This window comes from Streptomyces sp. Ru62 (assembly GCF_002920615.1).
Lineage (GTDB): Bacteria > Actinomycetota > Actinomycetes > Streptomycetales > Streptomycetaceae > Streptomyces.
In genome coordinates this window covers 56,084-112,530 of the sequence record NZ_PQSU01000012.1, presented here as the reverse complement: position 1 = coordinate 112,530, position 56,447 = coordinate 56,084, and the positions used below count along the sequence as shown (strand labels likewise).

Genomic DNA, 56,447 nt, shown 5'->3' with positions numbered 1-56,447 from the left:
CGGAGGTGCCGCGGTTGCGGTGGACGGCGAGCACGATCGCCAGGCCGATGCCGATCTCGGCGGCGGCGATGGCGATGGTGAACAGGGTCAGCGCCTGGCCGGAGTGCAGGGTCTCCCGCGCGGCGCGGCTGAGCCAGACGTCGAAGGCGACCAGGTTGAGGTTGACGGCGTTGAGCATCAGCTCGACCGACATCAGGACCAGGATCGCGTTGCGGCGGGCGAGGACGCCGTACAGGCCGGTGCAGAACAGGAGGGCGGAGAGTACGGCGGGGTAGGCGAGGTGCATCAGCGGACGCCTTCCTTCCCGGGGGCCGCTGGGCCGGCGTCGGCCTTGCCCTTGCGGGACAGCACGATCGCGCCGACCAGTGCGGCGAGGAGCAGCACGGACAGCGCCTCGAAGGGCAGTACCCAGTGCCGGAACAGGCTCGCGCCGGTGACCTCGGTGGTGCCGGCGGCCGGGCCGTCCAGGTCGATCCAGGTGGTCCGGAAGGCGTCGACGACCACCCACACCAGGGCGACGGCGGCGGCGACCGCGACCGTGAGGGCGGCCCAGCGGTTGCCGGAGTCGGCGTCCGGGGAGCGGCCGATGGGGGCCCGGGTGAGCATCAGACCGAACAGGAGGAGGACGACGACCGAACCGACGTAGATCAGGACCTGTACCCAGGCGATGAACTCGGCCGTGAGCAGCAGGTACTCCACGGCGAGCCCGCCGAGGGCGACCACCAGCCACAGGGCGGCGTGCACCAGCTGCCGGGTGGTGACGGTGACCAGCGCGGCGCCGAAGGTGACCAGGCCGACGAGCAGGAACGCGATCTCGACGCCGGTCGGGGACAGGAAGCCCGGTGTTCCGGAAGCGGCCACCGTGGCTGCGGCGAGGGTCACGACTCCCCCTCCCGCTGCTCCGCCGGCTCGGCCTGGGCGGCGGCCAGCTTCTCGGCGGTCTTGCGGGCGGCGGCGATCTCCTTGGGCTCCTCCGCGCCGGGGTCCAGGGCGGGCGGGGCCGGCACGGTCCACATCCACTCGCGGAGCTTGTCCCGCTCGTGGGTGAGGTCACGGATGTCGGTCTCGGCGTACTCGAACTCCGGGGACCAGAACAGAGCGTCGAAAGGACACACCTCGATGCAGATACCGCAGTACATGCACAGGGAGAAGTCGATCGCGAACCGGTCGAGGACGTTGCGGCTGCGCTCACGGCCGCCGGGGGCGGCGGGCGGGACCGTCTCCTTGTGGGAGTCGATGTAGATGCACCAGTCCGGGCACTCGCGGGCGCACAGCATGCAGACCGTGCAGTTCTCTTCGAACAGGCCGATCACGCCACGGGAGCGGGGCGGGAGTTCGGGCAGGACGTCCGGGTACTGCTCGGTGACGTGTTTCCTCGTCATCGTGCGGAGGGTGACGGCCAGGCCCTTGGCGAGGCCGGAGCCGGGAAAGCGCGGACGGGAGGGTGGGGACGGCACAGCCATGGTTAGCTGATCACCACCTTGACGATGCCGGTGAGGGCGATCTGGGCGAGGGAGAGGGGGACGAGGAGGGTCCAGGAGAGCTTCTGGAGCTGGTCCTCACGCAACCGCGGGTAGGTGACGCGGAGCCAGATGACCAGGAAGGCGAGGATCGCGGTCTTCAGCAGGGTCCAGACCCAGCCGAGGCCGTCGTGGCCCCACGGTCCGTGCCAGCCGCCGAGGAAGAGGACGGTGGTCAGGCCGCACAGCACGACGATCCCGGCGTACTCGGCGAGGAGGAAGAGCGCGAACCGCAGTCCGGTGTACTCGGTGTACGCGCCGAAGATGATCTCCGAGTCGGCGACCGGCATGTCGAACGGCGGGCGTTGCAGCTCGGCGAGTCCGGCGACGAAGAAGACGATCGCGCCGACGATCTGCCACGGCAGCCACCACCAGTGGAAGGCGTGCACGATGCCGGGCAGGGAGACGGTGCCCGCCGCCATCGCGACCGAGGCCGCCGCCAGCAGCATCGGGAGTTCGTAGGCGAGCAGCTGGGCGGCCGTGCGCAGGCCGCCGAGCAGGGAGAACTTGTTGGCGCTGGCCCAGCCGGCCATCAGCGAGCCGAGGACGCCGACGCCCATCACCGCGAGCACGAAGAACACACCGGCGTCCAGGACCTGGCCGACAGCGCCCTCGCTCGGGCCGATGGGGATGGCGAGGAGCACGAGGAGGTACGGCAGCAGGGCCACGGCGGGGGCGAGCTGGAAGACGCGGCGGTCGGCGCCCGCCGGGACCACGTCCTCCTTCTGCGCGAACTTCACGCCGTCCGCGATGAGCTGCGCCCAGCCGTGGAAGCCGCCCGCGTACATCGGTCCTAGCCGGCCCTGCATGTGGGCCATCACCTTGTGCTCGGTCTGGCCCACGATCAGCGGGAAGGTGAGGAAGACGACGAAGACGACCACGAGTCGCAGGGCGACGTCCAACGCGCCGTTCACTGCGGGCCTCCTGCGGGGTCGTCGGGGGTGGTCGGGTCGTTCTCGGGGGCGTCGGGGCGCGGCTCGGGGGCGCGCGCCTGCTCCGGCTTCGGCTCCGGTGCCTGCGGGCGCGCGGGCGCGCGCTCGTGCTCGGGCTCCGGTGCCGGCTCCTCGCCCGACGCCGACGCCGACTGCGACTGCGACTGCGACTGCGCGGCCTGCTCCGGCTCCGCAGGGGGCTCCGGTTCCGCAGGGGGCTCCGACTCCGCAATCCGATCCTGCTCGGCTGCCTTCCGCGGCTCCGGTCCGGCAGTGGGCTCCGGCTCGGCGAACGCCGGGCGGGCGTGGTGCCACGGGGCGTCGGAGCTGCGCGGGGCGGTGCTCCGACGGGCGGGGCGGGTGGCGCCGGCCGGTCCCGTCGACTCCGCCCGTTCCGTCGACTCCGCCCGTTCCGCCGACTCCGTCGTCTCTGCCGGTTCCCTCGGCTCCGTCCGTCCCGTTCGCTGTGCCGGGCCTGACTGTTCCGCGGGCTCCGTCCGCTTCGTCGACGCCGTCGGACCGGTTCCCTCCGTCGAGGCCGGCTCCAGCGTCGCCTGGGTCCGCTGCGAGGCCGAGCCCTCCGAGGCGCTGCGGGCACGGCGCGGCCGGGCGGGTGCGGGCGTCGGGCCGGGCTCGTACGCCACCGAGGCCTCGGCGGCCGGCCCTTCCGTGGGTCCTTGCGCCGCCGCCCGGGTGGCGTCGCCCTCGGTCGCGGCCTGCTTGCGCGTCGCCGCGTCCTCGCCCGGCTCCGCCGCCTGGCTCACCGAGCCCTGGCTCGCACTCCGCACCCGACGCGGCCGACCGGCAGCACCGGCACCGGCACCGGGAGCAGCACCAGCACCAGCACCAGCACCAGCGTCCGCCGCCCCGCCCGCGGCGGCGGCCTGGCCGGCCGAGCCCTCCGAGGCCGAGCGGGTGCGCCGTACCGGACGCTCCCCGGCCGCGCCTCCCGCCGCGCGGCCCGCCGCCCTGGCCGGGCGGGTCGGGGCGGGTGGGAGCTGGCCCTTCAGGGGGCCCCACTCGTTGGGGTCGGGTACGCCCGGGGGCAGCATCTGGCGGCGTTTGGGGCCGCCGTGTTCGGACTCGCCGGGTTCCTTCGCGCCCGGCCAGGCCTTGGCGACGCGGGCGGCGAGGACGAAGTCCTTGCGGAGGGGGTGGCCCTCGAAGGTCTCGGGGAGGAGGAGGTGCTCCAGCCCCGGGTGGCCCTCGAAGACGACCCCGAACATCTCGTGGGTCTCGCGCTCGTGCCAGGCGGCACCGGCGTAGACGCCGACGGCGGAGGGCAGGACCGGGGCGTCGTGCGGCACGGTCGTGCGGACCAGGAGCCGGCGGACCGGGTGCAGGGTGACGACGTGCGCGCAGACCCGGAAGCCGGTGCCCGGCTCGTCGACCGCGCTCAGCCAGTCGAAGTAGGTGCAGGACAGGGTCGTACTGGCCGTCTCCAGGGCGGTGAGCCAGGCGGACGGCGGTACGTCCACGGTCAGGACGTCGTAGGACTCCTCGGCCGTGGCCTCCGTACCGAAGAGTTCCTCCGCGGGGGCGGGCAGCCAGCCGGCGGCCGTGCTCATCGCGTGCCCCCTTCACCGTCCGGCGCCGGGGGTCGCACCAGGCCGCTCTGGAGGGCGGCGGCGGACGGCCGGGCGGGCCCGTTGTCGTACCGCTCCCCCAGTGACTCGCGGGCGATCTTCTCCTGGAGCTTGAGGATGCCCTGGAGCAGCGCCTCGGGGCGCGGCGGACAGCCGGGGACGTAGACGTCGACGGGAATGATCTGGTCGACGCCCTTCGTCACCGAGTACGAGTCCCAGTAGGGGCCGCCGCAGTTGGAGCAGGCGCCGAAGGAGATGACGTACTTGGGTTCCGGCATCTGCTCGTACAGGCGCTTGACCGCCGGGGCCATCTTGTCCGTCACCGTGCCCGAGACCACCATCAGGTCGGCCTGGCGGGGGCCCGGCGCGAACGGGATCACGCCGAGGCGGATGAAGTCGTGGCGGGCCATCGACGCGGCGATGAACTCGATCGCGCAGCAGGCGAGGCCGAAGTTGAACACCCAGAGCGAGTAGCGGCGGCCCCAGTTCAGGACGACCTTCATCGGCTCGGGAGCGAGGCGGGCGAGCGCGCCCAGCCTCTTCGGCTCCGGCAGGTACACGGACTCGGGGGTCGAGGGGTTCACGTCCATGCCAGGACGCCCTTCTTGTATGCGTACAGCAGGCCGACGGCGAGGAAGCCGAGGAAGATGAACATCTCCACCAGGGTCGTCGCGCCGTAGCCGGGGGCGGCGAAGACCGTCGCCCAGGGGAACAGGAAGATCGAGTCGACCGCGAAGATCACGTACAGGAAGGCGTAGACGTAGTAGCGGACCTGGGTGTGGGCCCAGCCCTCGCCGACGGGGTCGACGCCGCACTCGTAGGTCAGGAGTTTCTCCGGTGTCGGCACGACCGGGCGCAGCAGTCGGCCCGCGCCGAAGGCGACCGCGACGAAGAGCACGCCGATGAGGGCGAGCAGTCCGACCACCGAGTAGGACCGGAAGTAGCCGGCCGCGACGACGTTCACCGCGGCGTACGACGAGTCCCCCAACGTCTCCCGCACCGTCCGTCCCTCGCTCCCTGACCTCGTTGACCTCGTTGACCTGTACGCACGGGAGTCTAGGCCCTGATAAAGAACCGGTAAGCAGCCCGTCAGACCGTGGGACAGCCGTACCCGGGCTGGGGTGGGGTTTTCCCCCGGCGGCGGAGGGCGGCGTACCGCATGGCGTGGACGGTGCCGCGCACGGCAGGCTGATCAGCATGACCGCTCCCAGCCCCGCCGCCGACCGGACCGGCGGCACCGACGAACGTGACGGCCGTGCCGGTAACGGCGGACACGACGGACACGACGGCCTGCACCGGCTGCCACCGCCCCGGCCGGCCTATGAGGCGCACACCTGGAAGGAGATCGCGTATCTCCTGCTGAACCTGCCGGTGGCGCTGTTCGGTTTCACGTACGCGGTCACCGTGCTGGTGGCCGGCGGCGCCCTCACCCTCACCGTGATCGGTCTCCCGCTGCTCGCGCTGTCGCTGCTGGGCGCCCGGCAGCTGGGCAAGCTGGAACGGGCCCGGGCCCGGAAGCTGCTCGGGGTGCGGGTGGAGGAGCCGTCGCCGCTGCCGCTCGCCAAGGGCGGGGGCCCGGTGCAGCGGCTGTGGATGGCGCTGAAGGACCCGGTGGGCTGGCGGACGCTGCTGTACGACGCCATCCGGTTGCCCTGGGGCATCCTCACCTTCGTCACGGTGCTGACCTCGCTGTTCGTGCTGTGGCCCGTGCTGCCGTACCTGGCGCGGGGCATGGCGAACCTGGACCGGGCGATGGTGCGGGGGCTGCTGTCGCCCTCGGACGAGCTGGAGCGCCGGATCGCCGAGCTGGAGTCCGACCGCGGGGTCGTGGTGGACACGGCGGCGGCGGACCTGCGCCGGATCGAACGGGACCTGCACGACGGGGCCCAGGCCCGGCTGGTCAACCTGGCCATGGGGCTGGGCCTCGCCAAGGAGAAGCTCCTGGAGGACCCCGACGCGGCGGCGGCGATGGTGGACGAGGCGCACGGCGAGGTGAAGCTCGCCCTCCAGGAGCTGCGCGACCTCGCCCGGGGCATCCACCCGGCCGTGCTCACCGACCGCGGCCTGGACGCGGCCCTGTCGGCGGTCGCCTCCCGCTGCACGGTGCCGGTGACGGTGACCGTCGACCTGCCGGCCCGGCCGGCGGCGGCCATCGAGGGCATCGCCTACTTCACCGTCTCCGAACTGCTCCAGAACATCAGCAAGCACAGCGGGGCCCGGTCCGCCTCCGTCGACGTCTGGCGCACGGACGAGCGCCTGCTCATCCAGGTCCGGGACGACGGCCGGGGCGGCGCCCGGCTGGACGGGGGCAGCGGGATGCGGGGCCTGGCGGACCGGCTGGGCGCGGTGGACGGCCTGTTCGTGGTCGACTCCCCGGCGGGCGGCCCGACGGTGGTCACGGCGGAGCTGCCCTGGCGCGACCGGCAGGAGTAGCCCCCCGCCCACACATGGCTCAGGAGTTGCCCCCCCGCCCGCAGGGCCGGCCGACGCCGCCACGCGCGCGTGAGACGCGGAAACGCCTCACGCGCGCGTGGCGGCGTATCCATACCGCGCGTCGACGGCGCCGTCCACGGCACTACGGCTGACGACGGCACCACGGCTGACCACGGCGGTCCGGCCGGTCACGGCAGTACGGCGGGGCGGAGCGCGGGGGTGGGGAAAACCCCCCGGTCAAGACGCCGACGGACTCCATACCCCGACAACGCCCGGCGGACGACCCTGGGGGTACGGCTGGAACCGCCGCCGGAACGAGGAGAACGGGACGACACCGATGGTCACGGACTACGGACAGGGGTACGCCACCCGCAGCGAGCCACGGCACCGGCTGCCCGCCGGGCTGCGGGCGCCCTTCGAGGCGCGGAGCTGGCGGGAGTTCGGCTACGTGCTGCTGAGCCTGCCGGTGGCGACCGTCCTGTTCTGCTGGACGGTGACGATGGTCACGCTCGGCGCCGGCCTGCTGGTGACCTTCCTCGGCATCCCGGTGCTGGCGGCGGCGCTCGCCGGCTGCCGGGGCTTCGGCGTGCTGGAGCGGGCGCGGGCGCGCGGCCTGCTCGGCCTGGAGGTGGCCGACCCCGAGCCGCTGCGGCTGCGCAAGCCGGGCGCGGCGGCCTGGATGGGGGCGGTGCTCAAGAGCGGCGCCTCCTGGCGGCACGCGCTGTACGCGCTGGTGCAGTTCCCGTGGGCGGTGTTCTCGTTCTCGGTGGCGCTGACCTTCTGGTCCTGCGGCTGGGCGCTGCTGAGCTATCCGCTGTGGTTCTGGGTGTTCCCGGCGTACGCCGGCGAGGGCGGGATCCAGCTCTACGGCGACGCCCACCACAGCGTCTACCTCGACAACCCCTTCGAGATCACCGTCACCGCGCTGATCGGGCTGGTGTTCACCCTGGCCACGCCCTGGCTCGTGCGGACCCTGACCACCGTGGACGGACTGCTCGTGCGCGGGCTGCTCGGACCGTCGCCGCTGTCGGCACGGGTGGTGGAGCTGGAGTCCGACCGGGGTGTCGTGGTCGACACGGCCGCCGCCGATCTGCGCCGCATCGAGCGGGACCTGCACGACGGGGCGCAGGCCCGGCTGGTGAACCTGGCGATGGATCTGGGGCTGGCGAAGGAGAAGCTGCGGGAGGACCCGCGCACGGCGGCGCGGATGGTGGAGGAGGCGCACGGCGAGGTGAAGACGGCCCTCCAGGAGCTGCGCGACCTCGCCCGGGGCATCCACCCGGCCGTGCTCACCGACCGCGGCCTGGACGCGGCCCTGTCGGCGGTCGCCTCCCGCTGCACGGTGCCGGTGCGGGTCGAGGTCGACCTGCCGGCCCGGCCCGCGCCCGCGATCGAGGGAATCGCCTACTTCACCGTCTCCGAGCTGCTCCAGAACATCAGCAAGCACAGCGGGGCCCGGTCCGCCTCCGTCGACGTCTGGCGCACGGAGGACCGGCTGATGCTCCAGGTGACGGACGACGGCGTGGGCGGCGCCGACGCCTCCCGGGGCTCCGGGCTGGCCGGCCTCGCCGCCCGCCTGGACGCGGTGGACGGCATCCTCATGGTGGACTCCCCGACGGGCGGCCCCACCCGGGTGATCGCGGAACTGCCCTGGCGCGGCTGAACACCCGAACGGCTCAGAGCCGGAGCGGCGGCACGCCCGCACGGCGGACCGGCAGCACGCCGGAGCGGCGGCACGCCTGCGCCCGAGCACCTGAACGGCGGAACGACGGCACACCCGAGCATCGGAGTGACGGTGGCGGAGCGGCGGCAGGCCTGACCGCCTGAATGGTGGCGTGCCCGCGCGGGGGCGCATACGGACACACACGAGCCCCGAGGACACGCCCCGGCCGTGCCCCGGTATTCCCCCGGTATTCCCCCGGGTCCGGCGGCGGTCCGGGGGATTGCTGGAATGCTGGACCCCCGAAGGACGCCCCGGGCGGTCGGCGTCGCGGGGGATCGGGCTGTGGGGGGCCGGAAGAATCGTGGAGGACAGGGTGCGGGTGGTCATCGCCGAGGATTCAGTGCTGCTGCGGGAGGGCCTGACCCGGCTGCTGACCGACCGCGGGCATGAGGTCGTGGCGGGCGTCGGCGACGCGGACGCGCTGGTGAAGACCATCTCCGGGCTGGACGAGCGCGGCGAGCTGCCCGACGTGGTCGTGGCGGACGTACGGATGCCGCCGACGCACACCGACGAGGGCGTCCGGGCAGCGGTACTGCTGCGCCGGCTGCACCCCGGGCTCGGGGTGCTGGTGCTGTCGCAGTACGTCGAGGAGCGCTACGCCACCGAACTGCTGGCCGGTTCCAGCCGGGGCGTCGGCTATCTGCTCAAGGACCGGGTGGCGGACGTCCGGGAGTTCGTGGACGCGGTGGTGCGGGTCGCCGAGGGCGGTACGGCGCTGGACCCGGAGGTGGTCGCGCAGCTGCTCGGCCGCAGCCGCAAGCAGGACGTGCTGGCGGGGCTGACCCCGCGGGAGCGCGAGGTGCTGGGGCTGATGGCGGAGGGGCGGACGAACTCGGCGATCGCCCGGCAGCTCGTGGTCAGCGACGGCGCCGTGGAGAAGCACGTCAGCAACATCTTCCTGAAGCTCGGTCTGGCCCCGAGCGAGGGGGACCACCGGCGCGTTCTGGCCGTTCTCACCTACCTGAACTCCTAGCCGGCCGGCCCGGTGTCAGCCTCCCGTCAGCGCCGCGTCAGCCGCTCCCGCTTCGGTGGAGGCGGGTACCCGGGAGGAAGGCCCGGAGCGACCCGTAGGGGGCGACCGGGGGTCCGGACGGGAGCCGGAGGAGAGAACCTGTACACGCGCGGGGAGCGCCTTGGACGGTGCTCAGGCGATGCGGGACATGATGTGCACACAGCGCGACAGGCCGTCTCGAAATGTCGTCCAATCCCTGGATGGCCTCGGGAAGGCGACCCTAACCGACGTAGGGTTGATCCTGGGATGGTCCGTGGGACGACCAGGCCCCGGACAGCCGCCTCGAAGGAGGTCCAGTTCAGTGACCAGCCAGGTCAGCAGCCCAGCGGAGCAGACCGACGGAACCGTCGTGGGAGAGCAGCGCAAACCGGGCGGCGCGAAGGACGTGCGGCGCCTGGACCGGGTGATCATCCGGTTCGCGGGGGACTCGGGTGACGGCATGCAGCTCACCGGGGACCGTTTCACCTCGGAGACCGCTTCCTTCGGCAACGACCTCTCCACCCTCCCGAACTTCCCCGCCGAGATCCGCGCCCCCGCCGGCACCCTGCCCGGTGTCTCGTCCTTCCAGCTCCACTTCGCCGACCATGACATCCTCACCCCCGGTGACGCGCCGAACGTCCTGGTCGCCATGAACCCGGCCGCCCTGAAGGCCAACATCGGCGATCTCCCGCGCGGAGCCGAGATCATCGTCAACACCGACGAGTTCACCAAGCGGGCCCTGCAGAAGGTCGGGTACGCCAGCGACCCGCTCCAGGACGGCTCGCTCGACGGCTACAGCCTCCACCCGGTGCCGCTGACCACGCTCACCGTGGAGGCGCTGAAGGAGTTCGACCTCTCCCGCAAGGAGGCCGAGCGCAGCAAGAACATGTTCGCGCTGGGCCTGCTGAGCTGGATGTACCACCGGCCCACCGAGGGCACCGAGAAGTTCCTGAAGTCGAAGTTCGCGAAGAAGCCGGACATCGCCGAGGCCAACATCGCGGCGTTCCGCGCGGGCTGGAACTTCGGCGAGACGACCGAGGACTTCGCGGTCTCCTACGAGGTGGCGCCGGCCACCAAGGCCTTCCCGGTCGGCACCTACCGGAACATCTCCGGCAACCTCGCCCTCGCCTACGGCCTGATCACCGCGTCCCGCCAGGCGGATCTGCCGCTGTTCCTGGGGTCGTACCCGATCACGCCGGCCTCGGACATCCTGCACGAGCTGAGCAAGCACAAGAACTTCGGCGTGCGCACCTTCCAGGCCGAGGACGAGATCGCGGGCATCGGCGCGGCGCTGGGCGCGGCGTTCGGCGGCTCGCTGGCGGTGACCACGACGAGCGGCCCCGGTGTCGCCCTGAAGAGCGAGACGATCGGCCTCGCGGTCTCGCTGGAGCTGCCCCTGCTGGTGGTGGACATTCAGCGCGGCGGCCCGTCGACGGGTCTGCCGACCAAGACCGAGCAGGCCGACCTGCTCCAGGCGATGTACGGCCGCAACGGCGAGGCGCCGGTGCCGGTGGTCGCGCCGCGGACCCCGGCCGACTGCTTCGACGCCGCCCTGGAGGCAGCCCGGATCGCGCTGACGTACCGGACGCCGGTGATGCTGCTGTCCGACGGCTATCTCGCCAACGGCTCCGAGCCGTGGCGCATCCCCGACCTGGACGAGCTGCCCGACCTGCGGGTGCGGTTCGCCTCCGGCCCGAACCACACGCTGGAGGACGGCACCGAGGTCTTCTGGCCGTACAAGCGGGACCCGCAGACCCTGGCCCGGCCGTGGGCGATCCCCGGCACCCCGGGCCTGGAGCACCGCATCGGCGGCATCGAGAAGCAGGACGGCACGGGCAACATCTCCTACGACCCGGCCAACCACGACTTCATGGTCCGCACCCGGCAGGCCAAGGTCGACGGCATCGACGTACCCGACGTGGAGGTCGACGACCCGCACGGCGCCAAGACCCTCGTCCTCGGCTGGGGCTCCACCTACGGCCCGATCACGGCGGCGGTACGGCGGCTGCGCACGGCCGGCGAGTCGATCGCCCAGGCCCATCTGCGCCACCTCAACCCCTTCCCGCGCAACCTCGGCACGGTGTTGAAGGGCTACGACAAGGTGGTCGTCCCCGAGATGAACCTCGGACAGCTCGCCACCCTCATCCGGGCGAAGTACCTGGTCGACGCCCACTCCTACAACCAGGTCAACGGCATGCCGTTCAAGGCGGAACAGCTCGCCACGGCGCTGAAGGAGGCCATCGATGACTGACGCCACCAACGGGCTGCTCCAGCTGGTCCCCAAGGCCGAGGCCAAGCAGTCGATGAAGGACTTCAAGTCGGACCAGGAGGTGCGCTGGTGCCCGGGCTGCGGTGACTACGCGATCCTCGCGGCCGTCCAGGGCTTCATGCCGGAACTGGGCCTCGCGCGGGAGAACATCGTCTTCGTCTCCGGCATCGGCTGCTCCTCCCGCTTCCCGTACTACATGAACACCTACGGGATGCACTCCATCCACGGCCGCGCCCCGGCCATCGCGACGGGCCTGGCCTCCTCCCGCCGGGACCTGAGCGTGTGGGTCGTCACCGGTGACGGCGACGCGCTCTCCATCGGCGGCAACCACCTCATCCACGCCCTGCGCCGCAACGTCAACCTGAAGATCCTGCTGTTCAACAACCGGATCTACGGCCTCACGAAGGGCCAGTACTCGCCGACCTCCGAGGTCGGCAAGGTCACCAAGTCGACGCCGATGGGCTCGCTGGACGCGCCGTTCAACCCGGTGTCGCTGGCGATCGGCGCGGAGGCGTCCTTCGTGGCGCGCACGATCGACTCGGACCGCAAGCACCTGACCGAGGTGCTGCGTGCCGCCGCCGACCACCCGGGCACAGCGCTGATCGAGATCTACCAGAACTGCAACATCTTCAACGACGGCGCGTTCGACGCGCTGAAGGACAAGCAGCAGGCCGAGGAAGCGCTGATCCGGCTGGAGCACGGGCAGCCGATCCGCTTCGGCGCCGACGGCTCGCGGGGCGTCGTCCGCGACCGGCGGACCGGCGACCTGAGGGTGGTGACCGTGACCCCGGAGAACGAGGCCGAGGTCCTGGTGCACGACGCCCGTGCCGCGTCCCCGACCACGGCGTTCGCCCTGTCCCGGCTGGCCGACCCGGACACCCTGCACCACACCCCGATCGGAGTGTTCCGCTCCGTCGAGCGGCCGGTCTACGACACGGCGATGGCCGAGCAGCTCGACACCGCGATCGAGCAGCACGGCAAGGGCGACCTGGCCGCGCTGCTGGCGGGCGGGGACACCTGGACGGTCGTCGGCTGATCCGTCCGTCGGTTCAGGAGGCCCGGGTCTGGTCCCCCCGGGCCTCTTCGTATGCGCGGCGGCTCTCGTCGTAGGCCCGGCGGCTCTCGTCGTAGGCCCGGCGGGCCTCCTCCACCGCGTCCATACGGGCGTGCGTCCACTGGGCGAGGGCCCGGACCTGTTCCGCCGCCTCGCGGCCGAGGCCGGTGAGCGAGTAGTCGACGCGGGGCGGGATGACCGGCTTGGCGTCCCGGTGGACCAGGCCGTCGCGCTCCAGGGTCTGGAGGGTCTGGGTGAGCATCTTCTCGCTGACGCCCCGGCCGCCTAGGCCGCTGATCGCACGGCGCAGCTCACTGAACCGGTACGGCCGCTCCAGCAGTTCGATCAGGACGAGGACACCCCAGCGGCTGGTGACGTGTTCCAGGACCAGGCGGTGCGGGCACATCGCCTCGGCATCCACCGCGTTCTTGCTTACCGGCATACCAGTACCTTACTTCAAAGTTGGTACTTTCGCAGGGTTAGTGCAGCTCCTAGGGTGAGTGACATACCCACTGGAGAAGGAGTCACCCACCATGAGCATCGTCGTCACCGGAGCCACCGGACACCTCGGCCGGCACGTCGTGGAGCAGCTGCTGGAGAAGGTCCCGGCCGAGCAGATCACCGCCGTCGTGCGGGACGAGGCGAAGGCCGCCGACCTCGCCGCCCGCGGAGTGCGGCTGGCCGTCGCCGACTACAACGTGCCCGAGACCTTCGACGGCCTGTTCGCCGCCGGTGACAAGGTCCTGCTGATCTCGGGCAACGAGTTCGACAAGGGCCGGGTGGGGCAGCACACGGTCGTCATCGAGGCGGCCAAGGCGGCCGGCGTGGCGCTGCTCGCCTACACCAGCGCCCCGGGCACCCTCACGGCCGCGCTGGCCGACGACCACCGGGCGACCGAGCGGGTGCTCCTCGCCTCCGGCCTGCCCTACAGCCTGCTGCGCAACGGCTGGTACCACGAGAACTACACCGAGAACCTGGCGCCGGTGCTGGAGCACGGTGCGGTCGTGGCCGCCGCCGGTGACGGCCGGGTCTCCTCGGCCGCCCGCGCCGACTACGCCGCCGCCGCGGTCGCGGTGCTGACCGGCGAGGGCCACGAGAACACGACGTACGAGCTGGGCGGGGACGAGGCGTGGAGCTTCGCCGAGTACGCGGCCGAGCTGAGCCGGCAGACCGGCCGGGAGATCGTCTACAACCCGGTCCCGGTGGAGGCCCTCACCGGCATCCTGACCGGCGCCGGGGTGCCCGCGCCGGTGGCCGGGATCCTGGCCGGCGTGGACGCCTCGATCGAGAAGGGCGAGCTGGTCGTCTCCTCCGGCGACCTGTCCCGGCTGATCGGCCGTCCGACGACACCGCTCGCGGAGGCCGTCACCGCCGCGCTCAAGGGCTGACCCGGACGGGCCGCCCCTGCTGTCATGACCGTATGGCGATACGAGCATGACAGCCGGGGCGGCCCGGCGTTACCTTCGTCCTCGTGCGTCCACGCCGGACGCACGGGCGAGAAGGAGGGGACGTGGCCGGGACGTCCGAGGGTGAGCACCGCACAGGTCTGCTGAACGGCTTCGCCGCCTACGGGATGTGGGGCCTGGTGCCCCTGTTCTGGCCGCTGCTCAAACCGGCCGGCGCCATGGAGATCCTGGCCCACCGCATGGTGTGGTCCCTGGTGTTCGTCGCCGCCGCGCTGCTCTTCGTACGCCGCTGGGCCTGGGCCGGAGAGCTGCTGCGCCAGCCCCGGCGGCTCGGCCTCATAGCCGTGGCGGCCGGTGTCATCACCGTGAACTGGGGCGTCTACATCTGGGCGGTGAACGCCGGCCATGTGGTCGAGGCCTCGCTCGGCTACTTCATCAACCCGCTGGTCACCATCGCGATGGGCGTGCTTCTCCTCAAGGAGCGGCTGCGGCCCGTGCAGTGGGCGGCGGTCGGTGTGGGCCTCGCCGCCGTCGTCGTACTGACCGTGGGCTACGGCCGCCCGCCGTGGATCTCCCTCTGCCTCGCCTTCTCCTTCGCCACCTACGGGCTGGTGAAGAAGAAGGTGGACCTCGGCGGTGTCGAGTCGCTGGCCGCCGAGACCGCCATCCAGTTCCTGCCGGCGCTCGGCTATCTGCTGTGGCTGACCGCGCACGGCGAGGCCAGTTTCCTGAACGAGGGCGCCGGACACGCCGCCCTGCTCGCCTCCACGGGCATCGTCACCGCCCTCCCGCTGGTCTGCTTCGGCGCGGCGGCGATCCGCGTGCCCCTGTCCACGCTGGGCCTGCTGCAGTACCTGGCCCCGATCTTCCAGTTCCTGCTCGGCGTCCTGTACTTCCACGAGGCCATGCCGGCCGAGCGGTGGGCCGGGTTCGCGCTGGTCTGGCTGGCGCTCATCCTGCTCACGGGCGACGCGCTGCGGTGGGCGAGGCGACCGGCGCGGCTCGCGGTGCCGAGCGCCCGCGCGGTCGGGACATCGCCGTCGCCGTCGGCTTCCGCTGCTCCGTCGGCCCCGGCGTCGACTCGGGCGGATGCCTGACCCGAGGGGCGACAGTCGCCCGAGTGGGCGGAGCGCCCCCCTCCGCCGACGCGTCCGGCTATAAGTGGGGGCCATGACCACACAGGCGCCCGCCCCCCTGCACTGGAAGCTCGTCATCGACGCGGCCGACCCGCACGCACAGGCCGACTTCTGGGCCGCCGCGCTGCACTACCTCCCCGAGGACAACAGCGCCCTCGTCGAACGGCTGCTGTCCTTCGGCGCGCTGTCCGGGGAGGCCACCGTCGAGTACCACGGGCGGCCCGCGTTCCGTGACCTGATCGCCGTACGGCACCCCGACGACCCGTACGACCCCGAGACCGGCACCGGGCTCGGGCGGCGGTTGCTGTTCCAGCGGGTACCGGAGCCGAAGACCGTGAAGAACCGGCTCCACCTCGACGTCCACGCCGGCCCGGAACGGCGCGCGGACGAGGTGACGCGCCTTCAGGCGCTGGGCGCGCGGGTGGTGCGCGAGGTCAAGGAGCCCGCGGGCCAGTGGGTGCTGATGGCGGACCCGGAGGACAACGAGTTCTGCGTGCAGTGACCCCGGGTGCGCCCGCTCCGCCCGGGACCGGTCACGCCCGCGCCGCCGCCTTCGCCGCGCGGTCGGTCAGGCGGACCATGCGGGCGCGGGCGGACTCCAGCGGGCCGGGGTCCTCCGCGGCGGGACCCGGCTCGGTGGTGAGGTCCGTCCACAGGTCGATCAGGTCGCGGCCCAGCCGCAGTCCCTCCTCCGGGTCGCGCACCGCGCGCCAGGCGGTGGCCGCGCTGCGCACGTTGTCGTAGGCGGCCTCCCCGTCCCGTGCCTGGCGGCGCTGCCGGGCCACGTCCAGGGACAGCCGGAAGGCGCGGACCGGGTCACCGGCCAGGTAGGCGATGTAGGCGGACAGTTCGAGCAGGTGCAGCACCTCGGCGTGGCGCGGTCCGAACACGGCGGTGGCCTCGGCGAGCGTCCGGTCGGCCAGTTCCGCCGCCGTGTCGATCCGGCCCGCCCGCACGGCCTCGTTGATCCGGCGCATCGGCTCGGTGAGCAGCTTCGCGCCCTCGGCGGTCTCGGTCAGCGGCCCGTCGCCGAGCACCTCCTCGGCGACCGCGTCGAAGCCACGGGCCGGAGTGGGGGTGGGGGCGGGGGCGGGGGCGGAGGGCTCCGGCGGTACGGCGACGAGGGGGCTGTCAGCCGTGGGGCCCTGGGTGCCCGTGTCGGGCTCGTTCGTCACCGGCGCCGGTCCGAACGGCCCGGTCGGGGCCTGCACGGTGCCCCGTGTCCCGGCCGCCGCCGGCCGCGGGGCCAACCGGACCGCCTCCCCCGTCACCCGGCTGGAGCCGTCCGCCGAGACCTCCAGGGGGACCACGCAGCCCCCCAGGTCGTCGTGGACCGTGGCGCGTATGGGCGCGCCGACGCTGATGGCCAGGCGCTGGAGGTGGTCGAGCACGGCCTGCTGGATCTCCTGGCCCGGTGCCGCCACGACCGATGCCCCGTCCACCGACGCGCCTCCCGTGCCGAACACCCGGACGGACACCGCCGCCGGACGACCCACGGGCTGCGGCGCCCGCTTCTTCTCGAAGCTGACTCCAGCCATCGGTGTCCCTCACTCCCCCGGCGTCGCGATCCGGTCGTACGCGTCCTGCCCACCAGTGTGTCCGCTCCCCCGCGGTTTCCACGTCACCGCGGCGTCACAGCCTCGCACCAGCCGCACCCTGGCGAAGATTGCTTGCGTGTGCATAGAATGCGCATGCATTAATTCGGGGTACGACATGACGCATCTGGGGGACCCATGAGCCGCCGCTTCCTCTTCGTCCTGGGCAGCGCCCGCGAGGCGGGCAACACCGAACTGCTGGCCCGCGAGGCCGCCGCGCAACTGCCCGGCGACACCCAACAGCACTGGATCCGCCTCGCCGACCACCCCCTGCCCGACTTCGTGGACCTGCGGCACGACAGCGACCACGTCCGGCCGTCCCCGGACACCCCGGCCGGACTGCTGCTGGACGCCACGCTGGCGGCGACCGACATCGTGATCGCCTCGCCGCTGTACTGGTACTCGGTGTCCAGCCTGACCAAGCGCTACCTGGACTACTGGTCGGCCTGGCTGCGCACCCCCGGCGTCGACTTCAAGGCGACGATGGCCGGCCGCACCCTCTGGGGCATCGCCGCGCTGGCGGACGACGAGCCGTCGGTCGCCGACCCGTACGCCGGCACGCTCAACAACTCGGCCGCCTACCTGCGGATGCGCTTCGGCGGGGTCCTGCTCGGCAACGGCAGCGCGCCGGGCGACGTACGCGGGGACGCCGATGCGCTGGCCCGCGCGAAGACGTTCTTCGCGCAGGACGCACCCCTCGCGCGCTTCCCGCACGAGACGGCCGGCGCCCCGCTCCGGTGAGCGGGCGCTAGGCGTTGATGTCCTTCGCCGTGAACCGCGCCCAGGCCGCCGCGCCGAACACGGCCGCGTACAACGCCTGGAGCCCGAGGTTCTTCACCAGGTCGTCCCAGTAGACCGGGTCGCGCATCAGGTCGGCGAAGGACAGCCAGTAGTGCGGGAACAGGTACGGCTGGAGCGCGTGGAGCTGGGGTATCTGGTCGACGATCTGCACGGTGATGAGCAGGCCGACCGTGGTGGCCATCGCCGCGATGCCGCTGTTGGTGAGCGTCGACACGAACAGGCCGAGGGCCGCCACACCGACCAGTGACGCGGCCACGACCAGGGCGATCAGCAGGGCGCGGCCGAGCCCCTCGGCGAAGCTGATCCGGGTGCCGGAGATCGTCGTCAGCTCGCCGAGCGGGAAGAGCAGCGCGCCGACCAGCAGCGCCGAGACGGCGACGACCAGCGTGGCCAGCAGACAGAAGGCCAGCACCGTCGCGTACTTGGTGAGCAGCAGCCGGGTGCGGCCGGCCGGGGCGACCAGCAGATAGCGCAGGGTGCCCGCGCCCGCCTCCCCGGCGATCGCGTCGCCCGCGACGACACCGACCGCCATCGGCAGGAAGAACGGCAGGGTCGCGGCCAGCGCGGTGAACACCAGGAACAGGCCGTTGTTGGTGATCTGCGAGATGAACGCCGGGCCCTCGCCGCCTCCGCCCGCCGGCCCGCCGCCCCGCGTCTCGATCTTCACGGCGATCCCGACCAGCACCGGCACCGCTGCCAGCACCCCGAGCAGGGCCAGCGTGCGCCAGCGGCGGACGGTGGTGACCAGCTCGCTGCGCAGCAGCCCGAGGGTCCACAGGGGGTTCGGCCGGCGCCCGGCACCCGCCTGGAGCACATCAGCCCGCGACATCGAAGCCCTCCCCGGTCAGTGCCACGAACGCGTCCTCCAGCGAGGCCCGTTCGACGGTCAGGCCCCGGACCCGGACGCCCGCCGTGACCAGGGCCGCGGTCACCTCGGCCAGATCCCGCGCGGGCGGCTCACCGGTGACCCGGTCCCCGTCGGCCGTCACGTCACCGACGCCCAGTTCCTTCAGCACGCGTGCCGCCTCCGCCGGGTCCGGGGTGGTCACCACCAGCCGGTCGCGGGCCCCGGCGGCCAGGTCGGCCACCGCGCCCTGGGTGACGAGCCGGCCTTGCGCCATGACCGCCGCATGGGTGCACACCTGCTCGATCTCGTCGAGGAGGTGGGAGGAGAGGAAGACGGTCGTGCCGTCGGCGGCCAGCTCCCTGATCAGGGTGCGGATCTCACGCATGCCCTGCGGGTCGAGGCCGTTGGTGGGCTCGTCCAGGACGAGCAGGCTGCGCGGCTGGAGCAGCGCGGCGGCCAGTCCCAGGCGCTGTTTCATGCCGAGCGAGTACGCCTTCGCCTTCTTGCCGGCGGCTGCCGCGAGACCGACCCGGTCCAGCGCCGCGGCGACGCGGGCGCTCCGGCTGCGCGGGTCGGCGGTCGGGTCCGCGGCGTCGTAGCGCAGCAGGTTGTCCCGGCCGGAGAGGAAGCCGTACAGGGCGGGGCCCTCGATGAGTGCGCCGACCTGCGGAAGGACCGTACGGGCCGCGCGCGGCATGGGCCGGCCGAGCACCCAGGCGGTGCCCGCGGTCGGCTCGATCAGGCCCATCAGCATGCGGATCGTGGTGGTCTTGCCGGAGCCGTTCGGGCCGAGGAAGCCGAAGACGCTGCCCGCTGGGACGGTCAGGTCGAGACCGTCCACGGCGAGCTGTCCGCCGCGGTAGCGCTTGGTGAGGCCGCGCGTGGCGATCACACTCGCCGTCGCGTCGCCCGGTTCCGGCTGCGTGGCGGACGGCTCGTCCATCGGCTCCCCTCGGTTCATCCGGTTCGTCTCATCCGGTGCGGTGTGCCCGGGAGGTCACTTCCCCGCGTCGGCCGCCTTCACCAGGGCCTCCTTGGTCACCGTGCCGGCGTACACCTTGCCGTCGTCGGTGATCAGGGCGTTGACCAGGCGGGTGGAGAAGACCGTGCCCTTGCCGAACTTCCCGGAGACCGGGTCGCCGAGCGAACCGAGGAAGCCGCCGAGGTCACCGCCCTGGGAGCCGGTCGGCAGGCCGCCCTTGGCACCGGTGTCGAAGGTGGCGACGGACGTCCAGCCCTTGCCCAGCACCTTCAGCCCGTCCTTGCCCTCCAGGCCCCCGGCGAAGCCCTCGCCGTGCTCCCGGGTGTGCTCCCGGGCCCCGGCGGCGTCCTCCTCCTCGGTGACCTTCGCGCCCTTGGGCGGCGTGAAGTCGAACGTGGAGGCGGCCGGCCGGGCGAAGGAGACCTGGGTGAAGCCCGCGTCGAGCACGGCGGCGCCGCCGCTCCTCGGGGTCAGCGTGAACTTCAGCGGCATGCCGGTCTTCGCGTCCACGGCGATGCTGATCGCGCCGACCGTGGTGCCGGACTGCTTGGGCCGGATCAGCAGCTTGTAGGCGTCGCGCCCGGCGACCTGCGCGGTGCCGTCGACGGTGACGGACGTGGTGTCGTCCACCGACTTCAGGGCCTGGTCGGCGAAGTCCTTGGGCGTGGCCGGCGGCTTGGCCTCGTGCTCCTTGCCGGAGGCGGCTCCGGTGGAGTGGTAGACCTCGTTGCTCTTGCTGTCGTAGCCCCAGACGTCCTTGCCGTCGTGGATCAGGCTGTACTCGGCGCCGCTCTCCAGCAGCGACAGCTTCTGCCGGTCCGGACCGTCGGCGGCGACGCGCAGGGTGTGCGTGCCGGAGACCAGCTCGGTGAGCTTGGTCTGCGGGTCGGCGGAGGAGCCGTCGCCCGAGCCGCCCCGTCCCGCGCCGGACATCAGGCCGTTCTCCAGGCCGCCGAGGTCGGGCAGGCCGAGGTCGGTGCTGATCTTCACCGTGCCGGACAGCTGCTGCACGTCCGACTTGGCGATCTTCTCGATGAGCTGCTGTGCGCTGATCTTCGGCAGGTCGGGGTCACCGGAGTCGGCGAGCGCCGGGACCAGCCCGATCGTGGCCGCCGCCACCCCCACCACCGCGACCGGCACGGCGTACCGGGCGGCCTTGCGCCGGCCGGAGCGCGGGTGCTCGTCCTGCGCGGCGCCCACTGCGTCGTCGGATTCGTACGGTGCCATGTGTGCCTTACCTCCGTCGTCGGCGGCGGCTGTCCTCACGCTGGTCCGCTGGTCCACCCTGAGCCGCCATTCTCACCCGAAACGGTGAGGAGTGGTGATTTCCGTGGTGTCCATCTGACCAAATCGGCTGTGAACAAGCGTCAGACCTCGGAGGCAACTCCGTCTACACCTGCGGTATGACACCCGGCGGCCGTTTCTCCACCCGACCCGTAGGGGTCGGCCGGGCGCCGGGGCCCGTACGGGTGACCGGCCGGGTCAGCCCGCGCGGTGCACGACCGCGTCGCACAGCTCGATCAGCGCCGCCTTGGCATCGCACTCGCGCAGCGGGGCGAGCGCGGCCCGCGCCTCCTCCGCGTACCGCACGGTGTCCCGCCGGGCCTGCTCCAGCGCGGGGTGCGCGCGCAGCGCGGCCAGCGCCTCGGCGTGCCGGGCGTCGTCGCTGAGGTCGGAGTCCAGCAGCTCGCACAGCGCGACGTCCTCCGCCAGCCCCAGCCGGGCGGCCCGCTCGCGCAGCCGGAGCACCGGCAGGGTCGGGATTCCCTCACGCAGGTCGGTGCCCGGGGTCTTGCCGGACTCGTGGGAGTCGGAGGCGATGTCCAGGACGTCGTCGGCGAGCTGGAAGGCGACGCCGAGCCGTTCGCCGTACTGGGTGAGGACGTCGACGACCGTCTCGTCCGCGCCGGACATCATCGCGCCGAACCGGCACGACACCGCCACCAGGGAGCCCGTCTTGCCGGCCAGCACGTCCAGATAGTGCTCGACCGGGTCTCGGCCGTCCGAGGGACCCGCGGTCTCCAGGATCTGGCCGGTGACGAGCCGTTCGAACGCGAGTGCCTGCACCCGGACCGCCTCGGGACCGAGGTCGGCGAGGATCTGGGAGGCACGGGCGAAGAGGAAGTCGCCGGTGAGGACCGCGACGGAGTTGCCCCAGCGGGTGTTGGCGCTGTCCACGCCACGCCGTACGGCCGCCTCGTCCATGACGTCGTCGTGGTACAGCGTGGCCAGATGGGTCAGCTCCACGACGACGGCGGAGGGCACCACGCCCGGCGCGTAGGGGTCGCCGAACTGGGCGGCGAGCATCACGAGGAGTGGCCGGAACCGCTTCCCGCCCGCCCGCACGAGGTGCTGCGCCGCCCCCGTGATGAACGGGACCTCGCTCTTGGTGGCTTCGAGCAAGCCTTCCTCGACAGCCGCCAATCCGGCCTGGACATCGGCTTCCAGAGCCTGGTCCCGCACGCTCAGCCCGAACGGCCCGACGACGGTCACGAGGGGTCTCCTGTCTGCTGGTGTCTGCTGGCGATTACACGGTTTGTCGATAGGTCGCTGCCATCACTCAAGTCAGCGTATCCGGTCCTCTTTCGATCACCGATAGCGCCCACCGGTCCAGCCCGGGCGATACCGGATCATGACCGGCATGGTTTTGATCACACAGTGTGAGCGGATTTTTATCCATATAAGAGTAATCCGGACACCGCCCCCTCGCCTCGGCGACGACGCTCGCCATATGCCGGGTTCCACCATCACCCCGACTTCAAAGGCGAATCCCCTCAATCCCCCATGTCCGACTTGAAACTGTTTGTTATTTCGTGAGTTGGGTCACGCGCCCGGTCGGCCCACCTCCTCGGCCCGACCCCCGTGACCCCTTGCCCCGTCGGCGAGTTGAGGATTGGCAACCGCAAAGGATCAAGTAGCTCATACAGCGTCGATCAAGGTCAAATCGCACGTTGTATGACTCCGGCCCTTGTTCCCGACATGTGCTCTCGCATACGTTCCGGGCCGTCGGGCGGACGCCGAATCCTGCCGCCGCCCGCATACCCATCGACGAACTCATTCGTACGGCAGGAGCGGGGGACCCAGGTAAGCCGCCGGTCCGGAACGGCACACGCCGCGCCGGGACGGCTAGGGGTGAAGCCATGCCTCCGTCAGGAGCACGGCAGGGCACCTCCCCGCCCGAACCCGACAGCTCACCTCGCAGGCGCCGGAGAGGAACGCCCCCATGTCTGCTGTCGCCCAGCCCCGCCGTACCCGGAACAGCCGCCTCGTCCGCGCGCTCACCGCCGCCGGCACCGGTGCCGCCGTCCTCGCCCTGCCGCTCATCGGCGCGGCCAGCGCCTCCGCGGCCCCCAGCACCGCCACCACGGCGGCCACCACCCCCGCCGGCTACCCGGACAACCTCGACGGCTGGATCCGCGAGTCGCTTGCGATCATGGCCGAGAAGCACATCCCGGGCACCTACAACGGCATCTACCGCAACATCATCCGCGAGTCCTCGGGCAACCCGAAGGCCATCAACCTCTGGGACTCCAACGCCGCCAAGGGCATCCCCTCCAAGGGCCTGCTCCAGGTCATCGACCCGACGTTCAACGCGTACCACGTGGCCGGAACGTCCTTCGACATCTACGACCCGGTCGCCAACATCACCGCCGCCTGCAACTACGCGGCCGCCCGGTACGGGTCCATCGACAACGTGTTCGGCGCGTACTGACCGGCACCGGCGGCCGGGCCGGGCGCTCCTGATACCCCGGTCAGTCGGCCGGGAAGAGTCCTTCGAGGACGACGGCGACGCCGTCGTCCTCGTTCGACAAGGTGACCTCATCGGCCACCGCCTTGAGTTCCGGATGCGCGTCGGCCATGGCGACACCGCGCCCGGCCCAGTCGAACATCGGGATGTCGTTGGGCATGTCGCCGAACGCGAGGGCCCGTTCGGCGGCGATCCCGAGCCGTTCGGCGGCGAGCGCCAGCCCGGTCGCCTTCGTCACCCCGCACGGCTGGAGCTCCACCGTGCCCGGCCCCGACATGGTGACCGTCGCGAGCGAGCCCACCGCCGCGCGGGCCACGGCCGCCAACTCGTCGTCGGACAGGCTGGCGTGCCGCAGCAGCACCTTGCTGATGGGCGCGCGCCACAGGTCGTCCCGCCGGCCGACCCGCACCGCGGGCAGCGTCGGGTGGGGCATCCGGTAGCCCGGTTCGATGAGCGTGAGCCCGTCCACGCCGTCCTGGTCGACCGCCGCGTAGACCTGCCCCACCTCCGCCTCGATCTTGCCGAGCGCCGTCTCGGCCAGCTCCCGGTCCAGCCGGACCGACCACAGCAGACGGCCGGTCGCGGCGTCGTAGACCTGGGCCCCCTGCCCGCACACCGCGAGCCCGGCGCAGCCGAGGTCCGCGAGCAGTGGCCGCACCCGCGGGGCCGGGCGGCCCGTCACCACCAGGTGCCGGGCGCCGGCCCGCGCCACCCGCGCGAGCGCGGCGAGGGACCGGTCCGAGACGGTGTCGTCGCCGCGCAGCAGCGTCCCGTCCAGGTCAGTGGCGATCAGTGCATATGCCGGGGTGGGTGCCATGATCAGAGAATACGGACAGCACGCCCCGCCGACTCACCTGTCATTTCCCGCACTTACGTGCCGTCCCCGCCCAACCACTCGCCGCGGACGGCGCGATGGGCGCTGCTCGGTGAGGCACTGCCCAAGACACGTGCTCAGCCGTAACGTGTGGCCCGACCACATGGAACGCAGTGCCATGCATGGCCCGGATGAGAGTGAGGCAGCACCCCATGCCCCCCTTCGACGTCCCCGAGGGCGACCCCTTCGGTCCGCACAACCTCCCCTACGGCGTGTTCTCGCCCTCCGGCAGCACGGAGCGGAGGATCGGCGTCCGGCTCGGGAACCACGTCCTCGACGCGGGCGCCGCGGCCGCCGCGCTCGGCTCGCCCCACCAGCCGCTGCTCGCCCGGCCCACCCTCAACCCGCTGCTGGCCGCCGGCCGCGCCACCTGGTCGGACGTACGGCGCGCCCTCACGTCCTGGGTCACGGACCCGGCGCACCGCGCGACCGTCGAGCCGCTGTTCCACCCCCTGTCCGAGGTGACCCTGCACCTGCCCTTCGAGGTCGCGGACTACGTCGACTTCTACGCCTCGGAGAACCACGCCCGCAACGTCGGCCAGATCTTCCGCCCCGGCGCCGAGGACTCCCTCACCCCCAACTGGAAGCACCTGCCGATCGGTTACCACGGCCGCTCCGGCACCGTGGTCGTCTCCGGCACGGACGTCGTACGCCCCTGCGGGCAGCGCAAGGGCCCGGCCGACCCCGCGCCCGTCTTCGGCCCCTCCATCCGGCTGGACATCGAGGCCGAGGTCGGCTTCGTCGTGGGCGTGCCGTCGCGGCTCGGCACCCCGGTCGCGCTCGGCGACTTCCGGGAGCACGTCTTCGGGCTGTGCCTGCTGAACGACTGGTCCGCGCGGGACATCCAGGCCTGGGAGTACGTCCCTCTCGGCCCGTTCCTCGGCAAGTCCTTCGCCACTTCCGTGTCGGCGTGGATCACCCCGCTGGAGGCGCTGGAGCACGCGCGCGTGGCGCCTCCGGAGCGTACGCACCCGCTGCTGCCCTACCTGGACGACTCGGCGCCCGGCACCGAGGCCGGCGGTTACGACCTGCGCATCTCGGTCGCGGTCAACGGCCATGTGGTCTCCGAACCCCCCTTCTCCACCATGTACTGGACCGCCGCCCAGCAACTCGCCCACATGACCGTGAACGGCGCCTCGCTGCGCACGGGCGACCTGTACGGCTCCGGCACGGTGAGCGGCCCCACCGAACGCCAGCGCGGCTCCCTGCTGGAACTGACCTGGAACGGCCGCGACCCCCTCGAACTCCCCGACGGCAAACGGACCTTCCTGGAGGACGGCGACGTGGTCACCCTGTCGGCCTGGGCCCCGGGCGCGGACGGCAGCCGGGTGGGGCTGGGGGAGGTCAGCGGGCGAGTGGTGTCGGGCTGACCCCGCGGAGGGTCACCGAACGGGAGCGGCGGGCGGGCCGGGTGGCTTGCGTGGCGAGCCGGGTGGCTCGCTAGGCGGGCCGGTGGCTTGCGAGGCGGCTGGGTGGCTTACGAGGCGGGGGCGGGGGGTCACCGAACGGGCGCGCCCGGCAGGTCGGGTGGCCTGCTGGGCGGACCGGTCGGGCGCGGGGCCGGGGGCGCGGAGCCGGGCCGGTCCCGGCGGATCGGTGTCGACACCTGACTCCGGCCGCCCGTCTTCGTCATACTGACGGGGACACGCACCACGCGCGAGCCGCCGTCGCGTGACGCGTGCCCGGCACCACCGTCACCCGCACACCTCTCCGACCAGGAACCGGGGCCCCGGCATGACTGTCTGCCTGCTCCTGCTGAGCGTCGTCGCCCTGACGGCCGCCGTACCGGCGCCGCGCGCGCTGACCCGTGCCGCCTGGCCCGAGCGGGAACCCGTGGTCGCGCTGTGGGTGTGGCAGTGCCTCGTCGCCACCGTCCTGCTGTGCTGCCTGACCGCGCTGGTCCTGGGCGCGGCGGCCGTCTTCCACACCGTCCGCGACCGCGTGTTCGCGCCCGCGCCGCCCGCCGTCACCGCCGCGTACGACCTGTCCACCGCGCCGGTGTGGGCCGCCGCGCTCACCATGCTGCTGGCCTGCGGAGCCGCCTGGACGACGGCGATGCTGGCCCGCGAACTCGTCGAGGCCCGCCGCAGCCGCGGCCAGGCCCGGGCGCACCTGCGCGAGCGCGCCCCGGAGCTGCCGGCCGGGCTGCCGGCGGCGCGCGGGCCGATGCTGGTGCTGGAGGACGAGTACCCGGACGCCTGGTGGATGCCGGGGCACCCGCCGCAACTGGTCGTCACCACAGGGGCGTTGCACCGCCTCACCGACCTCCAGCTGGACGCCGTCCTCACCCACGAGCGCGGGCACGCCCGCGCCCACCACGACTGGCTGCTGCACCTGTCCACCGCCCTCGCCACGGGCTTCCCGCGCGTGCCGCTCTTCGCCCACTTCTGCGACCAGACGCACCGCCTGGTCGAGCTGGCCGCCGACGACACGGCCTCCCGGCGCTGTGGGCACCTCACCACGGCCCTGGCCCTGATCGAGCTGAACCAGCACCGGGGCGTCCTGTCCTGCGACTCCAGCCGCCGCCTTCTCGGCGAGCGCGTCGACCGCCTGCTGGAGCCGCCGCCCCGGCTGCTGCGCCGGCACCGTGCGCTGACGACGACGGTGGCCGCGCTGGTGCCGCTGCTCCCGCTGCTGATCACCTTCGCCCCGGGCCTGACGGCACTGTCCTGAGGACCTGACGGCACCGCGCGGGCCCCGCCCCGGGGGGCCGGCGGCCCAGGCGTCCCGGAAGCCCAGGCGTCCCGGAAGCCCGGGAGTCCCAGCAGTACCGGAGTCCCAGCAGCCCCGGCGTCCCGGGAGTCCCGGAGGTCCCGGCGCATCCCAGGCCACCCGGGCAGTAGGCCTTCCCGGGGGTAGGCCCGTCCAGGGCGTAGGCCGTCCAGGGAGTCCCGGCTATATCCAGTCGTCCGGTTCCGGCTCGTCCGCCGGCTCGGGCCAGTCGGCGTCCTGGCTGTCGGCGGTGGCCGGGGTGGCGGGCAGGGTGGCGTCGGCAGCCGGGGCGGCCCCGTCCAGGGAGGCCAGCACCTGGATCACCCCTTCGCCGTATGTCGCCAGCTTCTTCTCGCCGACGCCGTTCACCGTGCCGAGCTCGCGTACCGATCCGGGCCACCGGGTCACGATCTCGCGCAGGGTGGCGTCGTGGAAGATGACGTACGCCGGGACGCCCTGCTCCCGGGCCTGTTCGGCGCGCCAGGCCCGCAGGGCCTCGAAGGCCGGGAGCAGCGCCTCGGGCAGCTCGGCCGCGACGGCCTTGGCCTTGCGGTTGCCCCCGGAGGAGCCGGTGGAGCGCGACCGGGAGGCGGTCGGCTTCTTCGGCTCCTTGCGCAGCGGCACCTCGCGCTCCCGCCGCAGCACCGAGCCGCTCGCCTCGGTGAGCACCAGCGTGCCGTACTCCCCCTCGACCGCGAGGAGCCCCTGGGCCAGCAGTTGCCGGACGACGCCGCGCCACTCGCCCTCGGAGAGATCCTGGCCGATGCCGAAGACGGACAGCTGGTCGTGGTCGAACTGGATCACCTTGCCGGTGCGCTTGCCGAGCAGGATGTCGACGATCTGCATCGCGCCGAACTTCTGCCCGCGCTCCCGCTGCAGCCGCACCACGGTGGACAGCACCTTCTGCGCGGCGATCGTGCCGTCCCAGGTCTCGGGCGGGGTGAGGCAGGTGTCGCAGTTGCCGCAGGCCGCGGCCTCGGGGTCCTGGCCGAAGTAGGCGAGCAGCTGGCCACGGCGGCACTGGGCGGTCTCGCACAGCGCGAGCATGGCGTCCAGGTGGGCGGCGGCCCGGCGGCGGAACGCCTCGTCGCCCTCGCCCGACTGGATCAGCTTGCGCTGCTGTATGACGTCGTTCAGGCCGTACGCCATCCAGGCCGTCGACGGCAGACCGTCGCGGCCCGCACGGCCGGTCTCCTGGTAGTACCCCTCGATCGACTTGGGCAGGTCCAGGTGGGCGACGAAGCGTACGTCCGGCTTGTCGATGCCCATGCCGAAGGCGATGGTCGCGACCACGACCAGGCCGTCCTCGCGCAGGAACCGGGCCTGGTGGGCCGCGCGCGTGGCCGCCTCCAGGCCCGCGTGGTACGGCACCGCCTGGATGCCGTTGGCGGTCAGGAACTCCGCCGTGCGCTCCACCGAGTTGCGCGAGAGGCAGTACACGATGCCGGCGTCGCCCGCGTGCTCCTCGCGGAGGAAGGCGAGCAGCTGCTTCCTGGGGTCGGCCTTGGGCACGATCCGGTACTGGATGTTGGGCCGGTCGAAGCTCGCGACGAAGTGCCGGGCCGTCGGCAGGTTCAGCCGCTGGGTGATCTCCTGGTGGGTGGCGCGGGTGGCCGTGGCGGTGAGGGCGATCCGCGGGACGTCCGGCCAGCGCTCGCCGAGCAGGGAGAGGGCGAGGTAGTCCGGGCGGAAGTCGTGGCCCCACTGGGACACGCAGTGGGCCTCGTCGATCGCGAAGACGGAGATCTTGCCACGGGAGAGCAGATCCAGCGTGGCGTCCACGCGCAGCCGCTCCGGGGCCAGGTACAGCAGGTCCAGCTCGCCGGCCAGGAACTCGGCCTCGACCATGCGCCGCTCGTCGAAGTCCTGGGTGGAGTTGATGAAGCCGGCGCGGACACCGAGGGCGCGCAGGGCGTCCACCTGGTCCTGCATGAGGGCGATCAGCGGCGAGACGACCACGCCCGTGCCGGGCCGGACCAGGGCCGGGATCTGGTAGCACAGCGACTTGCCACCGCCGGTCGGCATGAGGACGACGGCGTCGCCGCCCGCCACCACGTGCTCGATGATCGCCTGCTGCTCGCCCCGGAAGGCGTCGTATCCGAAGACCCGGTGCAGCGTGGCCAGCGCCTCGCTGTCGGCCGCGCCCGGCCCCTCGGCCACCTGTGTCATCTCGCTGATCCCGCCCGTCACGCCCATCGTCCTGTCCCCCGTCGGTCCCCCGTGTGTCGTCTCTCGACCGCTGCCTCCACCATAGGGGTCCAGACCGACAGTCCCGGAGTTATCCACAGGCTCGGTGGTTTCCGTACGGCACCGGTCGGCCGTGGCCGACGTGAGCCGGGGAACACCGCTGCCCGGCACCCTCCTGTGAGAGTGCCGGGCAGCGGCGCGGGTGGCGCGGGTGTCAGCGCACGAAGACTCCCGCCTGGTTCGCCAGGTCCAGGAAGTACTGCGGCGCCACACCGAGGACCAGCGTCACGGCCACGCCCAGGCCGATCGCGAGCATGGTCAGCGGTGACGGGACCGCGACCGTCGGACCCTCCGGTCGTGGCTCGCTGAAGAACATCAGCACGATCACGCGGATGTAGAAGAACGCGGCGATGGCCGAGGAGATCACACCGATCACGACCAGCGGGGCCGCGCCGCCGTCCGCCGCCGCCTTGAACACGGCGAACTTCCCGGCGAACCCGGAGGTCAGCGGGATGCCGGCGAAGGCCAGCAGGAACACCGCGAACACGGCCGCCACCAGCGGCGAGCGACGCCCGAGGCCCGCCCACTTCGACAGGTGGGTGGCCTCGCCGCCCGCGTCGCGCACCAGCGTGACCACGGCGAACGCGCCGATCGTGACGAAGGAGTAGCCCGCCAGGTAGAAGAGCACTGACGACACGCCGTCCTTCGAGGTGGCGATCACACCCGCGAGGATGAACCCGGCGTGCGCGATGGACGAGTACGCCAGCAGCCGCTTGATGTCGGTCTGGGTGATGGCGACGACCGCACCGCCCAGCATGGTGATGATCGCCACGGCCCACATGACCGGCCGCCAGTCCCAACGCAGGCCGGGCAGGACGACGTACAGCAGGCGCAGCAGCGCGCCGAACGCGGCCACCTTCGTCGCCGCCGCCATGAAGCCGGTCACCGGGGTGGGCGCGCCCTGGTAGACGTCGGGCGTCCACATGTGGAACGGCACCGCGCCCACCTTGAACAGCAGGCCCATCAGGAGCATGGCGCCGCCGACCAGCAGCAGCGCGTCGTTGCCCATGGTGTTGGCGAGGGCCGGGTCGACGTCGGTGACCGTGCCGTCGACGACCTGGGCGATGCGCGCGTACGACATCGAGCCCGCGTAGCCGTACAGCAGCGCGATGCCGAACAGGGTGAACGCGGAGGCGAACGCGCCCAGCAGGAAGTACTTGACCGCGGCTTCCTGCGACATCAGCCGCTTGCGGCGGGCCAGCGCGCACAGCAGATACAGCGGCAGGGAGAAGACCTCCAGGGCCACGAACAGGGTCACCAGGTCGTTCGCCGCCGGGAAGATCAGCATGCCGCCGACCGCGAAGAGCAGCAGCGGGAAGACCTCCGTGGTGGTGAAGCCCGCTTTCACGGCGGCCTGTTCGCTGTCGCTGCCGGGTACGGAGGCGGCCTGCGCGGCGAAGGAGTCCACCCGGTTGCCATGCGCCGCCGGGTCCAGGCGCCGCTCGGCGAAGGTGAACAGGCCGACCAGGCCGGCCAGCAGGATCGTGCCCTGGAGGAAGAGGGCCGGGCCGTCGACCGCGATGGCGCCCATGGCCGCGATGTGCGCCTTCGTGGTGCCGAACCCGTCCGCCGCGAGCGCGACGACCGCGGCGAACGCGGCGCACAGGGCGACGACGGACACGAACACCTGCGCGTAGTAGCGGGACCGACGCGGCACGAAGGCCTCGATGAGCACCCCGACCAGCGCCGCACCGATGACGATCAGCACCGGCGACAATTGTCCGTATTCGATCTTCGGCGCGTCGATCTTCGAGATCGGTTCGGCCGCGGTTGTCCACAGGCTGTGGACGGCTGTTGCGCTCACTTGGCCGCCTCCACCTCGGGCTTGGGGTCCTTCTTCTGGACGTCGGACATGGTCTGCTTGACCGCCGGGTTGACGATGTCCGTCACGGGCTTCGGATAGACGCCCAGGAAGATCAGCAGCACGATCAGCGGGGCGACGACCACCAGCTCGCGCACGCGCAGGTCGGGCATCGCGGAGACCTCCGGCTTCACCGGGCCCGTCATGGTCCGCTGGTACAGCACGAGCGTGTACAGCGCGGCGAGGACGATGCCGAAGGTGGCGATGATGCCGATCACCGGGTAGCGCGTGAACGTGCCGACCAGGACCAGGAACTCGCTGACGAACGGCGCCAGTCCGGGCAGCGACAGGGTGGCGAGGCCGCCGATCAGGAAGGTGCCGGCGAGCACCGGGGCGACCTTCTGCACGCCGCCGTAGTCCGCGATGAGCCGCGAACCGCGCCGGGAGATGAGGAAGCCGGCGACCAGCATCAGGGCGGCCGTGGAGATGCCGTGGTTGACCATGTAGAGCGTCGCGCCGGACTGGCCCTGGCTGGTCATCGCGAAGATGCCCATGATGATGAAGCCGAAGTGCGAGATCGACGCGTAGGCCACCAGGCGTTTGATGTCCCGCTGGCCGACGGCGAGCAGCGCGCCGTAGACGATGCTGGTGAGCGCCAGGACGAGGATGACGGGCGTCGCCCACTTCGACGCCTCCGGGAACAGCTGGAGGCAGAAGCGGAGCATCGCGAAGGTGCCCACCTTGTCGACGACCGCGGTGATGAGGACGGCGACCGGGGCGGTGGACTCCTGCATGGCGTTGGGCAGCCAGGTGTGCAGCGGCCACAGCGGCGCCTTCACCGCGAAGGCGAAGAAGAAGCCGAGGAACAGCCAGCGTTCGGTGCTGGTCGCCATGTGCAGCGAGCCGTTCGCGCGGGCCTCGGCGATCTCCGTGAGCGAGAAGTTCCCGGCGACCACGTACAAGCCGATCACCGCGGCCAGCATGATCAGACCGCCGGCCAGGTTGTAGAGCAGGAACTTCACCGCCGCGTACGACCGCTGCGTGGCGGCCGTCTCCTCGCCGTGCTCATGGGCACGGTCCCCGAAGCCGCCGATGAGGAAGTACATCGGGATGAGCATGGCTTCGAAGAAGATGTAGAAGAGGAAGACGTCGGTGGCCTCGAAGGAGATGATCACCATCGCTTCCACGGCCAGGATCAGCGCGAAGAAACCCTGGGTGGGCCGCCAGCGGCGGCTGCCGGTCTCCAGCGGGTCGGCGTCGTGCCAGCCCGCGAGGATGATGAACGGGATCAGTACGGCGGTCAGCGCGATCAGCGCGACCGCGATGCCGTCGACGCCCAGTTCGTACCTGACCCCGAAGTCCTTGATCCAGGCGTGGGACTCGGCGAGCTGGTACCGGGAACCGCCCGGGTCGAACCGGACCAGGACGGTGACCGCCAGGGCGAGCGTGGCGAGCGAGACGACCAGCGCCAGCCATTTGGCGGCGGTGCGCCGGGCGGCCGGTACGGCGGCCGTGGCCACCGCCCCGAGGGCCGGGAGCGCCGCCGTCGCTGTCAGCAGAGGAAAGGACATCGGTATCAGACCGCCCTCATCAGCAGGGTCGCGGCGACCAGGAGTGCCGCGCCGCCGAACATCGAGACCGCGTAGGAGCGGGCGAAGCCGTTCTGGAGTCGGCGCAGCCGTCCGGACAGACCGCCGAAGCCGGCCGCCGTGCCGTTGACGACGCCGTCGACCAGGGTGTGGTCGACGTACACCAGGGAGCGCGTCAGGTGCTCGCCGCCGCGCACCAGGACCACGTGGTTGAAGTCGTCCTGGAGCAGGTCGCGGCGGGCCGCGCGGGTGAGCAGGGAGCCGCGCGGTGCGACCGCCGGAACGGGCTTGCGGCCGTACTGGGCCCAGGCGATGGCGACGCCGACGACCAGGCAGACCATGGTGGCGCCGGTGACGGTCGCCGCGCTGAGCGGGGAGTCGCCCTCACTGTGTCCCGTGACGGGCTCCAGCCAGTGCAGGAAGCGGTCGCCGATGCTGAAGAAGGCACCGCCGAAGACCGAGCCGACGGCGAGGACGATCATCGGGATCGTCATGACCTTCGGGGACTCGTGCGGGTGCGGCTCGGCGTGCTCGCCCCGGGTCTCGGCGGCGGGCTCCACGCTGGGCTCGGCCGGGGACGCGGTCGGGGCGTTGCGCCACCGCTCTTCGCCGAAGAACGTCATCAGCATCACGCGCGTCATGTAGAAGGCGGTGATGGCCGCGCCCAGCAGGGCCGCGCCGCCGAGGATCCAGCCCTCGGTGCCGCCCTTGGCGAACGCCGCCTCGATGATCTTGTCCTTGGAGAAGAAGCCGGACAGGCCGGGGAAGCCGATGATGGCGAGATAGCCGAGGCCGAAGGTGATGAACGTGACCGGCATGTACTTCCTGAGGCCGCCGTAGCGGCGCATGTCGACCTCGTCGTTCATGCCGTGCATCACGGAACCCGCGCCGAGGAACAGCCCGGCCTTGAAGAAGCCGTGCGTCACCAGGTGCATGATCGCGAAGACGTAGCCGATGGGGCCGAGGCCCGCCGCGAGGACCATGTAGCCGATCTGCGACATGGTGGAGCCGGCCAGCGCCTTCTTGATGTCGTCCTTGGCGCAACCGACGATCGCACCGAACAGGAGCGTGACCGCGCCGACGACCGTGACGACCAGCTGCGCGTCGGGGGCGGCGTTGAAGATGGCACCGGAGCGGACGATCAGGTAGACCCCCGCCGTCACCATCGTCGCCGCGTGGATGAGCGCGGAGACCGGGGTCGGGCCCTCCATGGCGTCCCCGAGCCAGGACTGCAGCGGCACCTGGGCGGACTTGCCGCAGGCGGCGAGCAGCAGCATCAGGCCGATCGCGGTGAGCTTGCCCTCGGAGGTGTCACCGGTGTGGCCGAGGACCGGGCCGAAGGCGAAGCTGCCGAAGGTGGTGAACATCAGCATGATCGCGATCGACAGGCCCATGTCGCCGACCCGGTTGACCAGGAAGGCCTTCTTCGCGGCCGTGGCGGCGCTGGGCTTGTGCTGCCAGAAGCCGATCAGCAGGTACGAGGCGAGACCGACGCCCTCCCAGCCGACGTACAGCAGCAGGTAGTTGTCGGCGAGGACGAGCAGCAGCATCGCCGCGAGGAACAGGTTCAGATAGCCGAAGAAGCGGCGGCGCCGCTCGTCGTGCTCCATGTACCCGACCGAGTACAGGTGGATCAGCGAGCCGACGCCCGTGATGAGCAGCACGAACGTCATGGACAGCTGGTCCAGGCGGAAGGTGACGTCCGCCTGGAAGCCGGCCACCGGGACCCAGCTGAACAGGTGCTGCGTCAGGGTGCGCTGCTCCGCGCCCTTGCCGAGCAGGTCGGCGAAGAGGATGAGGCCGAACACGAAGGAGGCGGCCGACAGGAGCGTGCCGATCCAGTGGCCGACGCGGTCCAGACGCCGGCCGCCGACCAGGAGGACGGCCGCTCCGAGCAGGGGCGCCGCGATGAGCAGCGCGATCAGGTTCTCCACGATTCTTCCGACCCCTTACAGCTTCATCAGGCTGGCGTCGTCGACCGAGGCCGAGTGGCGGGCACGGAACAGCGACACGATGATCGCGAGACCCACCACGACCTCCGCGGCGGCGACGACCATCGTGAAGAAGGCGATGATCTGGCCGTCGAGGTTGCCGTGCATCCGGGAGAAGGTGACGAACGCGAGGTTGCAGGCGTTCAGCATCAGCTCGATGCACATGAAGACCACGATGGCGTTGCGCCGGATCAGCACGCCGGTCGCGCCGATCGTGAACAACAGGGCGGCGAGGTAGAGGTAGTTGACCGGGTTCACTTCGACGCCTCCTCGGGCCGCTTGAACGTCTCCGGCTCGATCGCCCGGCGCTCCAGGCGCTCCTCCGCGCGCTGCTCCAGCGCCCGCAGGTCGTTGAGGGCCTCCGCGGACACGTCACGGACCTGCCCGCGTTCGCGCAGCGTCTTGCTGACGGTCAGCTCGGACGGGGTGCCGTCGGGCAGCAGACCCGCGATGTCCACGGCGTTGTGCCGGGCGTAGACACCGGGGGCGGGCAGCGGCGGGACGTGCCTGCCCTCGCGGACCCGCTGCTCGGACAGCTCGCGCTGCGTCTTGGCGCGCTCGGTGCGCTCCCGGTGGGTGAGCACCATGGCGCCGACCGCGGCCGTGATGAGCAGCGCGCCGGTGATCTCGAAGGCGAAGACGTACTTGGTGAAGATGAGGGACGCCAGCCCCTCCACATTGCCGTTCGCGTTCGCCCGGCCGGTGCCGTCGAACTCCTTCAGGGAGGCGTTGCCGATGCCGGCGAACAGCAGGACCCCGAAGCCGGTCCCGCACAGCAGGGCCAGCCAGCGCTGGCCCTTGATGGTCTCCCTCAGGGAGTCCGCGGCCGTGACGCCGACGAGCATCACCACGAACAGGAACAGCATCATGATCGCGCCGGTGTAGACGACGATCTGCACGATCCCGAGGAAGTAGGCGCCGTTGGCCAGGTAGAACACCGCCAGGACGATCATGGTGCCGGCAAGGCAGAGCGCGCTGTGCACGGCCTTCTTCATGAAGACGGTGCACAGGGCGCCGATCACCGCGACCGTGCCGAGGACCCAGAACTGGAACGCCTCACCGGTGGAGGTGGTGTAGGCGGCGAGGTGCTGCGCGCTCATCGGCCGATCACCTTCTCCGAGGCCGGCTCGTCCTCGCCGAACGTGGAGGCGGCCTCCTGCGGGACCTCGCCCTTGGAGACGGCCACCTGGCGGACCGTACCGGGCGCGGCCTGCGTCACCAGGCCGCGGTAGTAGTCCTGTTCGTCCGTCCCCGGGAAGATCGCGTGCGGCGTGTCGACCATGCCCTCTTCGAGACCGGCGAGCAGCTGCTCCTTGGTGTAGATGAGGTTGGCCCGGCTGGAGTCGGCCAGTTCGAACTCGTTCGTCATCGTCAGCGCGCGCGTGGGGCACGCCTCGATGCACAGCCCGCACAGGATGCAGCGGGCGTAGTTGATCTGGTAGACGCGGCCGTACCGCTCGCCCGGCGAGTAGCGCTCCTCGTCGGTGTTGTCCGCGCCCTCCACGTAGATGGCGTCGGCGGGGCAGGCCCAGGCGCACAGCTCGCAGCCGACGCACTTCTCCAGGCCGTCCGGATGGCGGTTGAGCTGGTGCCGTCCGTGGAACCGCGGAGCCGTGGTCTTCTTCTGCTCCGGGTACTGCTCGGTCAGCCGCTTCTTGAACATGGCCTTGAAGGTCACGCCGAAGCCGGCCACGGGGTTCTGGAAACCGGGCTTGGTCTGCCCGGACTCCTGAGGCTCCTCAGCCATCGGACGCCTCCTTTCCATCCGAAGATCCGTCACTGACAGTGTCCGGTCCACCACTGACAATCAGCTCCCGCTCACCCCACCGGGGGCGGCGCCTCGGCACCGGCGGCAGCTCCTGCCCGGGCAGCGGCGGCACCGGGAACCCGCCCGCCATCGGGTCGAACGCCGGCTGCTCGTCTGCGGGTTGTCCGGCCGGCTTCGCCTTCTCGCGGAACATGTCGGCGACGAAGGAGATCAACAGCAGGGCGAGGACACCCCCGCCGACGTAGAGGGCGATGTCGGCGAAGTCGTAGTTTTCGTTGCGCAGGGCGCGGACCGTCGCGACCAGCATCAGCCAGGTCACCGAGACCGGGATGAGGACCTTCCAGCCGAGCTTCATCAGCTGGTCGTAGCGCACGCGCGGGAGCGTGCCGCGCAGCCAGATGAAGAAGAACAGCAGCAGCTGCACCTTGATGACGAACCAGAGCAGCGGCCACCAGCCGTGGTTCGCGCCCTCCCAGAAGGAGCTGACCGGCCAGGGGGCGCGCCAGCCGCCGAGGAACAGGGTGGTCGAGACGGCCGAGACCGTCACCATGTTCACGTACTCGGCGAGCATGAACATCGCGAACTTGATCGACGAGTACTCGGTGTTGAAGCCGCCGACCAGGTCGCCCTCGGACTCCGGCATGTCGAAGGGGGCTCGGTTGGTCTCGCCGACCATCGTGACGATGTACAGGATGAAGGAGACCGGCAGCAGCAGGATGTACCAGCGGTCGTGCTGCTGCTCCACGATCGTGGACGTCGACATCGACCCCGAGTAGAGGAACACGGAGGCGAACGCGGCGCCCATGGCGATCTCGTACGAGATCATCTGCGCGCAGGAGCGCAGGCCGCCCAGGAGCGGGTAGGTGGACCCGGAACTCCAGCCCGCCAGCACGATGCCGTAGATGCCGACCGAGGCGATGGCGAGGATGTAGAGCATCGCGATCGGCAGGTCGGTGAGCTGCATCGTGGTGCGGTGGCCGAAGATCGAGATCTCGTTGCCGGCCGGTCCGAAGGGGATCACCGCGATCGCCATGAAGGCCGGGACGGCCGCGACGATCGGCGCGAGGACGTAGACCACCTTGTCCGCGCGCTTGACGATGAGGTCTTCCTTGAGCATCAGCTTCACGCCGTCGGCGAGCGACTGGAGCATGCCCCAGGGGCCGTGCCGGTTGGGGCCGATGCGCAACTGCATCCAGGCGACGACCTTGCGCTCCCAGACGATGGAGAACAGCACGGTCACCATCAGGAACGCGAAGCAGAAGACCGCTTTGACGACGACCAGCCACCAGGGGTCGCGGCCGAACATCGAGAGGTCTTCAGCGGCGAGGTACGGGCTCATGCCTCCACCTCCTTGGGGGCCTCTTCGGCGACTGCCGCCGGGCCGATGCGGACGAGGGAGCCGGGACGTGCCCCGGTGTCGGAGGCGACGCCGGCACCGGCCGAGTTCAGCGGGAGCCACACCACCCGGTCGGGCATCTCGGTGATCTCCAGGGGCAGTCCGACCGTGCCGGCGGGGCCGGTGACGGTCAGGACGTCACCGTCCGCGACGCCCGCCTCGGCGGCCGTCGCGGCGGACACGCGCGCGCGTGCGGCGTGCCGGGTCCCGGCGAGCGCCTCGTCGCCCTCCTGGAGGACGCCCTGGTCGAGCAGCAGCCGGTGCCCGGCGAGCACGGCCTCGCCGACGGCCGGGCGGGGCAGCGCGCCCGCAATCTCCATGGGCCCGGAGGCACGGGGGCCGTCCCAGGAGCCGAGCCGGTCGATCTCCGCGCGCGTGGTGCGCAGATCCGGCAGGCCCAGCACCCGGCGCCCGTCGGCGCCTTCGGCACCGTCCATGGCGTCGGCGAGCATGTGCAGCACCCGCGTGTCGGTCGGCGGGAGCGGGCGGGTCATCTGGTCGGGCTTGAGCGCGGCCTCGAAGAAGCGCACGCGGCCCTCCCAGTTGAGGAAGGTGCCCGCCTTCTCGGCGACCGCGGCGACCGGCAGGACGACGTCGGCGTGGGCGGTGACCTCGCTGGGCCGCAGCTCCAGCGACACCAGGAAGCCGACGTTCTCCAGCGCCTCACGCGCGCGTGCCGGGTCGGGCAGGTCGGCGACCTCCACTCCGGCGACCAGGAGCGCCGAGAGTTCGCCGGTGGCGGCGGCCTCGACGATCTGGTGCGTGTCGCGGCCGTGGCGCGCCGGGAGTCCGGCGAGGCCCCAGGCCGCGGCGACCTCCTCCCGCGCGCGCGGGTCGGTCGCCGGGCGGCCGCCCGGCAGCAGCGACGGCAGCGCACCCACCTCGACGGCACCGCGCTCACCGGCCCGGCGCGGGATCCACACCAGTTCGGCGCCGGTCGCGGTGGCGGCGCGCAGCGCGGCGGTGAGTCCGCCCGCGACACCGGCCAGCCGCTCTCCTACGACGATGACGGCGCCCTCGGCGCGCAGGGCCTCGGCGGCGAGCGTGCCGGGCTCCTCCAGGCCGACGCCGCTCGCGAGCGCGTCCAGCCACTCCGTCTCGGTGCCCGGAGCGGCCGGCAGCAGCGTGCCGCCCGCCTTCTCCAGGCCCCGGGTGGCGTGCGTGGCCAGCGCGAACACCCGCTGCTTGCGCTTGCGCCAGGCCTTGCGCAGCCGCAGGAAGACGCCGGGTGCCTCCTCCTCCGACTCGAAGCCGACCAGCAGGACGGCCGGCGCCTTCTCCAGGGAGGTGTACGTGACACCCGTACCGTCGAGGTCCCGGCCGCGGCCGGCCACCCGGGCCGCCAGGAAGTCGGCCTCCTCACCGCTGTGCACGCGCGCGCGGAAGTCGATGTCGTTGGTGTCGAGCACCACGCGCGCGAACTTGCTGTACGCGTAGGCGTCCTCGACGGTCAGCCTGCCGCCGATGAGGACACCGGCCCGGGAGCGGGCGGCGCTCAGACCCCGCGCGGCCGCTTCCAGCGCCTCGGGCCAGGAGGCGGGCTCCAGGACACCGTCGGCGTTGCGCACCAGCGGCGTGTCGAGGCGGTCCCTCAGCTGCGCGTACCGGAACGCGAAGCGTCCCTTGTCGCAGATCCACTCCTCGTTGACCTCGGGGTCGTACGCGGCGAGCCGCCGCATGACCTTGCCGCGCCGGTGGTCGGTGCGGGTGGCGCAGCCGCCGGAGCAGTGCTCGCACACCGACGGGGAGGAGACGAGGTCGAAGGGGCGGGAGCGGAACCGGTAGGCGGCCGAGGTGAGCGCGCCGACCGGGCAGATCTGGATGGTGTTGCCGGAGAAATACGACTCGAACGGGTCGCCCTCGCCGGTGCCGACCTGCTGGAGCGCGCCCCGCTCGACCAGCTCGATCATGGGGTCGCCCGCGATCTGGTTGGAGAAGCGGGTGCAGCGGGCGCACAGCACGCACCGCTCGCGGTCGAGCAGCACCTGGGTGGAGATCGGTACGGGCTTCTCGTAGGTCCGCTTCTTGCCGTCGAAGCGGGACTCGGCGTTGCCGTGAGACATCGCCTGGTTCTGCAGCGGGCACTCGCCGCCCTTGTCGCAGACCGGGCAGTCCAGCGGGTGGTTGATGAGCAGCAGCTCCATCACACCGTGCTGCGCCTTCTCGGCGACCGGCGAGGTCAGGTGGGTCTTCACGACCATGCCGTCGGTGCACGTGATCGTGCAGGACGCCATCGGCTTGCGCTGGCCCTCGACCTCGACGATGCACTGGCGGCAGGCGCCGGCCGGGTCCAGCAGGGGGTGGTCGCAGAAGCGGGGGATCTCGATGCCGAGCTGCTCGGCGGCCCGGATGACCAGGGTGCCCTTGGGCACGCTGATCTCGATGCCGTCGATCGTCAGCGTGACGAGGTCCTCCGGCGGGACCGCCGCCTCTCCCCCACCCGCGGGAGCACTGGTGGTCACGGTCATGCGTTCACCTCCGGGCGGTCCGCCCAGGCCGTCGACTTGGCCGGGTCGAAGGGGCAGCCCCGGCCCGTGATGTGCTGCTCGTACTCCTCGCGGAAGTACTTCAGCGAGGAGAAGATCGGGGACGCGGCGCCGTCGCCGAGGGCGCAGAAGGACTTGCCGTTGATGTTGTCGGCGATGTCGGCGAGCTTGTCGAGGTCGGACATCACGCCCTTGCCGGCCTCGATGTCCCGCAGCAACTGCACCAGCCAGTACGTCCCTTCGCGGCAGGGTGTGCACTTGCCGCAGGACTCGTGGGCGTAGAACTCGGTCCAGCGGGTCACCGCCCGCACCACGCAGGTCGTCTCGTCGAAGCACTGCAGCGCCTTGGTGCCGAGCATGGAGCCGGCGGCGCCGACGCCCTCGTAGTCGAGGGGGACGTCGAGGTGCTCGTCGGTGAACATCGGCGTGGAGGAGCCGCCCGGCGTCCAGAACTTCAGGCGGTGGCCCGGCCGCATGCCGCCGCTCATGTCGAGGAGCTGGCGCAGCGTGATGCCGAGCGGGGCCTCGTACTGGCCGGGGCTCGCGACATGGCCGCTGAGCGAGTAGAGCGTGAAGCCCGGGGACTTCTCGCTGCCCATCGACCTGAACCAGTCCTTGCCGTTTTTCAGGATGGCGGGAACCGACGCGATCGACTCGACGTTGTTCACCACAGTGGGACAGGCATAGAGGCCTTCCACCGCAGGGAAGGGGGGACGGAGCCGCGGTTGCCCACGGCGGCCTTCGAGCGAGTCGAGCAGTGCGGTCTCCTCACCGCAGATGTACGCGCCGGCGCCGGCGTGCACGGTGAGCTGGAGGTCGAGTCCGCTGCCCAGGATGTTCTCGCCGAGGTACCCCGCCGCGTAGGCCTCGCGCACGGCCTCGTGCAACCGCCGCAGAACGGGGACGACTTCACCCCGCAGATAGATGAAGGCATGCGACGACCTGATGGCGTAGCACGCGATCACGATGCCCTCGATGAGGCTGTGCGGGTTCGCGAAGAGGAGCGGGATGTCCTTGCAGGTGCCCGGCTCCGACTCGTCGGCGTTGACAACCAGATAGTGCGGCTTTCCATCACCCTGAGGGATGAACTGCCACTTCATCCCGGTCGGGAATCCCGCGCCGCCGCGGCCCCGCAGCCCGGAGTCCTTGACGTACGCGATCAGGTCGTCCGGCGACATGGCGAGGGCCTTGCGGAGCCCCTCGTACCCCTCGTGCCTCCGGTAGACGTCCAGAGTCCAGGACCGGTCCTCGTCCCAGAAGGCCGACAGCACGGGTGCGAGCAGCTTCTCCGGGCTCGGGTCCTTGACCTCGGATACCACGGTCATCACTCCCCCTCCTCTGCGGTAGGCCCCGCGGGGTGGGCAGGGTCGGAGGCCGATGTGTCCTGCGGCGCGTCATGGGAGCTGAGGTGCTCGGCCGGCGACGGCTCGTGCACCCTGTCCTGCGGTTCCTCGTGCGGACCTCCGCGCGGATGGACCACGCGCGCGGGTGCGGCCTCTCCCTTTGCCAGGCGAAGGCCCACCAGCGACGCGGGTCCCGCACTGCCGCCCTCCTCGACGGCCCCGGGCCGCTCGTCGGGGAAGCCGGCCAGGATCCGCGCGGTCTCCTTGAAGGTGCACAGGCGCGCCCCGCGCGTGGGCTGCACGGAGCGCCCCGCCCGCAGATCGTCGACCAGGCGCTTGGCGCTCGCCGGGGTCTGGTTGTCGAAGAACTCCCAGTTGACCATCACGACCGGCGCGTAGTCGCAGGCCGCGTTGCACTCGATGTGCTCCAGGGTGACCTTGCCGTCGTCCGTGGTCTCGCCGTTGCCGACGCCCAAGTGCTCCTGGAGGGTCTCGAAGATCGCGTCGCCGCCCATGACCGCGCACAGCGTGTTGGTGCAGACGCCGACCTGGTAGTCACCGGACGGCTTGCGCCGGTACATCGTGTAGAAGGTGGCGACGGCGGTGACCTCGGCCGTGGTCAGACCCAGCATGTCCGCGCAGAACCGCATGCCGGTGCGCGTGACATGGCCCTCCTCCGACTGCACGAGGTGGAGCAGCGGCAGCAGGGCGGACCGGGAGTCCGGGTAGCGCGCGATCACTTCGCGCGCGTCCGCCTCCAGCCGGGCCCGGACGTCGTCCGGGTACGCGGGTGCGGGCAGTTCGGGCATGCCCAGGCTGACGCCCCGCTCGGAAGAAGAGGTGGTCACCGGTCGACGCCTCCCATCACGGGGTCGATGGACGCGACGGCGACGATGACGTCGGCGACCTGGCCGCCCTCGCACATCGCCGCCATGGCCTGAAGGTTGGTGAAGGACGGGTCGCGGAAGTGGACCCGGTAGGGGCGGGTGCCGCCGTCGGAGACCGCGTGCACCCCGAGTTCGCCCTTGGGCGACTCGACGGCGGCGTACGCCTGTCCCGGCGGGACCCGGAAGCCCTCGGTGACCAGCTTGAAGTGGTGGATCAGGGCCTCCATGGAGGTGCCCATGATCTTCTTGATGTGGTCGAGGGAGTTGCCGAGTCCGTCCGGTCCCAGGGCGAGCTGGGCGGGCCAGGCGATCTTCTTGTCGGCGACCATGACCGGACCGGGCTGGAGCCGGTCCAGGCACTGCTCGACGATGCCGAGCGACTGGCGCATCTCCTCCAGGCGGATGAGGAAGCGGCCGTAGGCGTCGCAGGTGTCGGCGGTGGGGACGTCGAAGTCGTACGTCTCGTAATCGCAGTACGGCTGGGCCTTGCGCAGGTCGTGCGGCAGGCCGGTGGCGCGCAGGATCGGGCCGGTCGCGCCGAGGGCCATGCAGCCGGCCAGGTCGAGGTAGCCGATGTCCTGCATGCGGGCCTTGAAGATGGGGTTCCCGGTGGCGAGCTTGTCGTACTCCGGGAGGTTCTTCTTCATCTTCTTCACGAACTCGCGGATCTGGTCCACCGCGCCGGGCGGCAGGTCCTGGGCGAGTCCGCCGGGCCGGATGTACGCGTGGTTCATGCGCAGGCCCGTGACCAGCTCGTAGATGTCGAGAATCATTTCACGATCACGGAATCCGTAGATCATGATCGTGGTGGCGCCCAGCTCCATGCCGCCGGTGGCGATGCACACCAGGTGGGAGGACAACCGGTTCAGCTCCATCAGGAGCACCCGGATGATCTTGGCCCGCTCGGTGATCTGGTCCTCGATGCCGAGGAGCTTCTCGACGGCGAGGCAGTAGGCGGTCTCGTTGAAGAAGGACGTCAGGTAGTCCATGCGCGTCACGAACGTGGTGCCCTGCGTCCACGTGCGGTATTCGAGGTTCTTCTCGATGCCGGTGTGGAGGTAGCCGATGCCGCAGCGGGCCTCGGTGACCGTCTCGCCCTCGATCTCCAGGATCAGGCGGAGCACCCCATGGGTGGACGGGTGCTGGGGACCCATGTTGACGACGATGCGCTCGTCGTCGGCGCGGGCCGCGGACTGGACGACCTCGTCCCAGTCGCCACCGGTGACCGTGTAGACGGTGCCCTCGGTGGTCTCGCGCGCGGACGCGGCCGACGCGGCGGATGCTGACTGCGTGCTCACGAGTACGACCTCCGCTGGTCCGGAGCCGGGATCTGGGCGCCCTTGTACTCGACGGGGATGCCGCCGAGGGGGTAGTCCTTGCGCTGCGGGTGGCCCTGCCAGTCGTCCGGCATCATGATCCGCGTCAGGGCCGGGTGACCTTCGAAGACGATGCCGAAGAAGTCGTACGTCTCGCGCTCGTGCCAGTCGTTCGTCGGGTAGACGGAGACCAGCGACGGGATGCGCGGGTCGCTGTCGGGCGCGCTGACTTCGAGGCGGATCAGCCGGTTGTGGGTGATCGAGCGCAGGTGGTAGACGGCGTGCAGCTCGCGGCCCTTGTCGTTCGGGTAGTGGACGCCGCTGACGCCGGTGCACAGCTCGAAGCGCAGGGCCGGGTCGTCGCGCAGGGTGCGGGCGACGCGGACCAGGTGCTCCCGCTCGATGTGGAAGGTCAGCTCGCCGCGGTCGACGACCGTCTTCTCGATGGCGTTACCGGGGAGGAGACCCTGTTCCTCCAGGGCGCCCTCCAGTTCGTCGGCGACCTCGTCGAACCAGCCGCCGTAGGGCCGGGTCGCCGGTCCCGGGAGTCGGACCGAGCGGACCAGCCCGCCGTAGCCGGAGGTGTCGCCGCCGTTGTTGGCGCCGAACATGCCGCGCTGGACGCGGATCTCCTCGCCGCCCTGGCCGCGCTGGCCGGGGAGGTTGGAGGCGGAGAGATCCTTCTCGGGGTTCACCCCGTTCGAGGAGCCGTTCACCCCGTTCGCGGGGCCGTTCGCCCCGTGGTTCCCCTGCGTGCCGTTCGCGTCGCTCACCGCAGCAGCCCCTTCATCTCGATCGTGGGCAGGGCCTTGAGCGCCGCCTCCTCCGCCTCGCGGGCCGCCTCCTCGGCATTCACGCCGAGCTTGGAGGACTGGATCTTCTGGTGGAGCTTGAGGATCGCGTCCATCAGCATCTCGGGGCGGGGCGGGCAGCCGGGCAGGTAGATGTCGACCGGGACGATGTGGTCGACGCCCTGGACGATCGCGTAGTTGTTGAACATGCCGCCGGAGGAGGCGCAGACGCCCATGGAGATCACCCACTTGGGGTTGGGCATCTGGTCGTAGACCTGCCTCAGGACGGGCGCCATCTTCTGGCTGACCCGGCCGGCGACGATCATCAGGTCCGCCTGGCGCGGTGAGCCGCGGAAGACCTCCATGCCGAAGCGGGCCAGGTCGTAGCGGCCGGCGCCGGTGGTCATCATCTCGATGGCGCAGCAGGCGAGGCCGAAGGTGGCCGGGAAGACGGACGCCTTGCGCACCCAGCCCGCGGCCTGCTCGACGGTGGTCAGCAGGAAGCCGCTCGGCAGCTTTTCTTCGAGTCCCATGTCGTTAAAGGCCCCTCAGTCCCATTCCAGGCCGCCGCGCCGCCATACGTACGCGTACGCGACGAAGACGGTGAGCACGAAGAGCAGCATCTCCACGAGCCCGAAGATCCCCAGGGCGTCGAAGGTGACGGCCCAGGGGTAGAGGAAGACGATCTCGATGTCGAAGACGATGAAGAGCATCGCCGTCAGGTAGTACTTGATGGGGAAGCGCCCGCCGCCGGCCGGCGTGGGGGTCGGCTCGATGCCGCACTCGTAGGCTTCGAGCTTCGCGCGGTTGTACCGCTTCGGACCGATCAGCGTGGCCATGACCACGGAGAAGATCGCAAAGCCTGCCCCGAGGGCTCCCAGTACGAGGATGGGCGCATACGCGTTCACCGCTCCTCGCTCCTCTCAGTCGGCACTGACTGCTGGCGGTTGCACTGGGCTCACACCGGCCTCACCGGTCCCACGAACCCCGCTGGCCCCGGCGAAGATCGCGAACATGTGAAGCAGGTCACAAGCCCAACTGCCTCGCATCTTATGCCCGCCGCTCTGTGATCTGCGACACGGGGTATTGCACAAGCTTTGTGATCTCCACCACCTGACGAAGGATCATGAAGTCGGATGATGAGTGATCTTCATACGCGAAGCGTTCAGTTGATCACCAGAAGTGACAATCTCGCATGTCATCGCAGGCCGGAGGGTGCGTCTCCATATCAAGAGACTTCCGATGCATGCAAATTGGCGATGGACGCGGGGGGCTGATAGAGGGGCGCGTTCACACCTCGGAGGGAGGTCGGGGCGGGATGTGGACGCGATGGGGGCACGTGCATGCGTTCACGAGCCGAGCAGGCGTCGGACGCCGCCATTCCGGTAATCGTTCCGTGACGTCCGCCACATTCATGAGAGACGTCTGAGAACCGGGCTTGGCCAACGAAGCCAACCAGTGGTAGCGGGGGGCAATTCGGACTTAATGATCAAAGACCGTGATCAAGGGCTTGATCACGGGCGTCCGCAATGTCCGTTACGGCGTCAATAAAGAGCGACACGCCCGGCTTTCCGGGGCTCGATTGAACAACTGTGGCGCAGCACACGTTTCTTGAAGATATGAAGGAGCCCCTGGTACCGGTTGTTCCCATGTCCCACACCGCTCACATACGCAGCCACCGGAAGCCCCGCCGCAGCGCGTCGACCCTCGCGATGCGGGCCGGAGTTGCCGGTGGCGTCCTCGGCACCCTGGCAGTCGCCGGGGCGTCCGGCTCGGCGAACGCTGCCGAGCCGGTGACGCAGACCCTCGAACTGCCCACCCTGACGGCCGACCTGGCCGCTCAGGCGGCCCAGTCCGCGGACGCCACCGAGCAGGCAGCCGCGAACTACCAGCTCCAGGCCGAGCGTGACGCGGCTGCCACGAAGGCCGCGAAGCAGGCCAAGGCGGACCTCGCCGACGCCAAGAAGAAGGCGGCGGAGGCAAAGAAGAAGGCCCAGGAGGCCGCCCGCAAGGAGGCCGCCGCCCGCGCCTCCCGCACCGCGGAGCGGACCACGCTCTCCACCACGGCGGACGCCGGCTCCACGTCCACGTCCACCACCACGAGCACGTCCACGGCCACCGGTTCGGCCGCGGCCGTCATCAGCTTCGTCAAGGCGCAGGTCGGCAAGGCGTACGTCTCCGGTGCCACCGGCCCCTCCGCCTACGACTGCTCCGGCCTGGTGCAGACGGCCTTCAAGCAGGTCGGCATCAGCCTGCCGCGCGTCTCCCAGGACCAGTCGACGGCCGGCACCCAGGTCTCGCTGAGCAACCTCCAGCCGGGCGACATCCTGTACTGGGGCGGCGCGGGCAGCGCGTACCACGTCGCGGTGTACGTCGGCGACGGCATGTTCGTGGGCGCGCAGAACCCCTCCACCGGGGTCGTGGAGCGCCCGCTGTCGTACGACCCGCCCACCGGCGCCGTGCGGGTGCTCTGAGCGCACTCCGCACCTCTCACACGCGTAGGGCCGCAGCCGCTCGGGGGCAGCGGCCCTCGCGGCGTCCCCGGAACGCCGTGCGCCGTCCTCGGACCGCCGTGTGCCCTTGGGCCGCCGTGCGGCGGCCCAGGCACGCCGTACGTCACCCCTGACACGCCTCGCCTGTCCCCGGCACGCCTCGCCTCGCTCCTGACATGCTCTGCCCGGGCCGCCGTCCGGTGGTCCGTCGCCGAGCGAAGGAGTCCACGCGATGCCATGCGTGTTCGTACAGGGAAGTCCCGCCGACCACTACCCGCCGTACGCCCCCGAGGCCGGGCGGGGCGCGGTGCGCCGTGTCACCGAGGTCGGCGAGGAGGTGCTGCACAAGCCGTGCCGGGACGTCACGGAGTTCGGGCCCGACCTCGCCGCGCTCATCGACGACATGTTCCGCACCATGTACGTGGCCGAGGGCGCGGGGCTGGCGGCGAATCAGGTCGGGGTGCATCTGCGGCTGTTCGTGTACGACTGCCTCGATGACGACGGAGTCCGACATGTCGGGCACATTGTCAATCCAGTACTCGAAACGCCCACGACCGGGCGACGACTGCTGGACGAGGGCGAGGGGTGCCTGTCGGTGCCGGGTGCCGTGATGGCCGTACCGCGGCCGGACCGGGCCGTCGTGCGCGGACAGGACAGGGACGGCCACGCCGTCGTCGTCGAGGGCACCGGGTACTTCGCGCGGTGCCTGGCCCACGAGACCGACCACACCAACGGGTACGTCTATCTGGACCGGCTCTCGAAACGGGACAAGAAGGACGCGCTGCGGCAGATGGCGGACCGGCGGGACGCGGTGTACGCGCGCCGGGCCGCCAACGCCGCGGCTTTCAGCGCCTAGTCACGCCTTCGGGGCCACCTTGCTCAGGCCGTTGATGATGCGGTCCATCGCATCGCCGCCCGTGGGGTCGGTGAGGTTCGCCAGCAGCTTCAGGGTGAACTTCATCAGCAGCGGGTGGGTCAGACCGCGCTGGGTGGCGATCTGCATGACCTTCGGGTTGCCGATGAGCTTCACGAAGGCGCGGCCGAGCGTGTAGTAGCCGCCGTAGGTGTCCTTGAGGACGCGCGGGTAGCGCTGGAGGGCGATCTCGCGCTGGGCGGGCGTCGCGCGCGCGTGGGCCTGCACGATGACGTCGGCGGCGATCTGGCCGGACTCCATGGCGTAGGCGATGCCCTCGCCGTTGAAGGGGTTCACCAGGCCGCCGGCGTCACCGACGAGCAGCAGTCCGCGCGTGTAGTGCGGCTGGCGGTTGAAGGCCATGGGCAGGGCGGCGCCGCGGATCGGGCCGGTCATGTTCTCCGGGGTGTAGCCCCAGTCCTCCGGCATGGAGGCGCACCACGCCTTGAGGATCTCGCGCCAGTCCAGCTCCTTGAAGGAGGCGGAGGTGTTCAGCACGCCGAGGCCCACGTTCGACGTGCCGTCGCCCATGCCGAAGATCCAGCCGTAGCCGGGCAGCAGGCGGTCCTGGGGGCCGCGGCGGTCCCACAGTTCCAGCCAGGACTCCAGGTAGTCGTCGTCGTGGCGGGGGCTGTGGAAGTACGTGCGGACCGCGACGCCCATCGGGCGGTCCTCGCGGCGGTGCAGGCCCATCGCCAGGGAGAGGCGGGTGGAGTTGCCGTCGGCGGCGACGACGAGCGGCGCGTGGAAGGTGACCTCGCGCTTCTCCTCGCCGAGCTTGGCGGTGACGCCGGTGATGCGGCCGGTGCGGTCGTCGAGGACCGGGCCGCTGACGTTGCAGCGCTCGTACAGCCGGGCGCCGGCCTTCTGGGCGTTGCGGGCGAGCTGCTCGTCGAAGTCGTCGCGCTTGCGGACCAGCCCGTAGTTCGGGTAGGCGGCGAGGTCCGGCCAGTCGAGCTGGAGGCGGGAGCCGCCGCCGATGATGCGCAGGCCCTTGTTGCGCAGCCAGCCGGCCTCCTCGGAGATGTCGATGCCCATGGCGACGAGCTGCTTGACCGCGCGCGGGGTGAGGCCGTCGCCGCACACCTTCTCGCGCGGGAACTCGGTCTTCTCCAGGAGCAGGACGTCGAGACCGGCCTTGGCGAGGTGGTACGCGGTCGTGGAGCCGGCTGGCCCCGCGCCCACGACGATCACATCGGCGGTGTGGTCGGAGAGGGGCTCGGTCACGGCGGGATCTCCCCAAGGTTTCGAAATCTGCGTGCCGACCGGCACTGGACATGGGCAGTCTATTCAGCGGACTTGATCGCCTGGCTGAAGGGCTGCCCTGTGAACCGACCTCTGCCCCCGGTACGGCTGCGCGTTCCCACGCACGAGGACGCGGTCGCCTGGCACCGGGTCTTCGATGACCCGGAGGTGATGGAGTTCCACGGCGGCAGGCCGGCGGAGCTGTCGGTGTACGAGGAACTCACCGCGCGCCAGCGGCGGCACGACGCGGAGCACGGCTTCTGCCTGTGGACCCTGCTGGACGAGTCCGGCGAGGTCATCGGCTTCACCGGCGCGCAGCCGTGGCCGCGGGACTGGGGGCCGGTCGGTGAGATCGAGATCGGCTGGCGGCTCGGGCGGGCGCACTGGGGCAAGGGGTACGCGACCGCGGCGGCGCGGGAGGCGCTCGAACGCGTACGGGGGGCCGGGGTGCCGGGGGTGGTGGCGATGGTCCTTCAGGGCAACGAGCGGTCGATCGCCGTGACCCGGCGGCTCGGCATGGAGCGGGCGGAGACCTACCCGCACCCCGCACTGAACGCGCCGGCCCTGTGCTTCCGGCTCCGCTTCCCTCACTCTCGGTAGTCGTCTGCTACAGAAAGACACCGGTACCTTCCGGGTGGGACGGGCGAGAGTTACCCTGCCTGTACCGCTGGGGGTGACATCTGTGCGTAGAACACCCAAAACACCCGACGTGCGCGTCCCGCGTCTGGTCGGTCTGATGGCCGTGGACGCGCGCGAAACGGCCAGGGCGCGGGGCCTGTCCCTCAACGCGCCGGACCGCCCGGAGTTCCACCGCGCCGTCGTCGACTACGTCGTACGCCAGTATCCGCAGCCCGGTGCCGAGGTGCCGCCGGACTCGATGGTGTACGTGTGGTTCGACTTCGGTGAGGGCGAAGGCGGCGGAGGCGTGCGCGAGCCGCGCGTTCCGCGACCCCCGACGGGTGGATTGCAACGGGAGCTGGAGCAGCCCGGCGACCCGTACGCGGTGGCCGGATTCGGCTCTTCCTGAAGCTCCCCCGAAGCCCCGGCTCACCCGGCGCCCGCCGCTCTCGAAGCCCGCTCCTCGCAGCCCGCTACCCCCTGAAGCCCGCTACTCCTTGAAGCCCGCTACTCCTTGAAGCCCCGGTGCAGCGAGACCACGCCGCCGGTGAGGTTGCGCCACGCCACCTTGGACCAGCCCGCCTTGCGCAGCCGTTCGGCGAGCGCGGGCTGGTCGGGCCAGGCCCGGATGGACTCGGCGAGGTAGACGTACGCGTCGGGGTTGGAGGAGACCGCGCGCGCGACCGACGGCAGCGCCCGCATCAGGTACTCGGTGTAGACGGTCCGGAACGGCGCCCACGTCGGGTGGGAGAACTCGCAGATCACCACGCGTCCGCCGGGCCGGGTGACCCGGTGCATCTCGCGCAGCGCCGCGTCCGTGTCCTGCACGTTGCGCAGCCCGAAGGAGATCGTCACCGCGTCGAAGGTGTCGTCCTTGAAGGGCAGCCTCGTCGCGTCACCCGCCGTGAACGGCAGCCAGGTGTGCTTCTTCTTGCCGACCTGGAGCATGCCGAGGGAGAAGTCGCAGGGGACGACGTACGCGCCGGTCCGCGCGAAGGGCAGCGAGGAGGTGGCCGTTCCGGCGGCGAGGTCCAGGACCTTCTGTGCGGGGCGCGCGTCGACCGCCTTCGCCACCTCCTTGCGCCAGCGCCGGTCCTGGCCGAGCGACAGCACGTCGTTCGTCAGGTCGTACCGTTCCGCCACGTCGTCGAACATCGAGGCGACTTCGTGCGGCTGCTTGTTCAGGGAAGCGCGGGTCACCCGCCCATTCTTGCAGCCCGCCTTCCGGGCAGGAGCGTCGGCTTCTTGCGTGCCGCCACGTCCTCCACCCACCCGCAGGCCAGCACGAAGAAGGCGATCAGCACCCAGCCAACGCCGAACAGGAACCATTGGCTGTCCAGCGGGAGGTACGTCTCGAAGGCCGGCACGTTCCAGAGCCGGTCTATCAGCGGGACGGCCAGCACCAGCGCGATCTGGTGCCACAGGTAGATCGTCACCGCGCGGGCGTTGAACACGGTGACCGTGCGGTCCAGGCGCCGGAACCGGGTCAGCCGGGCGAAGTCGATCCGGAAGCGCGCCTTCGCCCACATCAGCGGCAGCACGAAGCCGGCCGACCAGAATGCCTGGGCCAGGGGGTTCTCGTCCAGGTCGTACGTCCCGAAGTCCGCCTGGTGCGTGAAGGCGTACCAGGCGCCGTAACCGAGGGCCGCGAGCGACAGGACGGCCACCGGGGCCGGCTTCGCCCGCTGGAGCACGCCGTCGCGGTGGGCGAAGCCGAGCAGCCAGCAGCAGAGGTACGTCGACAGGTCCCACAGGGCGCTGCCCAGCCGGTCGTCCGGGCCGGACCAGACGAAGTCCAGCACCAGGACCGGCGCGAGGGACAGCACCAGGACCGGGACCGGGGCGAGCCGGAAGACCCGCAGCAGCAGCGGGGAGAGCAGCACGAACCAGAGGTAGGTGCGCAGGTACCAGAGGATCTCCCAGGCCTGCTCGCCCCACGCGTCGCCCGGCGGGTCGCCGAGCGGGACGACCCAGTAGACGATCTCCCGGCCCGGCATCCAGCCGTGGACCAGCATCGCGAGCACCACGAAGAACCCCCAGAACCAGAACGGGGGCAGGAGCCGTCTGAGCCTGCTCCTGACGACCTTCGGGGCCGGGCGTTCCAGGGACTTGGCCATCAGGGTCCCGGCCAGGGCGAACATGACGCCCATGGAGGGGAACACCAGGCCGCACCAGGCCCACCCGAAGGTGTGGTACGTCACCACCCGGACCAGTGCCAGGGCCCTGAGCGTGTCGAAGTAGCGGTCGCGTCCGGTGGGCCCGGGCGGGGACGGCCGTACGGCGGGATCGGACGCCGTCCTGCTGTGCGCTCCCATCTCAGCCCGCCCCCGCCGGTGTCCCGACCTCGCCCGTCCGCCTCAGCTTCTGCCAGCGCAGGCGGCCGCCCGTGAGCGCGGTGACGCAGGAGTGGATGAGGACGAGGTACATCATCTGGCGGTAGGCCAGTTGTTGCAGGGGCATCATCAACAGGTAGCGGTACTTCTCCCGGTCCAGGCGGAAGGCGTAGGCCGCGCACAGGAGCTGGACACCGAGGACCGCCAGCCAGGCCAGCAGGGCCGCCCGGAGGTCGACGAAGACCATGGAGTAGACGGTGAAGACGTCGATGAGCGGGGCGAACAGCGGGGTCACGACCTGGAAGATCACCACCAGGGGCATGCCGACGCGGCCGAAGCGGCCCGACGGTCCCCGGTCCGTCAGGGACTTGCGGTGCTTCCACAGGGCCTGCATGGTGCCGTACGACCAGCGGTAGCGCTGGGACCAGAGCTGCCCCAGGGAGCCGGGCGCCTCCGTCCAGGCCCGGGCGTGCTCCTGGTAGACGACCCGCCAGCCCGCGCGGTGCATGGCGATGGTGATGTCGGTGTCCTCGGCGAGGGTGTCCTCGCTCATGCCGCCGACCGCCAGCACGGCGTCGCGGCGGAACGCGCCGATCGCCCCCGGGATGGTGGGCATGCAGCGCAGCAGGTCGTACATGCGCCGGTCGAGGTTGAAGCCCATCACGTACTCGATGTGCTGCCAGGCGCCGATCACCGTGGTGCGGTTGCCGACCTTGGCGTTGCCGGCGACCGCGCCGACGGACGGGTCGGCGAACGGCTGCACCAACTGGCGCACGGTGTCCGGTTCGAAGACCGTGTCGCCGTCCATCATGACGACGATGCCGTACGACGCGTTGCGCACGCCGTTGTTCAGGGCGGCCGGCTTGCCGGCGTTCTCCTGGCGGATCACCCGCACGTTCGTCATGCCGAGCGACTCGGCCGCGTCGCGCGCGATCCGCGAGGTGCCGTCGGTCGAGCCGTCGTCCACCACGATGATCTCGATCGGGTGGGTGCTGCGCGCCAGCGACCGAAGCGTGTTGGCGATGCACTCCTTCTCGTTGTACGCCGGGACGATCACGCTCACCGGACCGGTGACCGCAGGGCCCCAGGTGAACCGGCGTCTGTTGCGCTGCCGGTGGTGGCGGCGGGCCAGGACCAGCATCATCCCGAAACGGCCCAGGACGGCCACCCCGACGACCACCAGCCCGACCGACAGCGTGGGCACGGTCCACTCGGCGACGGCCACGGCCGCGATGAGGGCCTTGCCCTCGTAGAGGGTCAGACCGGTGGCCTTGTGGTGGGCGGCCTGGAGGCGGAAGCCGGCCGCCGTGCCGCCGCCCGCCGTCTGCCGGCCCGCCGCGCGCTGCCGCTCCATGACCCCGCTGATAGTGGTGAAGGTGTAGCCCTTCGCCTTCATCTTCTCGATGTACTGCGGCAGCGCGGCGATCGTCTGCGAGCGTTCGCCGCCCGCGTCGTGGAAGAGCACCGAGGCCCCCTGCGTGCCCTTCGGGGTGGCCCACTGCACGATGTCGGAGACGCCAGGCCGCTTCCAGTCGTCGCTGTCGGTGTCGACGAAGACGCTGGTGTAGCCGTCCTCACCGAGCCGCTTGTAGACGGGCCAGCTGTAGTTGTCGATGGCGTCCGTCTCGGAGGAGTACGGCGCCCGGAACAGGGTCGTGGTGATACCGGCGGCGCCGGCGAGGGCGAGCTGCGTCTGCTCCATCTCGCGGTCGACGCGGGACGCGGACTGGTACGACAGGTCGACGTGCGTGAAGGTGTGGATGCCGACCTCGTTGCCCTGCTCGACCATCGTCCGCACGATGCCCGGGTAGCGCGACACCATGGAGCCGACCAGGAAGAACGTGCCGGGAACGTCGTACTTCCGCAGGATTTCCAGGACCTGGGGCGTCCAGGTCGGGTTCGGGCCGTCGTCGAAGGTGAGGGCGATGGTCCTGGCCGGGACGGAGACCGTGGTCGCCTGACCGCCCCGGAAGGTGAGGATCGGGCCGCCGTCGAGGATCGTGTCCGGGACCTCGCTGGAGTCGGCCCCGCTGCGCACGCGCTGGTCGCCGCCGACCTCGGCGCGCAGATACCCGTCGAGCAGCATCACGGAGGTCAGCGCGAGCAGGAGCAGGAGGGCGAGGATGACGCGGGGGCGTTGCAGCGCCGCGGCCCTGCCGGCCGCGCGCTCGATGCGGGTGGGCGCGCGCCTGCGGCCCCGGGAGGGTGTCGGAGTGGTCATGACTGCCGTTGCGCTCCGGTCAGTTGGCGCCCGCGGAGGCGGAGGCGGACGGGGTCGTGGACGCGGTGGGCGGAGCCGTCGGCCGGAGGGGGTCCGGCAGGTACCCCTGGCGGCCGGTGCCGCCCTCCGGCCCTGTCCGGCCGGGTGCCTGGGCGCCGTCGGCGTCGGTGCCGAAGGGCAGCAGGGACGACGGGTTCAGCGAGGTGCCCCAGCCCATGAAGGCGGCGGCGAGCACGCCCGCGTAGGTGAGGCAGACGGCGCCGAGGAACAGGCCGAGCCGGCGCAGCACCTTCGACCGGCGTCCGGTGGTGTCAACGAACACGGGTCCCTCGGTGGACCCGTTGCCATGTTTGCGGCGACGACCGCGCCCGGCGGCGCGGGTTTCGATGGCGGGTTCGGATTGCATTCCCCGGATATTAGAGAGTCTTTGTGTGGCCATTTCTCAGGAATTCTTGTGAGCCACCCGAGATCCTTGTGAGCCGCCCATGAAGGCGCCTTGAACCTGTCGGCGGGCTGAGAAAGCGCACGGAATCCACACCTCGGTGTGAGAGATTTCCCCTCATGAGGAGTCCACTGAGGCCGATGGCCGGGGCCGGCTGCGCGGTCGCGCTCGCGGTGACGGGTTGTTCCGCGCAGGTCGCGAGCGCACCGCACGCCGTCACCTCCAGCACCGCCGCCGCCCCCGCGACCAGCACCGTCTACGCCCCCTACGTCAGCGCCACCGAGGCCGCGGCGACCGACTCCGCCGGGTCCCCGGCGACGTACAACCTCGCCTTCGTGATCTCCGGCGGCAGTGGCTGCACACCGAAGTGGAACGGTACCGAGGCGATCGCCGACTCCGCCGTGACGTCCCGGATATCCTCGCTGAAGAAAACCGGAGCGGACGTCCGTGTTTCGTTCGGCGGTGCCTCCGGAAAGGAGTTGGCCGCCGCCTGCGACAGCGTTCCGGAACTCGCCGCCGCCTATGGCGAGGCGCTGGACGCGGCGGGTGCCACTGAGGCCGACTTCGACATCGAGGGCGACGAGCTGACGAACTCCGCCTCCGTCGCACTGCGTTCGCGGGCGATAGCGCGGTTGCAGAGGGAACGCCCGGATCTGAAGGTCTCCTTCACCCTTCCGGTGATGCCCTCGGGGCTCGACGCGGACGGCCTCGCGCTGCTGGAGTCCGCGAACACGTACGACGTGCAGGTCTCCACCGTCAATCTCATGACCATGAACTACGGCGAGTCGTACGGCGGTGACATGGGGGACTACGCCGTGACCTCCGCGACCGCCGCGCACGCCCAGCTGAAGAAGGTGTTCGGGCTGTCGGACGCGAACGCCTGGCGGGGCATGGCGCTCACCTCGATGATCGGCGTCAACGACGTGGCCGGGGAGACGTTCACGCTGTCCGACGCGGCGCAGGTGCGGACGTTCGCGGAGCGCAAGGGGATCGCCTGGGTGTCGATGTGGTCGGCGTTCCGGGACCGCCAGTGCGCGGACGGACAGTCCGGGCAGGACGACGCGGCCACGGACTGCAGCGGGGTGAGCCAGAGTTCAGGGGCGTTCGCGGAGGCGTTCACCGGGTGATCGCCCCTGTCCGACGCCCTGACCGGCGCCGCTAGCGCCGTCTGTGGACAAGGCGCCCGGCGCACACCGTCGCGATGCACGCCCCCGCCCCGTCGAAGACGGCCAGGTCGGCCCGGCCGGTCTGCCGGATCACCGGCGTTGCGGCCGTACCCGGAAACACCACGACGTCGTTGCGCTCGGCCGCCGCCCGGAGTTCCGGTGAGTCGACGTACCGCTCCAGGATCGCCACCGCTCCCAGCTTCAGTACGGCGTGGATGCGTTCGCGCGGGCTGGGGGCGGCCGGAACGGGGCCGTCGTGGACGCGGGCGGGGCCGAGGGAGCCCGGCCAGTGGCGTACCCGGGACTGCGGAAACCGCTCGCGCAGCTCGTCGTACGGACCCACGGCGCCGATGCGGTCCCCGCCGACCACCACGGCGCCGTTCTCGATCGGCTCGGAGTCCCAGGTGACGAAGACCCGGTCCGCCGCGTGCATCGTCTCCACAACGGCGTCAGTTCGACGCGAGCAGCTTCAGCTCGGGGTGGGCCGTGCCGCCCTCGATGGCCGTGGAGGAGATGTGGGAGACCACTCGGTCGTCCACGGGGTCGTTCGCCGGGTCGTCGTGCACGATCAGGTGCTCGTACGTCGTGGCGCGCTGCGCCGGGACGCGGCCCGCCTTGCGGATCAGGTCGATGATCTCCAGGCGGTTGGAGCGGTGCTTGGCGCCGGCCGAGGAGACCACGTTCTCCTCCAGCATGATCGAGCCGAGGTCGTCCGCGCCGTAGTGCAGGGAGAGCTGGCCGACCTCCTTTCCGGTGGTGAGCCACGAGCCCTGGATGTGCCGGACGTTGTCCA

General features: G+C 71.2%; 53 protein-coding genes and 1 riboswitch (2 of these 54 running past the window's edge). Of the genes, 17 read left to right on the top strand and 36 right to left on the bottom strand.

What is annotated here, in order from left to right:
• The 7 genes in view from nuoK (C3492_RS17920) to C3492_RS17890 are tightly spaced (at most 2 nt apart) and all read right to left on the bottom strand, a layout consistent with a single transcriptional unit that may run on beyond the window.
• Positions 1-286 carry the 5' portion of an NADH-quinone oxidoreductase subunit NuoK gene (nuoK, locus tag C3492_RS17920; protein WP_103812761.1) on the bottom strand. Its footprint begins 89 nt before the window's first position, so 286 of the gene's 375 nt are visible here — the first part of the coding sequence; the start codon lies at positions 284-286; the stop codon falls past the left edge of the window.
• Complete coding sequence (locus C3492_RS17915) at positions 286-882, bottom strand: NADH-quinone oxidoreductase subunit J (RefSeq protein ID WP_103812760.1); 597 nt, start codon at positions 880-882, stop codon at positions 286-288. The genes nuoK (C3492_RS17920) and C3492_RS17915 overlap by 1 nt, the downstream gene beginning before the upstream one ends.
• Positions 879-1,463 (bottom strand): NADH-quinone oxidoreductase subunit I, encoded by a 585-nt coding sequence (locus tag C3492_RS17910; protein WP_103812759.1) that lies wholly within the window; start codon positions 1,461-1,463, stop codon positions 879-881. The genes C3492_RS17915 and C3492_RS17910 overlap by 4 nt, the downstream gene beginning before the upstream one ends.
• 2 nt (positions 1,464-1,465) lie before the next feature.
• Positions 1,466-2,434 carry a complex I subunit 1 family protein gene (locus C3492_RS17905; RefSeq protein ID WP_103812758.1) on the bottom strand — a complete coding sequence of 323 codons (969 nt, stop codon included), beginning with the start codon at positions 2,432-2,434 and terminating at the stop codon, positions 1,466-1,468.
• Positions 2,431-4,020, bottom strand: coding sequence for an NADH-quinone oxidoreductase subunit C (locus tag C3492_RS17900; RefSeq protein ID WP_146075697.1), 1,590 nt, complete (start codon positions 4,018-4,020; stop codon positions 2,431-2,433). Before C3492_RS17900 ends, C3492_RS17905 begins: the two co-directional genes overlap by 4 nt.
• Positions 4,017-4,628 carry an NADH-quinone oxidoreductase subunit B gene (locus C3492_RS17895; RefSeq protein ID WP_103812757.1) on the bottom strand — a complete coding sequence of 204 codons (612 nt, stop codon included), beginning with the start codon at positions 4,626-4,628 and terminating at the stop codon, positions 4,017-4,019. The genes C3492_RS17900 and C3492_RS17895 overlap by 4 nt, the downstream gene beginning before the upstream one ends.
• Positions 4,619-5,038 (bottom strand): NADH-quinone oxidoreductase subunit A, encoded by a 420-nt coding sequence (locus C3492_RS17890; protein WP_103812756.1) that lies wholly within the window; start codon positions 5,036-5,038, stop codon positions 4,619-4,621. The genes C3492_RS17895 and C3492_RS17890 overlap by 10 nt, the downstream gene beginning before the upstream one ends.
• Positions 5,039-5,235: 197 nt before the next feature.
• On the opposite strand from C3492_RS17890, the gene C3492_RS17885 reads away from it, so the two are divergent.
• The 5 genes from C3492_RS17885 (at position 5,236) to C3492_RS17865 (ending at position 12,490) form a co-directional block, all read left to right on the top strand.
• Positions 5,236-6,471, top strand: a complete 1,236-nt coding sequence (locus C3492_RS17885; protein ID WP_258055752.1) for a sensor histidine kinase — start codon at positions 5,236-5,238, stop codon at positions 6,469-6,471.
• 337 nt (positions 6,472-6,808) lie between these two features.
• Positions 6,809-8,134: a sensor histidine kinase gene (locus tag C3492_RS17880; RefSeq protein WP_103812755.1), complete on the top strand. Its 1,326-nt coding sequence runs from the start codon at positions 6,809-6,811 to the stop codon at positions 8,132-8,134.
• A 361-nt stretch (positions 8,135-8,495) separates the two neighbouring features.
• Positions 8,496-9,167 carry a response regulator transcription factor gene (locus tag C3492_RS17875; RefSeq protein ID WP_103812754.1) on the top strand — a complete coding sequence of 224 codons (672 nt, stop codon included), beginning with the start codon at positions 8,496-8,498 and terminating at the stop codon, positions 9,165-9,167.
• Between the two features lie 340 nt (positions 9,168-9,507).
• Complete coding sequence (locus tag C3492_RS17870; protein ID WP_103812753.1) at positions 9,508-11,436, top strand: 2-oxoacid:acceptor oxidoreductase subunit alpha; 1,929 nt, start codon at positions 9,508-9,510, stop codon at positions 11,434-11,436.
• Positions 11,429-12,490 carry a 2-oxoacid:ferredoxin oxidoreductase subunit beta gene (locus C3492_RS17865; RefSeq protein WP_103812752.1) on the top strand — a complete coding sequence of 354 codons (1,062 nt, stop codon included), beginning with the start codon at positions 11,429-11,431 and terminating at the stop codon, positions 12,488-12,490. Before C3492_RS17870 ends, C3492_RS17865 begins: the two co-directional genes overlap by 8 nt.
• A gap of 13 nt (positions 12,491-12,503) precedes the next feature.
• Here the strand turns inward: C3492_RS17865 and C3492_RS17860 are convergent, their stop codons facing one another.
• Positions 12,504-12,950 (bottom strand): helix-turn-helix domain-containing protein, encoded by a 447-nt coding sequence (locus C3492_RS17860; protein WP_103812751.1) that lies wholly within the window; start codon positions 12,948-12,950, stop codon positions 12,504-12,506.
• 91 nt (positions 12,951-13,041) lie between these two features.
• On the opposite strand from C3492_RS17860, the gene C3492_RS17855 reads away from it, so the two are divergent.
• From C3492_RS17855 to C3492_RS17845, 3 genes are all read left to right on the top strand, one after another.
• On the top strand, positions 13,042-13,896 hold the full coding sequence (locus C3492_RS17855) for an SDR family oxidoreductase (protein ID WP_103812750.1): 855 nt from the start codon (positions 13,042-13,044) through the stop codon (positions 13,894-13,896).
• A gap of 122 nt (positions 13,897-14,018) precedes the next feature.
• The gene (gene rarD, locus C3492_RS17850) at positions 14,019-15,011 is read left to right on the top strand and encodes an EamA family transporter RarD (RefSeq protein WP_103812749.1); all 993 of its coding nucleotides are present in this window, start codon (positions 14,019-14,021) and stop codon (positions 15,009-15,011) included.
• A 73-nt stretch (positions 15,012-15,084) separates the two neighbouring features.
• Entirely contained in the window at positions 15,085-15,552 is a 468-nt protein-coding gene (locus C3492_RS17845) for a VOC family protein (protein WP_103812865.1), read from the top strand.
• Positions 15,553-15,583: 31 nt separating this feature from the next.
• Here C3492_RS17845 and C3492_RS17840 read toward each other — a convergent pair whose 3' ends face one another.
• On the bottom strand, positions 15,584-16,588 hold the full coding sequence (locus C3492_RS17840) for a tetratricopeptide repeat protein (protein ID WP_258055751.1): 1,005 nt from the start codon (positions 16,586-16,588) through the stop codon (positions 15,584-15,586).
• Positions 16,589-16,783: 195 nt separating this feature from the next.
• On the opposite strand from C3492_RS17840, the gene C3492_RS17835 reads away from it, so the two are divergent.
• Positions 16,784-17,386, top strand: a complete 603-nt coding sequence (locus C3492_RS17835; RefSeq protein WP_103812748.1) for a flavodoxin family protein — start codon at positions 16,784-16,786, stop codon at positions 17,384-17,386.
• Between the two features lie 7 nt (positions 17,387-17,393).
• Here the strand turns inward: C3492_RS17835 and C3492_RS17830 are convergent, their stop codons facing one another.
• From C3492_RS17830 to C3492_RS17815, 4 genes are all read right to left on the bottom strand, one after another.
• Positions 17,394-18,275, bottom strand: a complete 882-nt coding sequence (locus tag C3492_RS17830; RefSeq protein WP_014674304.1) for an ABC transporter permease — start codon at positions 18,273-18,275, stop codon at positions 17,394-17,396.
• Positions 18,262-19,236, bottom strand: coding sequence for an ABC transporter ATP-binding protein (locus C3492_RS17825; RefSeq protein ID WP_103812747.1), 975 nt, complete (start codon positions 19,234-19,236; stop codon positions 18,262-18,264). The genes C3492_RS17830 and C3492_RS17825 overlap by 14 nt, the downstream gene beginning before the upstream one ends.
• Positions 19,237-19,290: 54 nt before the next feature.
• Positions 19,291-20,502 carry an outer membrane lipoprotein carrier protein LolA gene (locus C3492_RS17820; protein WP_103812746.1) on the bottom strand — a complete coding sequence of 404 codons (1,212 nt, stop codon included), beginning with the start codon at positions 20,500-20,502 and terminating at the stop codon, positions 19,291-19,293.
• Between the two features lie 255 nt (positions 20,503-20,757).
• Positions 20,758-21,768, bottom strand: coding sequence for a polyprenyl synthetase family protein (locus C3492_RS17815; RefSeq protein WP_103812745.1), 1,011 nt, complete (start codon positions 21,766-21,768; stop codon positions 20,758-20,760).
• Between the two features lie 543 nt (positions 21,769-22,311).
• A riboswitch (cyclic di-AMP (ydaO/yuaA leader) is annotated at positions 22,312-22,493 on the top strand.
• A gap of 5 nt (positions 22,494-22,498) precedes the next feature.
• Between C3492_RS17815 and C3492_RS17810 the strand changes: the two genes are divergently transcribed.
• On the top strand, positions 22,499-22,987 hold the full coding sequence (locus C3492_RS17810) for a transglycosylase SLT domain-containing protein (protein ID WP_103812744.1): 489 nt from the start codon (positions 22,499-22,501) through the stop codon (positions 22,985-22,987).
• Positions 22,988-23,027: 40 nt separating this feature from the next.
• Here C3492_RS17810 and C3492_RS17805 read toward each other — a convergent pair whose 3' ends face one another.
• On the bottom strand, positions 23,028-23,840 hold the full coding sequence (locus C3492_RS17805; protein WP_103812743.1) for an HAD family hydrolase: 813 nt from the start codon (positions 23,838-23,840) through the stop codon (positions 23,028-23,030).
• Positions 23,841-24,049: 209 nt separating this feature from the next.
• Here C3492_RS17805 and fahA point away from each other — a divergent pair, with 209 nt between their 5' ends.
• Both fahA and C3492_RS17795 read left to right on the top strand, forming a co-directional pair.
• Positions 24,050-25,267, top strand: a complete 1,218-nt coding sequence (gene fahA / locus C3492_RS17800) for a fumarylacetoacetase (RefSeq protein WP_103812742.1) — start codon at positions 24,050-24,052, stop codon at positions 25,265-25,267.
• A gap of 364 nt (positions 25,268-25,631) precedes the next feature.
• Positions 25,632-26,570 (top strand): M56 family metallopeptidase, encoded by a 939-nt coding sequence (locus tag C3492_RS17795; protein ID WP_103812741.1) that lies wholly within the window; start codon positions 25,632-25,634, stop codon positions 26,568-26,570.
• Positions 26,571-26,792: 222 nt separating this feature from the next.
• Here the strand turns inward: C3492_RS17795 and recQ are convergent, their stop codons facing one another.
• The 15 genes from recQ to C3492_RS17720 form a co-directional block, all read right to left on the bottom strand.
• Positions 26,793-28,805, bottom strand: coding sequence for a DNA helicase RecQ (gene recQ, locus C3492_RS17790; RefSeq protein ID WP_181140427.1), 2,013 nt, complete (start codon positions 28,803-28,805; stop codon positions 26,793-26,795).
• 205 nt (positions 28,806-29,010) lie between these two features.
• Positions 29,011-30,660: an NADH-quinone oxidoreductase subunit NuoN gene (nuoN, locus tag C3492_RS17785; protein WP_103812740.1), complete on the bottom strand. Its 1,650-nt coding sequence runs from the start codon at positions 30,658-30,660 to the stop codon at positions 29,011-29,013.
• Complete coding sequence (locus C3492_RS17780; protein ID WP_103812739.1) at positions 30,657-32,228, bottom strand: NADH-quinone oxidoreductase subunit M; 1,572 nt, start codon at positions 32,226-32,228, stop codon at positions 30,657-30,659. The genes nuoN and C3492_RS17780 overlap by 4 nt, the downstream gene beginning before the upstream one ends.
• 5 nt (positions 32,229-32,233) lie before the next feature.
• On the bottom strand, positions 32,234-34,180 hold the full coding sequence (nuoL, locus tag C3492_RS17775) for an NADH-quinone oxidoreductase subunit L (RefSeq protein ID WP_103812738.1): 1,947 nt from the start codon (positions 34,178-34,180) through the stop codon (positions 32,234-32,236).
• A 15-nt stretch (positions 34,181-34,195) separates the two neighbouring features.
• Positions 34,196-34,495: an NADH-quinone oxidoreductase subunit NuoK gene (gene nuoK, locus C3492_RS17770; RefSeq protein ID WP_030641022.1), complete on the bottom strand. Its 300-nt coding sequence runs from the start codon at positions 34,493-34,495 to the stop codon at positions 34,196-34,198.
• Entirely contained in the window at positions 34,492-35,337 is an 846-nt protein-coding gene (locus C3492_RS17765) for an NADH-quinone oxidoreductase subunit J (RefSeq protein WP_103812737.1), read from the bottom strand. The genes nuoK (C3492_RS17770) and C3492_RS17765 overlap by 4 nt, the downstream gene beginning before the upstream one ends.
• Positions 35,334-35,984: an NADH-quinone oxidoreductase subunit NuoI gene (nuoI, locus tag C3492_RS17760; RefSeq protein WP_103812736.1), complete on the bottom strand. Its 651-nt coding sequence runs from the start codon at positions 35,982-35,984 to the stop codon at positions 35,334-35,336. The genes C3492_RS17765 and nuoI overlap by 4 nt, the downstream gene beginning before the upstream one ends.
• Positions 35,977-37,344, bottom strand: coding sequence for an NADH-quinone oxidoreductase subunit NuoH (gene nuoH / locus C3492_RS17755; protein ID WP_103812735.1), 1,368 nt, complete (start codon positions 37,342-37,344; stop codon positions 35,977-35,979). The genes nuoI and nuoH overlap by 8 nt, the downstream gene beginning before the upstream one ends.
• Positions 37,341-39,869, bottom strand: a complete 2,529-nt coding sequence (locus C3492_RS17750; protein WP_103812734.1) for an NADH-quinone oxidoreductase subunit G — start codon at positions 39,867-39,869, stop codon at positions 37,341-37,343. The genes nuoH and C3492_RS17750 overlap by 4 nt, the downstream gene beginning before the upstream one ends.
• Positions 39,866-41,212 carry an NADH-quinone oxidoreductase subunit NuoF gene (gene nuoF / locus C3492_RS17745; protein ID WP_103812733.1) on the bottom strand — a complete coding sequence of 449 codons (1,347 nt, stop codon included), beginning with the start codon at positions 41,210-41,212 and terminating at the stop codon, positions 39,866-39,868. Before nuoF ends, C3492_RS17750 begins: the two co-directional genes overlap by 4 nt.
• Positions 41,212-42,078 carry an NADH-quinone oxidoreductase subunit NuoE gene (nuoE, locus tag C3492_RS17740; protein WP_103812732.1) on the bottom strand — a complete coding sequence of 289 codons (867 nt, stop codon included), beginning with the start codon at positions 42,076-42,078 and terminating at the stop codon, positions 41,212-41,214. Before nuoE ends, nuoF begins: the two co-directional genes overlap by 1 nt.
• On the bottom strand, positions 42,075-43,415 hold the full coding sequence (locus tag C3492_RS17735) for an NADH-quinone oxidoreductase subunit D (RefSeq protein ID WP_103812731.1): 1,341 nt from the start codon (positions 43,413-43,415) through the stop codon (positions 42,075-42,077). Before C3492_RS17735 ends, nuoE begins: the two co-directional genes overlap by 4 nt.
• Positions 43,412-44,206: an NADH-quinone oxidoreductase subunit C gene (locus C3492_RS17730; RefSeq protein ID WP_374938354.1), complete on the bottom strand. Its 795-nt coding sequence runs from the start codon at positions 44,204-44,206 to the stop codon at positions 43,412-43,414. The genes C3492_RS17735 and C3492_RS17730 overlap by 4 nt, the downstream gene beginning before the upstream one ends.
• Positions 44,203-44,757: an NADH-quinone oxidoreductase subunit B family protein gene (locus C3492_RS17725; RefSeq protein WP_007383964.1), complete on the bottom strand. Its 555-nt coding sequence runs from the start codon at positions 44,755-44,757 to the stop codon at positions 44,203-44,205. The genes C3492_RS17730 and C3492_RS17725 overlap by 4 nt, the downstream gene beginning before the upstream one ends.
• Before the next feature lie 15 nt (positions 44,758-44,772).
• Positions 44,773-45,132 (bottom strand): NADH-quinone oxidoreductase subunit A, encoded by a 360-nt coding sequence (locus tag C3492_RS17720; protein WP_003992243.1) that lies wholly within the window; start codon positions 45,130-45,132, stop codon positions 44,773-44,775.
• Positions 45,133-45,873: 741 nt separating this feature from the next.
• On the opposite strand from C3492_RS17720, the gene C3492_RS17715 reads away from it, so the two are divergent.
• Together C3492_RS17715 and def are read left to right on the top strand one after the other, a co-directional pair.
• Positions 45,874-46,698 (top strand): C40 family peptidase, encoded by an 825-nt coding sequence (locus tag C3492_RS17715; RefSeq protein ID WP_103812730.1) that lies wholly within the window; start codon positions 45,874-45,876, stop codon positions 46,696-46,698.
• 250 nt (positions 46,699-46,948) lie between these two features.
• Positions 46,949-47,572, top strand: a complete 624-nt coding sequence (def, locus tag C3492_RS17710) for a peptide deformylase (protein ID WP_103812729.1) — start codon at positions 46,949-46,951, stop codon at positions 47,570-47,572.
• Here the strand turns inward: def and C3492_RS17705 are convergent, their stop codons facing one another.
• On the bottom strand, positions 47,573-48,856 hold the full coding sequence (locus C3492_RS17705) for a geranylgeranyl reductase family protein (RefSeq protein WP_103812728.1): 1,284 nt from the start codon (positions 48,854-48,856) through the stop codon (positions 47,573-47,575). It abuts the gene before it with no gap.
• Between the two features lie 99 nt (positions 48,857-48,955).
• Here C3492_RS17705 and C3492_RS17700 point away from each other — a divergent pair, with 99 nt between their 5' ends.
• Both C3492_RS17700 and C3492_RS17695 read left to right on the top strand, forming a co-directional pair.
• Entirely contained in the window at positions 48,956-49,474 is a 519-nt protein-coding gene (locus tag C3492_RS17700; protein WP_103812727.1) for a GNAT family N-acetyltransferase, read from the top strand.
• Between the two features lie 109 nt (positions 49,475-49,583).
• Positions 49,584-49,901, top strand: coding sequence for a PASTA domain-containing protein (locus C3492_RS17695; protein WP_103812726.1), 318 nt, complete (start codon positions 49,584-49,586; stop codon positions 49,899-49,901).
• Between the two features lie 98 nt (positions 49,902-49,999).
• Here the strand turns inward: C3492_RS17695 and C3492_RS17690 are convergent, their stop codons facing one another.
• The 4 genes from C3492_RS17690 to C3492_RS17675 are packed head-to-tail and all read right to left on the bottom strand — an operon-like array spanning position 50,000 to position 54,368.
• Positions 50,000-50,692 (bottom strand): demethylmenaquinone methyltransferase, encoded by a 693-nt coding sequence (locus C3492_RS17690; protein ID WP_103812725.1) that lies wholly within the window; start codon positions 50,690-50,692, stop codon positions 50,000-50,002.
• Positions 50,689-51,807, bottom strand: coding sequence for an acyltransferase (locus C3492_RS17685; protein ID WP_103812724.1), 1,119 nt, complete (start codon positions 51,805-51,807; stop codon positions 50,689-50,691). The genes C3492_RS17690 and C3492_RS17685 overlap by 4 nt, the downstream gene beginning before the upstream one ends.
• A gap of 1 nt (position 51,808) precedes the next feature.
• Positions 51,809-54,046: a bifunctional polysaccharide deacetylase/glycosyltransferase family 2 protein gene (locus C3492_RS17680; RefSeq protein ID WP_103812723.1), complete on the bottom strand. Its 2,238-nt coding sequence runs from the start codon at positions 54,044-54,046 to the stop codon at positions 51,809-51,811.
• Positions 54,047-54,065: 19 nt separating this feature from the next.
• Positions 54,066-54,368, bottom strand: coding sequence for a hypothetical protein (locus tag C3492_RS17675; protein WP_103812722.1), 303 nt, complete (start codon positions 54,366-54,368; stop codon positions 54,066-54,068).
• A 239-nt stretch (positions 54,369-54,607) separates the two neighbouring features.
• Here C3492_RS17675 and C3492_RS17670 point away from each other — a divergent pair, with 239 nt between their 5' ends.
• A complete protein-coding gene (locus C3492_RS17670) occupies positions 54,608-55,615 on the top strand; it encodes a chitinase (RefSeq protein ID WP_181140425.1) in 1,008 nt (335 codons plus the stop codon).
• Between the two features lie 31 nt (positions 55,616-55,646).
• Here C3492_RS17670 and C3492_RS17665 read toward each other — a convergent pair whose 3' ends face one another.
• Together C3492_RS17665 and mqnC are read right to left on the bottom strand one after the other, a co-directional pair.
• On the bottom strand, positions 55,647-56,096 hold the full coding sequence (locus C3492_RS17665; protein WP_103812720.1) for a hypothetical protein: 450 nt from the start codon (positions 56,094-56,096) through the stop codon (positions 55,647-55,649).
• A 7-nt stretch (positions 56,097-56,103) separates the two neighbouring features.
• On the bottom strand, positions 56,104-56,447 hold the 3' portion of the coding sequence (mqnC, locus tag C3492_RS17660) for a cyclic dehypoxanthinyl futalosine synthase (protein ID WP_103812719.1). Its footprint extends 856 nt past the window's final position; 344 of the gene's 1,200 nt are visible here — the last part of the coding sequence; the start codon falls outside the window, past its right edge; its stop codon occupies positions 56,104-56,106.

What these genes read in the sequence shown, in the direction of transcription:
- nuoI (WP_103812736.1), bottom strand. Translation starts at nt 35,984, where the DNA reads ATGGCTGAGGAGCCTCAGGAGTCCGGGCAGACCAAGCCCGGTTTCCAG.
- C3492_RS17780 (WP_103812739.1), bottom strand. Translation starts at nt 32,228, where the DNA reads ATGTCCTTTCCTCTGCTGACAGCGACGGCGGCGCTCCCGGCCCTCGGG.
- C3492_RS17685 (WP_103812724.1), bottom strand. Translation starts at nt 51,807, where the DNA reads ATGGGAGCGCACAGCAGGACGGCGTCCGATCCCGCCGTACGGCCGTCC.
- C3492_RS17725 (WP_007383964.1), bottom strand. Translation starts at nt 44,757, where the DNA reads ATGGGACTCGAAGAAAAGCTGCCGAGCGGCTTCCTGCTGACCACCGTC.
- C3492_RS17810 (WP_103812744.1), top strand. Translation starts at nt 22,499, where the DNA reads ATGTCTGCTGTCGCCCAGCCCCGCCGTACCCGGAACAGCCGCCTCGTC.
- C3492_RS17750 (WP_103812734.1), bottom strand. Translation starts at nt 39,869, where the DNA reads ATGACCGTGACCACCAGTGCTCCCGCGGGTGGGGGAGAGGCGGCGGTC.
- C3492_RS17860 (WP_103812751.1), bottom strand. Translation starts at nt 12,950, where the DNA reads ATGCCGGTAAGCAAGAACGCGGTGGATGCCGAGGCGATGTGCCCGCAC.
- fahA (WP_103812742.1), top strand. Translation starts at nt 24,050, where the DNA reads ATGCCCCCCTTCGACGTCCCCGAGGGCGACCCCTTCGGTCCGCACAAC.
- C3492_RS17820 (WP_103812746.1), bottom strand. Translation starts at nt 20,502, where the DNA reads ATGGCACCGTACGAATCCGACGACGCAGTGGGCGCCGCGCAGGACGAG.
- def (WP_103812729.1), top strand. Translation starts at nt 46,949, where the DNA reads ATGCCATGCGTGTTCGTACAGGGAAGTCCCGCCGACCACTACCCGCCG.
- recQ (WP_181140427.1), bottom strand. Translation starts at nt 28,805, where the DNA reads ATGGGCGTGACGGGCGGGATCAGCGAGATGACACAGGTGGCCGAGGGG.
- C3492_RS17900 (WP_146075697.1), bottom strand. Translation starts at nt 4,020, where the DNA reads ATGAGCACGGCCGCCGGCTGGCTGCCCGCCCCCGCGGAGGAACTCTTC.
- C3492_RS17765 (WP_103812737.1), bottom strand. Translation starts at nt 35,337, where the DNA reads ATGAGCGCGCAGCACCTCGCCGCCTACACCACCTCCACCGGTGAGGCG.
- C3492_RS17680 (WP_103812723.1), bottom strand. Translation starts at nt 54,046, where the DNA reads ATGACCACTCCGACACCCTCCCGGGGCCGCAGGCGCGCGCCCACCCGC.
- C3492_RS17795 (WP_103812741.1), top strand. Translation starts at nt 25,632, where the DNA reads ATGACTGTCTGCCTGCTCCTGCTGAGCGTCGTCGCCCTGACGGCCGCC.
- C3492_RS17855 (WP_103812750.1), top strand. Translation starts at nt 13,042, where the DNA reads ATGAGCATCGTCGTCACCGGAGCCACCGGACACCTCGGCCGGCACGTC.
- nuoF (WP_103812733.1), bottom strand. Translation starts at nt 41,212, where the DNA reads ATGACCGTGGTATCCGAGGTCAAGGACCCGAGCCCGGAGAAGCTGCTC.
- C3492_RS17845 (WP_103812865.1), top strand. Translation starts at nt 15,085, where the DNA reads ATGACCACACAGGCGCCCGCCCCCCTGCACTGGAAGCTCGTCATCGAC.
- C3492_RS17840 (WP_258055751.1), bottom strand. Translation starts at nt 16,588, where the DNA reads ATGGCTGGAGTCAGCTTCGAGAAGAAGCGGGCGCCGCAGCCCGTGGGT.
- C3492_RS17895 (WP_103812757.1), bottom strand. Translation starts at nt 4,628, where the DNA reads ATGGACGTGAACCCCTCGACCCCCGAGTCCGTGTACCTGCCGGAGCCG.
- C3492_RS17835 (WP_103812748.1), top strand. Translation starts at nt 16,784, where the DNA reads ATGAGCCGCCGCTTCCTCTTCGTCCTGGGCAGCGCCCGCGAGGCGGGC.
- C3492_RS17880 (WP_103812755.1), top strand. Translation starts at nt 6,809, where the DNA reads ATGGTCACGGACTACGGACAGGGGTACGCCACCCGCAGCGAGCCACGG.
- C3492_RS17715 (WP_103812730.1), top strand. Translation starts at nt 45,874, where the DNA reads ATGTCCCACACCGCTCACATACGCAGCCACCGGAAGCCCCGCCGCAGC.
- C3492_RS17865 (WP_103812752.1), top strand. Translation starts at nt 11,429, where the DNA reads ATGACTGACGCCACCAACGGGCTGCTCCAGCTGGTCCCCAAGGCCGAG.
- C3492_RS17825 (WP_103812747.1), bottom strand. Translation starts at nt 19,236, where the DNA reads ATGGACGAGCCGTCCGCCACGCAGCCGGAACCGGGCGACGCGACGGCG.
- C3492_RS17885 (WP_258055752.1), top strand. Translation starts at nt 5,236, where the DNA reads ATGACCGCTCCCAGCCCCGCCGCCGACCGGACCGGCGGCACCGACGAA.
- C3492_RS17670 (WP_181140425.1), top strand. Translation starts at nt 54,608, where the DNA reads ATGAGGAGTCCACTGAGGCCGATGGCCGGGGCCGGCTGCGCGGTCGCG.
- nuoH (WP_103812735.1), bottom strand. Translation starts at nt 37,344, where the DNA reads ATGAGCCCGTACCTCGCCGCTGAAGACCTCTCGATGTTCGGCCGCGAC.
- C3492_RS17830 (WP_014674304.1), bottom strand. Translation starts at nt 18,275, where the DNA reads ATGTCGCGGGCTGATGTGCTCCAGGCGGGTGCCGGGCGCCGGCCGAAC.
- C3492_RS17910 (WP_103812759.1), bottom strand. Translation starts at nt 1,463, where the DNA reads ATGGCTGTGCCGTCCCCACCCTCCCGTCCGCGCTTTCCCGGCTCCGGC.
- C3492_RS17805 (WP_103812743.1), bottom strand. Translation starts at nt 23,840, where the DNA reads ATGGCACCCACCCCGGCATATGCACTGATCGCCACTGACCTGGACGGG.